Origin of the sequence: Shewanella corallii (assembly GCF_023349125.1) — a bacterium.
GTDB lineage: Bacteria > Pseudomonadota > Gammaproteobacteria > Enterobacterales > Shewanellaceae > Shewanella > Shewanella corallii.
The window spans coordinates 171,455-228,344 of the sequence record NZ_JAKIKT010000004.1 but is presented as its reverse complement, the minus strand read 5'-3'; the positions used below and the strand labels follow the sequence as shown (position 1 = coordinate 228,344).

General features: G+C 51.2%; 55 protein-coding genes (2 of these 55 cut by a window edge). 28 read left to right on the top strand and 27 right to left on the bottom strand.

Going from position 1 to position 56,890, the window contains the following annotated elements; all coding sequences use genetic code 11:
• Positions 1-35 carry the beginning of a GNAT family N-acetyltransferase gene (locus L2725_RS12560; protein ID WP_249249276.1) on the bottom strand. The gene continues 508 nt to the left of window position 1, outside the view, so only the first 35 of its 543 coding nucleotides appear in the window; its start codon is at positions 33-35; the stop codon falls past the left edge of the window.
• A gap of 192 nt (positions 36-227) precedes the next feature.
• On the opposite strand from L2725_RS12560, the gene L2725_RS12555 reads away from it, so the two are divergent.
• Positions 228-800: a lipid-binding SYLF domain-containing protein gene (locus L2725_RS12555; RefSeq protein WP_249249275.1), complete on the top strand. Its 573-nt coding sequence runs from the start codon at positions 228-230 to the stop codon at positions 798-800.
• Positions 801-809: 9 nt separating this feature from the next.
• Here the strand turns inward: L2725_RS12555 and L2725_RS12550 are convergent, their stop codons facing one another.
• Both L2725_RS12550 and L2725_RS12545 read right to left on the bottom strand, forming a co-directional pair.
• On the bottom strand, positions 810-1,502 hold the full coding sequence (locus L2725_RS12550) for a penicillin-insensitive murein endopeptidase (RefSeq protein ID WP_249249274.1): 693 nt from the start codon (positions 1,500-1,502) through the stop codon (positions 810-812).
• Positions 1,503-1,593: 91 nt separating this feature from the next.
• The gene (locus L2725_RS12545; RefSeq protein ID WP_249249273.1) at positions 1,594-2,697 is read right to left on the bottom strand and encodes a phosphoribosylaminoimidazolesuccinocarboxamide synthase; all 1,104 of its coding nucleotides are present in this window, start codon (positions 2,695-2,697) and stop codon (positions 1,594-1,596) included.
• 274 nt (positions 2,698-2,971) lie between these two features.
• On the opposite strand from L2725_RS12545, the gene L2725_RS12540 reads away from it, so the two are divergent.
• From L2725_RS12540 to arsJ, 4 genes are all read left to right on the top strand, one after another.
• Positions 2,972-3,319, top strand: coding sequence for a metalloregulator ArsR/SmtB family transcription factor (locus L2725_RS12540; protein ID WP_249249272.1), 348 nt, complete (start codon positions 2,972-2,974; stop codon positions 3,317-3,319).
• A 22-nt stretch (positions 3,320-3,341) separates the two neighbouring features.
• Positions 3,342-4,430, top strand: coding sequence for an ACR3 family arsenite efflux transporter (arsB, locus tag L2725_RS12535; protein ID WP_249249271.1), 1,089 nt, complete (start codon positions 3,342-3,344; stop codon positions 4,428-4,430).
• 12 nt (positions 4,431-4,442) lie between these two features.
• Positions 4,443-5,453, top strand: coding sequence for an ArsJ-associated glyceraldehyde-3-phosphate dehydrogenase (locus tag L2725_RS12530; RefSeq protein WP_249249270.1), 1,011 nt, complete (start codon positions 4,443-4,445; stop codon positions 5,451-5,453).
• Positions 5,454-5,536: 83 nt separating this feature from the next.
• Positions 5,537-6,790: an organoarsenical effux MFS transporter ArsJ gene (gene arsJ / locus L2725_RS12525; protein ID WP_249249269.1), complete on the top strand. Its 1,254-nt coding sequence runs from the start codon at positions 5,537-5,539 to the stop codon at positions 6,788-6,790.
• Between the two features lie 63 nt (positions 6,791-6,853).
• On the opposite strand, the gene L2725_RS12520 is transcribed toward arsJ, so the two are convergent.
• A complete protein-coding gene (locus L2725_RS12520; RefSeq protein ID WP_249249267.1) occupies positions 6,854-7,264 on the bottom strand; it encodes a nuclear transport factor 2 family protein in 411 nt (136 codons plus the stop codon).
• 103 nt (positions 7,265-7,367) lie between these two features.
• Between L2725_RS12520 and L2725_RS12515 the strand changes: the two genes are divergently transcribed.
• A complete protein-coding gene (locus L2725_RS12515; RefSeq protein WP_249249266.1) occupies positions 7,368-8,243 on the top strand; it encodes a LysR family transcriptional regulator in 876 nt (291 codons plus the stop codon).
• A 50-nt stretch (positions 8,244-8,293) separates the two neighbouring features.
• Here the strand turns inward: L2725_RS12515 and L2725_RS12510 are convergent, their stop codons facing one another.
• A complete protein-coding gene (locus L2725_RS12510; protein ID WP_249249265.1) occupies positions 8,294-10,018 on the bottom strand; it encodes a GSCFA domain-containing protein in 1,725 nt (574 codons plus the stop codon).
• A gap of 260 nt (positions 10,019-10,278) precedes the next feature.
• Between L2725_RS12510 and L2725_RS12505 the strand changes: the two genes are divergently transcribed.
• A complete protein-coding gene (locus L2725_RS12505) occupies positions 10,279-11,556 on the top strand; it encodes an MFS transporter (protein WP_249249264.1) in 1,278 nt (425 codons plus the stop codon).
• A gap of 147 nt (positions 11,557-11,703) precedes the next feature.
• Positions 11,704-12,936, top strand: a complete 1,233-nt coding sequence (locus L2725_RS12500; RefSeq protein WP_428985288.1) for a glycerophosphodiester phosphodiesterase family protein — start codon at positions 11,704-11,706, stop codon at positions 12,934-12,936.
• A 76-nt stretch (positions 12,937-13,012) separates the two neighbouring features.
• Here L2725_RS12500 and L2725_RS12495 read toward each other — a convergent pair whose 3' ends face one another.
• The 5 genes from L2725_RS12495 to L2725_RS12475 form a co-directional block, all read right to left on the bottom strand.
• Positions 13,013-13,255, bottom strand: a complete 243-nt coding sequence (locus L2725_RS12495) for a hypothetical protein (protein WP_115137535.1) — start codon at positions 13,253-13,255, stop codon at positions 13,013-13,015.
• Positions 13,256-13,454: 199 nt separating this feature from the next.
• Positions 13,455-15,359 (bottom strand): FUSC family protein, encoded by a 1,905-nt coding sequence (locus L2725_RS12490; protein WP_249249262.1) that lies wholly within the window; start codon positions 15,357-15,359, stop codon positions 13,455-13,457.
• Positions 15,360-15,515: 156 nt separating this feature from the next.
• Complete coding sequence (locus L2725_RS12485; RefSeq protein WP_249249261.1) at positions 15,516-17,420, bottom strand: right-handed parallel beta-helix repeat-containing protein; 1,905 nt, start codon at positions 17,418-17,420, stop codon at positions 15,516-15,518.
• Between the two features lie 311 nt (positions 17,421-17,731).
• A complete protein-coding gene (locus L2725_RS12480; RefSeq protein WP_240317092.1) occupies positions 17,732-18,070 on the bottom strand; it encodes a TM2 domain-containing protein in 339 nt (112 codons plus the stop codon).
• 214 nt (positions 18,071-18,284) lie between these two features.
• Complete coding sequence (locus L2725_RS12475; RefSeq protein ID WP_249249260.1) at positions 18,285-19,838, bottom strand: glutamate synthase-related protein; 1,554 nt, start codon at positions 19,836-19,838, stop codon at positions 18,285-18,287.
• Positions 19,839-20,073: 235 nt separating this feature from the next.
• On the opposite strand from L2725_RS12475, the gene L2725_RS12470 reads away from it, so the two are divergent.
• The gene (locus L2725_RS12470) at positions 20,074-21,444 is read left to right on the top strand and encodes an alanine/glycine:cation symporter family protein (protein WP_249249259.1); all 1,371 of its coding nucleotides are present in this window, start codon (positions 20,074-20,076) and stop codon (positions 21,442-21,444) included.
• A 22-nt stretch (positions 21,445-21,466) separates the two neighbouring features.
• Positions 21,467-21,853: a hypothetical protein gene (locus L2725_RS12465; RefSeq protein ID WP_249249257.1), complete on the top strand. Its 387-nt coding sequence runs from the start codon at positions 21,467-21,469 to the stop codon at positions 21,851-21,853.
• A 58-nt stretch (positions 21,854-21,911) separates the two neighbouring features.
• Here L2725_RS12465 and L2725_RS12460 read toward each other — a convergent pair whose 3' ends face one another.
• The 5 genes from L2725_RS12460 to L2725_RS12440 all read right to left on the bottom strand — a co-directional run bounded on the left by L2725_RS12460 (position 21,912) and on the right by L2725_RS12440 (position 26,710).
• A complete protein-coding gene (locus tag L2725_RS12460; protein ID WP_249249256.1) occupies positions 21,912-23,021 on the bottom strand; it encodes an ABC transporter permease in 1,110 nt (369 codons plus the stop codon).
• On the bottom strand, positions 23,018-23,974 hold the full coding sequence (locus tag L2725_RS12455; RefSeq protein WP_249249255.1) for an ABC transporter ATP-binding protein: 957 nt from the start codon (positions 23,972-23,974) through the stop codon (positions 23,018-23,020). The genes L2725_RS12460 and L2725_RS12455 overlap by 4 nt, the downstream gene beginning before the upstream one ends.
• Positions 23,974-24,927, bottom strand: coding sequence for an HlyD family secretion protein (locus L2725_RS12450; RefSeq protein ID WP_249249254.1), 954 nt, complete (start codon positions 24,925-24,927; stop codon positions 23,974-23,976). The genes L2725_RS12455 and L2725_RS12450 overlap by 1 nt, the downstream gene beginning before the upstream one ends.
• A 126-nt stretch (positions 24,928-25,053) precedes the next feature.
• A complete protein-coding gene (locus L2725_RS12445) occupies positions 25,054-26,406 on the bottom strand; it encodes a flavohemoglobin expression-modulating QEGLA motif protein (protein ID WP_249249253.1) in 1,353 nt (450 codons plus the stop codon).
• A 130-nt stretch (positions 26,407-26,536) separates the two neighbouring features.
• The gene (locus tag L2725_RS12440) at positions 26,537-26,710 is read right to left on the bottom strand and encodes a PA3496 family putative envelope integrity protein (RefSeq protein ID WP_249249252.1); all 174 of its coding nucleotides are present in this window, start codon (positions 26,708-26,710) and stop codon (positions 26,537-26,539) included.
• A 414-nt stretch (positions 26,711-27,124) separates the two neighbouring features.
• Between L2725_RS12440 and rimK the strand changes: the two genes are divergently transcribed.
• Both rimK and L2725_RS12430 read left to right on the top strand, forming a co-directional pair.
• The gene (gene rimK, locus L2725_RS12435; RefSeq protein WP_248936523.1) at positions 27,125-28,027 is read left to right on the top strand and encodes a 30S ribosomal protein S6--L-glutamate ligase; all 903 of its coding nucleotides are present in this window, start codon (positions 27,125-27,127) and stop codon (positions 28,025-28,027) included.
• Positions 28,028-28,477: 450 nt separating this feature from the next.
• Positions 28,478-28,744: a YihD family protein gene (locus L2725_RS12430; protein WP_115137545.1), complete on the top strand. Its 267-nt coding sequence runs from the start codon at positions 28,478-28,480 to the stop codon at positions 28,742-28,744.
• A 66-nt stretch (positions 28,745-28,810) separates the two neighbouring features.
• On the opposite strand, the gene L2725_RS12425 is transcribed toward L2725_RS12430, so the two are convergent.
• Both L2725_RS12425 and L2725_RS12420 read right to left on the bottom strand, forming a co-directional pair.
• Positions 28,811-30,523: a formate--tetrahydrofolate ligase gene (locus L2725_RS12425; protein ID WP_249249251.1), complete on the bottom strand. Its 1,713-nt coding sequence runs from the start codon at positions 30,521-30,523 to the stop codon at positions 28,811-28,813.
• 159 nt (positions 30,524-30,682) lie between these two features.
• The gene (locus L2725_RS12420; RefSeq protein ID WP_249249377.1) at positions 30,683-31,525 is read right to left on the bottom strand and encodes a MaoC family dehydratase; all 843 of its coding nucleotides are present in this window, start codon (positions 31,523-31,525) and stop codon (positions 30,683-30,685) included.
• A 323-nt stretch (positions 31,526-31,848) separates the two neighbouring features.
• Between L2725_RS12420 and L2725_RS12415 the strand changes: the two genes are divergently transcribed.
• A complete protein-coding gene (locus tag L2725_RS12415; RefSeq protein ID WP_249249250.1) occupies positions 31,849-32,622 on the top strand; it encodes a methyltransferase domain-containing protein in 774 nt (257 codons plus the stop codon).
• Between the two features lie 261 nt (positions 32,623-32,883).
• Here the strand turns inward: L2725_RS12415 and cheD are convergent, their stop codons facing one another.
• Together cheD and L2725_RS12405 are read right to left on the bottom strand one after the other, a co-directional pair.
• Positions 32,884-33,516, bottom strand: a complete 633-nt coding sequence (cheD, locus tag L2725_RS12410; protein ID WP_249249248.1) for a chemoreceptor glutamine deamidase CheD — start codon at positions 33,514-33,516, stop codon at positions 32,884-32,886.
• A gap of 65 nt (positions 33,517-33,581) precedes the next feature.
• Positions 33,582-34,445: a TraB/GumN family protein gene (locus L2725_RS12405; RefSeq protein WP_249249247.1), complete on the bottom strand. Its 864-nt coding sequence runs from the start codon at positions 34,443-34,445 to the stop codon at positions 33,582-33,584.
• A 76-nt stretch (positions 34,446-34,521) separates the two neighbouring features.
• On the opposite strand from L2725_RS12405, the gene L2725_RS12400 reads away from it, so the two are divergent.
• The gene (locus L2725_RS12400; RefSeq protein WP_115137550.1) at positions 34,522-34,830 is read left to right on the top strand and encodes a prephenate dehydrogenase; all 309 of its coding nucleotides are present in this window, start codon (positions 34,522-34,524) and stop codon (positions 34,828-34,830) included.
• 82 nt (positions 34,831-34,912) lie between these two features.
• Positions 34,913-36,643, top strand: a complete 1,731-nt coding sequence (locus tag L2725_RS12395; protein WP_249249246.1) for an EAL domain-containing protein — start codon at positions 34,913-34,915, stop codon at positions 36,641-36,643.
• A 42-nt stretch (positions 36,644-36,685) separates the two neighbouring features.
• Here the strand turns inward: L2725_RS12395 and L2725_RS12390 are convergent, their stop codons facing one another.
• Together L2725_RS12390 and L2725_RS12385 are read right to left on the bottom strand one after the other, a co-directional pair.
• The gene (locus L2725_RS12390) at positions 36,686-37,228 is read right to left on the bottom strand and encodes a DUF3016 domain-containing protein (RefSeq protein WP_249249245.1); all 543 of its coding nucleotides are present in this window, start codon (positions 37,226-37,228) and stop codon (positions 36,686-36,688) included.
• A gap of 159 nt (positions 37,229-37,387) precedes the next feature.
• Positions 37,388-37,897 carry a DUF4240 domain-containing protein gene (locus tag L2725_RS12385; protein WP_249249244.1) on the bottom strand — a complete coding sequence of 170 codons (510 nt, stop codon included), beginning with the start codon at positions 37,895-37,897 and terminating at the stop codon, positions 37,388-37,390.
• A gap of 181 nt (positions 37,898-38,078) precedes the next feature.
• Between L2725_RS12385 and L2725_RS12380 the strand changes: the two genes are divergently transcribed.
• The 3 genes from L2725_RS12380 to L2725_RS12370 all read left to right on the top strand — a co-directional run bounded on the left by L2725_RS12380 (position 38,079) and on the right by L2725_RS12370 (position 40,370).
• On the top strand, positions 38,079-38,876 hold the full coding sequence (locus L2725_RS12380; RefSeq protein ID WP_249249243.1) for a response regulator: 798 nt from the start codon (positions 38,079-38,081) through the stop codon (positions 38,874-38,876).
• Positions 38,877-39,005: 129 nt separating this feature from the next.
• The gene (locus L2725_RS12375; protein ID WP_115137555.1) at positions 39,006-39,278 is read left to right on the top strand and encodes an HU family DNA-binding protein; all 273 of its coding nucleotides are present in this window, start codon (positions 39,006-39,008) and stop codon (positions 39,276-39,278) included.
• A gap of 399 nt (positions 39,279-39,677) precedes the next feature.
• Complete coding sequence (locus L2725_RS12370; protein ID WP_248936532.1) at positions 39,678-40,370, top strand: TorF family putative porin; 693 nt, start codon at positions 39,678-39,680, stop codon at positions 40,368-40,370.
• A gap of 89 nt (positions 40,371-40,459) precedes the next feature.
• On the opposite strand, the gene L2725_RS12365 is transcribed toward L2725_RS12370, so the two are convergent.
• A complete protein-coding gene (locus tag L2725_RS12365) occupies positions 40,460-42,088 on the bottom strand; it encodes a mechanosensitive ion channel family protein (protein ID WP_249249242.1) in 1,629 nt (542 codons plus the stop codon).
• Between the two features lie 248 nt (positions 42,089-42,336).
• On the opposite strand from L2725_RS12365, the gene L2725_RS12360 reads away from it, so the two are divergent.
• Positions 42,337-42,648, top strand: coding sequence for a hypothetical protein (locus tag L2725_RS12360; protein ID WP_248936534.1), 312 nt, complete (start codon positions 42,337-42,339; stop codon positions 42,646-42,648).
• Here L2725_RS12360 and L2725_RS23240 read toward each other — a convergent pair.
• Positions 42,645-42,770 carry a hypothetical protein gene (locus L2725_RS23240; protein ID WP_283106475.1) on the bottom strand — a complete coding sequence of 42 codons (126 nt, stop codon included), beginning with the start codon at positions 42,768-42,770 and terminating at the stop codon, positions 42,645-42,647. The genes L2725_RS12360 and L2725_RS23240 overlap by 4 nt on opposite strands.
• 204 nt (positions 42,771-42,974) lie before the next feature.
• Here L2725_RS23240 and L2725_RS12355 point away from each other — a divergent pair, with 204 nt between their 5' ends.
• The 6 genes from L2725_RS12355 to rraB all read left to right on the top strand — a co-directional run bounded on the left by L2725_RS12355 (position 42,975) and on the right by rraB (position 47,548).
• Complete coding sequence (locus L2725_RS12355; protein ID WP_249249241.1) at positions 42,975-43,274, top strand: ABC-type zinc uptake system zinc chaperone; 300 nt, start codon at positions 42,975-42,977, stop codon at positions 43,272-43,274.
• A 103-nt stretch (positions 43,275-43,377) separates the two neighbouring features.
• Entirely contained in the window at positions 43,378-44,610 is a 1,233-nt protein-coding gene (locus L2725_RS12350; protein WP_249249239.1) for a hypothetical protein, read from the top strand.
• Complete coding sequence (locus L2725_RS12345; RefSeq protein WP_428985287.1) at positions 44,594-45,505, top strand: metal ABC transporter solute-binding protein, Zn/Mn family; 912 nt, start codon at positions 44,594-44,596, stop codon at positions 45,503-45,505. The genes L2725_RS12350 and L2725_RS12345 overlap by 17 nt, the downstream gene beginning before the upstream one ends.
• Before the next feature lie 8 nt (positions 45,506-45,513).
• Positions 45,514-46,272, top strand: a complete 759-nt coding sequence (locus L2725_RS12340; RefSeq protein WP_249249375.1) for a metal ABC transporter permease — start codon at positions 45,514-45,516, stop codon at positions 46,270-46,272.
• A 100-nt stretch (positions 46,273-46,372) separates the two neighbouring features.
• Positions 46,373-47,110 carry a 1-acylglycerol-3-phosphate O-acyltransferase gene (locus L2725_RS12335; RefSeq protein ID WP_115137561.1) on the top strand — a complete coding sequence of 246 codons (738 nt, stop codon included), beginning with the start codon at positions 46,373-46,375 and terminating at the stop codon, positions 47,108-47,110.
• A 42-nt stretch (positions 47,111-47,152) separates the two neighbouring features.
• Positions 47,153-47,548 (top strand): ribonuclease E inhibitor RraB, encoded by a 396-nt coding sequence (gene rraB / locus L2725_RS12330; RefSeq protein ID WP_115137562.1) that lies wholly within the window; start codon positions 47,153-47,155, stop codon positions 47,546-47,548.
• Between the two features lie 93 nt (positions 47,549-47,641).
• On the opposite strand, the gene L2725_RS12325 is transcribed toward rraB, so the two are convergent.
• Both L2725_RS12325 and L2725_RS12320 read right to left on the bottom strand, forming a co-directional pair.
• Positions 47,642-48,604 carry a GGDEF domain-containing protein gene (locus tag L2725_RS12325; RefSeq protein ID WP_249249238.1) on the bottom strand — a complete coding sequence of 321 codons (963 nt, stop codon included), beginning with the start codon at positions 48,602-48,604 and terminating at the stop codon, positions 47,642-47,644.
• Positions 48,605-48,621: 17 nt separating this feature from the next.
• Positions 48,622-49,647 carry a response regulator gene (locus L2725_RS12320; protein WP_249249237.1) on the bottom strand — a complete coding sequence of 342 codons (1,026 nt, stop codon included), beginning with the start codon at positions 49,645-49,647 and terminating at the stop codon, positions 48,622-48,624.
• A 226-nt stretch (positions 49,648-49,873) separates the two neighbouring features.
• Here L2725_RS12320 and L2725_RS12315 point away from each other — a divergent pair, with 226 nt between their 5' ends.
• On the top strand, positions 49,874-50,677 hold the full coding sequence (locus tag L2725_RS12315; protein ID WP_249249236.1) for a crotonase/enoyl-CoA hydratase family protein: 804 nt from the start codon (positions 49,874-49,876) through the stop codon (positions 50,675-50,677).
• On the opposite strand, the gene L2725_RS12310 is transcribed toward L2725_RS12315, so the two are convergent.
• A complete protein-coding gene (locus tag L2725_RS12310; protein WP_249249235.1) occupies positions 50,678-51,565 on the bottom strand; it encodes a DUF3530 family protein in 888 nt (295 codons plus the stop codon).
• A 120-nt stretch (positions 51,566-51,685) separates the two neighbouring features.
• On the bottom strand, positions 51,686-54,592 hold the full coding sequence (gene rapA, locus L2725_RS12305; RefSeq protein WP_249249234.1) for an RNA polymerase-associated protein RapA: 2,907 nt from the start codon (positions 54,590-54,592) through the stop codon (positions 51,686-51,688).
• A 647-nt stretch (positions 54,593-55,239) separates the two neighbouring features.
• On the opposite strand from rapA, the gene L2725_RS12300 reads away from it, so the two are divergent.
• Complete coding sequence (locus L2725_RS12300; RefSeq protein WP_115137568.1) at positions 55,240-56,634, top strand: PhoH family protein; 1,395 nt, start codon at positions 55,240-55,242, stop codon at positions 56,632-56,634.
• Between the two features lie 191 nt (positions 56,635-56,825).
• Positions 56,826-56,890, top strand: partial view of a BRCT domain-containing protein gene (locus tag L2725_RS12295; protein ID WP_249249233.1) — the start only. It continues 805 nt past the right edge of the window; only the first 65 of its 870 coding nucleotides appear in the window; it begins with the start codon at positions 56,826-56,828; the stop codon falls past the right edge of the window.

Here is a 56,890-nt window from a genome sequence, read left to right as displayed (position 1 = left end):
GGAATGTCGTTAAGCCTGGCATGTCTGAGTGTCATATGGGCCTCCCTGGTTCCTGAGTCTGATTACAGCCTACAGCTATCCTGTTGAACCTAAGCTGAATCAGAGGGATAGATATCATTTCTCAACCAATCCAATGATCAATATCAGATCTATCTTGTACGCAAAATAGACAAGTTTAGTTCCACGTTTTAGAGTCTGCTATTCCTCTTGGTTAAGTGGAGCATTTGATGAAACCTCTTCCTGTTATGCTGGTGGCAGCTTTGGTATTAACAGCCTGTGCTACCGGCTCTACCCCGCAAGCGAAAAAAGCCAATGCCCGTAAAGACTCGGCTGAAGCCCTGGCAGAGATATACAGTGATCACGCAAGCGCCAGATCTGCTGTTGCAAAAAGTAAGGGGTATCTGGTGTGTACCGGTAATGACAGTTATCTGTTTGCTGCTTCTACCGGCGGTGGTATCTGTACTTTCCACACAGGTGGCAAAGTGGACTACTATAGGTTTGCTTCATTGGGAGCTGGTGTCGGTATTGGTTTTAAGAAAGTCGCATTTCTCTACGTATTTCAAACCAATGCGGCGATGAAGCGGTTTGTGGAAGACGGCTGGGATGCAGGAGCCCGGGCTGAAGCCAGTGGCAAGTATGAAGATGAAGGCGGTCAGGCTGCGGCCAATACCTCCTACGATGTCGATGGCGTGCGTATCTATCAGTCAGCGATTTGGGGTGCTGCTGCTCAGGCTACAGTTCAGGGATATAAATTCTGGCGCACCGACTTTACTGACGATGTGATACAAAACCCGGACTAATTACAGCTGTTAGTGTTTAGCCACAGCGACAGGTTTACAGGGGATATCAAAATCTACATGGTAGTGCTCATCATGCCTGACCCAGGAAGGTTTGGTGGAGAATTGAATGTGGGCTTTCAGGTAGTCTCCATCGCTTGTGTTGAAAAGACCCGGCTGTAATTTGGGGTCGAAGATGACCCGCCAGATCTTCACCCCCTGAGCCCTGGCTTGTTTGTGCAGTGCCACGATATGGGCGGCCATAGCGTCATAGTCTATGTGTTGGTCGTCATACCTGCCTTTGGCGTCAAACTCAATGTCGTAACCAAAGCGGTTGAAGACATGGGTGAAGAGTAATTCCGACTCTCCTTCATCGTTGACCACGGGTGTCATAAAATCCACTGACAGCCCATTTTGATGGGTTTTGTGAGGGTTGAAGCGCCCGCCTCTGGCATAGCCTGTTTCACCATACATGTAGACCTTGCCCGGTTGGGTGGTTTCCAGCTCTTTGTAGGATGCCACCAAAATATCTCTGACCTTGGCATGCACATAGGTGCGACCTGCCGCCACTGCAACCAGGCTGTAGTTGTCGAAGTTATCTCCGGACATTGGCAGCATGACGCCACCCTCCAAACTGCCTTTGGCGGTAGTACCAAAGCACTGACTGGTGTCGGCGCAGACGTTTGCTGTAAGCAGCAATAGCGTAAGAGAAATTATTGTCTTCATTTCTCCTACTTTAGCGTAACCTTATAAAAAGAAAATCCCCACCAAAGTGGGGATTTTTGTTGGTCACACAGTCCGACCTGCTTTAGGCGGCTCAGTCGATTAGCTGATACTGCTGCTTCAGTACTGCGATAATCTCAGCTTTGGGATTGTCGCTCAGGGGCAGGGCAGTGCCGGTTATCTTCTCGGCTATGCCTGTGTAGGTGCGTGACGTTGCCATCATGGCGTCCAGTGGCAGTGCGTTGTCGCGGGCCAGGGCTTCACGCTCAGGCATTCTGTCTTTGTTCAGCAGAATATCCGGATCCGGGAAGTGATTAAGCAGGAACTGGCGGAAGCCCTCCTTGGAGTTTTCCAGAATCTTGCCGTTGAGATAGGCGGCGCCATCCCAAATGCGGGAAGAGTCAGGAGTACCCACTTCATCCATATAGATCAGCTTAGAGTTGCCGCTGCGGTCTGTGACGTAGCCAAATTCAAACTTGGTATCCACAAACAGCTGGTCCAGCTTGGCCAGCGCTTCGGAAATCACGCCAAAGCCCTCTTTTAAGAGTTTTTCATACAGGTCGATATCTTCAGGCTTCTCAAAACCAAAGGCCTGATAGTTGGCTTCGATATCACCGCGGCGAATATTGACATCATCCTGCTCAGGGACGCCGGGAATGCCGATCAGAATCCCCTTGGTAGATGGGGTGATCAGCAGCTCAGGCAACTTTTGATCTTTTTGCAGCCCCTCCGGCAGGGTAATACCACAAAACTCTCGCTCTCCCTTCTCATAGGCGCGCCACATGGAGCCGGTAATGTACTGGCGAATAATAGCTTCTACCTTGACCGGTCGGGCTTTTTGCACAATCCACACAAATGGGTGAGGGATATCCAGAATATGGCTGTCGGCCAGACCATTTTCTTTGAACAGCTGGAACCAGTGATTGGAGATGGCGTTGAGGGCGGCCCCTTTACCTGGGATACCTTGCAGCCCACCTTCACCGTGGAAGATGCAATCGAATGCTGAGATCCGATCTGAGATCACCATGATCGCCAGTGGCGTATCCAGGGGAACGTCATATCCCTTTTCTTCAATCAGTCGGCGGCTGTCGGCTTGGGTCAGCCAGTAGACGCTGCGAACTTTGCCGCTGTGCACAGGTTTATCAGTACGAATGGGAAGGTCGTTGTTCACGGCAAGAACGGAATCGGCAAGATTCATCTCTCTGTCCTCAGGGCTGCAGGGTACGGATTTTATTGATTTTGAGGCCGCATATTTTACAACCATTTGCCCAGGCTTTGGCGTTCGCGATTGAGGATACACAGTTCTTTTACTATCAACCCAAGCAGGAGCGGGCTAGGTGTTGAGGATAAAAATGTTTGAGGAATGGATTGTGCATATGGGAAAACATATATATCATTTTTCGCATATCTGATTTTTCGTATGTCTCTCGGTTGCCATCTTGTGGTTGGTAACCCTCATGTAGGTACAAATGATGGAACCTCTGAATTTCTTTAAAGCTCTGGCCGACGATACCCGTTTGAAGTCGCTGCTGCTGATCCAGCATGAAGGCGAGCTTTGTGTGTGTGAATTGATGGCGGCACTGGATGAAAGCCAGCCCAAAATCTCCCGTCACCTGGCGCTGCTGCGCAAAGAGAGGTTGTTGGAAGATACGCGTCAGGGCCAGTGGGTGTTTTATCGTCTTAACCCTGAGTTGCCACAATGGAGCAAGGGCGTGCTGGTTTCCACCCTGGCAGATAACCCAGAGCTGCTGACTCAGCCGCTGGCTTTGCTCAATGCCATGGGTAACCGCCCTGAGCGCCAACAAAGCTGTTGCGCTTAAGCACTCTACTGGGGAGTTAGTCATGGGACTGTTTGAACGTTATCTCTCTGTCTGGGTGGGTCTGGCTATTGTGCTGGGTGTGGCTCTGGGACAGTTTTTTCCGGCGTTGTTTGAAGCCGTTGCCTCATTGGAATATGCCAGCGTAAACCTGGCCATTGCGGTACTTATCTGGGTAATGATTTACCCCATGATGGTGCAGATTGACTTCACCGCGGTAAAGAATGTCGGTAAGAAACCCAAGGGGCTGCTGCTCACTCTGGTGGTGAACTGGTTGATTAAACCCTTCACCATGGCGCTGCTGGGTTGGTTGTTTTTCCGGGTGTTGTTTGCCGATTGGGTGGATCCACAAACCGCGACTGAATATATCGCCGGTATGATTCTGCTGGGTGTGGCGCCCTGTACTGCCATGGTGTTTGTCTGGAGTCAGCTGACCCGTGGCGACGCCAATTACACCCTGGTGCAGGTGTCGGTTAACGACCTGATTATGGTGTTTGCCTTTGCCCCTATCTGTGCCTTGCTGCTCGGTGTAAGCGATATTCAGGTCCCCTGGGACACCCTGCTGTTGTCTGTCGGTTTGTATGTGGTATTGCCGCTGATTGCCGGGGTATTAACTCGCCGCGCCTTTAACAAGTCTGCTGCCGGTAAGCAAAACCAGGATCAGGCATTGGCAGCCTTTGTGGGTAAGCTTAAGCCCTGGTCGATTGTGGGGTTGCTGGCCACCGTAGTGCTGCTGTTTGGTCTGCAGGCCAATACCATTGTCAGCCAGCCGGGAGATATCCTGCTGATTGCAATCCCGCTGCTTTTGCAAACTTACGGCATCTTCTTTATCGCTTACTACGCGGCCCGCAAGATGAAGTTAACCCATGGTGTGGCTGCTCCGGCCTGCATGATTGCCACATCCAACTTCTTTGAACTGGCTGTGGCAGTGGCAATCTCTCTGTTCGGTTTGCACTCAGGCGCTGCGCTCGCGACTGTCGTTGGCGTGCTGGTTGAGGTGCCTGTGATGCTGTCGCTGGTGGCCTTTGTTAACCGCCGTCGCCATCAATTTATGAAAGATACTGGAGAGTCTGACTCGCTGCAGACTCCCTGCTCTGAATACTCTACCCGCTAAGGAAGCTTCTTTATGACTATCAAGATAGGTATCAATGGTTTTGGCCGTATGGGGCGTCTGGCGCTGAGAGCTGCCTGGGCCTGGGATGATGTTGAATTTGTGCAGATTAATGACCCCGCAGGTGATGCGGCAACTCTGGCACATCTGCTGGAGTTTGACTCTGTACATGGTCGCTGGTCTGAGGCGGTCAGCCACGTCGGCGACGCCATTGTCATTGGTGATAAGCGCATTGTGTGCAGCCGCAATACGGCTATTGGTGACACTGACTGGTCCGGGTGCGATCTGGTCATTGAAGCCTCTGGCGTGATGAAAACCAAGGCCAAACTGCAGGCTTATCTGGAGCAGGGCGTTAAGCGTGTTGTAGTAACCGCGCCCGTGAAGGAAGAGGGCGTACTGAACGTGGTGATGGGGGTTAATCATCAGCTGTATGACCCGGCAGAGCACCCCATTGTGACGGCGGCATCCTGTACCACCAACTGTCTGGCGCCTGTGGTGAAAGTAGTGCACGAGAAAATCGGTATCAGGCATGGCTCAATGACCACGATCCATGACATTACCAACACCCAGACCATTCTGGATGCACCCCATAAAGATCTGCGCCGTGCCCGGGCCTGTGGCTTGAGCCTGATCCCGACAACCACGGGCAGCGCTACAGCGATTACCCATATCTTCCCCGAGCTTAAAGGAAAGTTGAACGGTCACGCGGTACGTGTGCCTTTGGCCAACGCCTCTATCACTGACTGTGTGTTTGAGCTTAATCGTGAAGTGACTGAAGCCGAAGTGAACGCCCTGTTGGAAGAGGCTGCCAATGGCGAGTTGAAGGGCATTATGGGTTATGAGACCCGTCCACTGGTGTCTGTTGACTATAAGACAGATCCCCGCAGTGCCATTGTGGATGCCATGTCAACCATGGTAGTGAATGGCACTCAGCTCAAACTTTACGTTTGGTACGACAATGAGTGGGGCTACGCCAACCGGACTGCTGAACTGGCCTGTATGGTCGGTCAGATGGACAAGGCATAAGCTGTTCTGGCGGTGATGACGGACGTTGATGTCTGTCATCCCGGCTTTGGCCTGTTTTCAAATAAGGATCAATGGGATCAATCATGTTGGCGCGTATTAAAGCTTTGCCTGAGCAGGTACGTCAGTATCTGTTGATTACCGGCAACTACTGGGCCTTTACCCTGACCGATGGCGCACTGCGCATGTTGGTGGTGCTGCATTTTCACGATCTTGGCTACAGCCCAATCCAGATTGCCATGCTGTTTCTCTTCTACGAGTTCTTTGGTGTGGTGACTAATCTTGTAGGCGGTTGGCTCGGCGCCCGTTTGGGGCTGAGCCGAACCATGAATCTGGGGTTGGGGTTGCAGATCCTGGCGCTGGGTATGCTGTTGGTGCCCGCAGGCTGGCTGACCGTACTCTGGGTGATGGCTGCCCAGGCCATGAGTGGTATTGCCAAAGACCTGAATAAGATGAGTGCCAAGAGCGCTATCAAGACTCTGGTGCCGAAAGATGATACCGGCGAAGGACGGCTGTACCACTGGGTAGCGGTGCTGACCGGCTCCAAGAACGCTCTTAAAGGTGTGGGTTTTTTCCTTGGCGCGGCTTTGCTGAGTCTGATGGGCTTCAAAGGCGCGGTGCTGGCGATGGCTGTGATGTTGTCGGCGGTTTGGTTACTCAGTGTTATCAAGCTCAAATCCGAGCTGGGCAAAGCAAAGAATAAGCCTAAATTCAGTGAGATATTTTCCAAGAGCCGCAGCGTCAATATCCTCTCTGCTGCCCGTTTGTTCCTGTTTGCCTCACGGGATATCTGGTTTGTGGTGGCTCTGCCTGTGTATCTGGCGGCGACTTTCGACTGGAATCACTGGCAGGTGGGGAGCTTTCTGGCCCTTTGGGTCATTGGTTATGGTGGCGTGCAGTCTATTGCTCCCCGTATTACCGGCGGTAACAACAAGGCGATTGCCAGTATGTCAGCTGACAAGAACCGTCATGCACCGGATGGTAAAACGGCCTTGTTGTGGGTGAGTTTACTGGCGGGGATCCCGGCACTGATCGCCATGGCATTGAATGCCGGTATCGCGCCCGAAGTATCGCTGGTGGGAGGCTTGTTGCTGTTTGGTGGCGTGTTTGCCGTGAACTCATCCCTGCACAGCTATTTGATTGTCAGCTATGCCGGGGAGGATGGTGTCTCTCTGGACGTAGGCTTCTACTACATGGCCAACGCCATGGGCAGATTGGCGGGGACCATACTCTCTGGTTGGGTATTCCAGCAGTGGGGGCTTAGCGCGTGTTTATGGATAAGTTCCATTATGCTGGCAATCACAGCAGTGATATCTATCTGGCTGCCGAGAAGTCACTGAATATAAGCGGCCCCAAAGGCAAGCAGCAATACCTTTGGGGTTAAACGGCTCGTCTTTGAGTCATCAGATTCCCCAAAACTGGTCTTCCGCCCGTTGGTCTTCTGAAAACAGCCAGACTTCAACAATTTTGCCATCATTCATTCTGAACAGATCTGTGCCTCTCATCTGCATGGTTTGTTGTGCCTTTTCGCCGCCGAAACTGACAGGAACCGCAACCAATTGGCCATTGGCACTGGGATCTCCCTGAGTTTTTAACGCAAAGCTGCCCTGAGTCTCCTGCATCATTGCTGCAACCATCTGACCTATCTCAGCCACACCTTGCTTGTCCCCTGAATACTTATTATTGCCGGGCTGGTGCCATACCACATTGTCGGCAAACATCGCGGCAAAGGTTTCCATATCTCCAGACTCTAATGCTTTGAAGTAATTGCGAATTGTATTGATGTTCTGTTCTGACATGACGCCGGCGCTCATCTCTTTCTCCCTTTGTGTTGGTGTATTTTTATCCTATTTCAGTTTTGAAATTCGTAACAAGGGGGTAATTTTAGACAATACTGGTATAAAAAACGGAATAATAATGGAACTGACTCGATTGAAATCCATGGCTGTATTTGCGGCGGTTGTGCAACAGGGCAGTTTTAATAAAGCGGCCAGGTTGCTGGGCATCAGTCGTCCAGCCGTCAGTGAACAGCTAAAGAAATTGGAGCAGCAGTTGTCTGTCAGGCTGCTGCATCGCAATACCCGCGGATTTTCTCTGACTCAGGAAGGGGAGAAAGTACTGCCCCTTGCAGCCTTGGTATTGGAGTCGATTGGTTCACTTGATCAGGTTTTGATTGAGAATGAGCCCAGAGGAACCATCAGGCTGACTGCGACCTTTGATTTCGCCAGGAACTGGTTACTTCCCAGGCTCAAAGCGTTCAATGAGCTCTACCCCATGGTGCAATTTGATCTGGTGATTTCTGATGAAAGGCTGGATCTGATTGGAGCTGGAATCGATATCGCACTGAGAGCCGCCAACATCCAGGAAGAGGGATTTGTCGCCAGGCCAATATTTGATGACGTTTTACAGCTATACGCAGCGCCTGCTTATCTCAATAGTCTCAAGCGCGAGATAGGCATGGGCAATTTGCATGAGCTAAGGTGGGTTCTGCTTGAGCAATTGATGCCCGGGAATGAAGTGACACTGAAGAGTGACCAGGGAAGAAGGCGCTTTGTCCCTGACTTTTTTCATCGGGTGAATTCGCCGGAAATTCTGTTCCAGTTGATTTTGAACGGTCATGGCATAGGCTGCCTGATTGAGCATATTGCCAGGGACCACCTGGAAAAAGGCGATTTGGTGAGGGTCCTGCCTGATTGGTATGGTCGCAATCTAAGTCTTTACCTGCTGTACCCCAGCAGATTGAATCTGCCTAAACGGGTGAGATTATTGATCGATTTTCTGATGGAAACATAAAAGGGAGCAGACTCAGGGGCTGCTCCCTTTTATTAATCTCTGTTCCGCCGCTATACTCCGGTCATTCCTCGCAGCCTGGTTGCCAGCCACTGGTAGTATTTGTCTCCTCCGTGAAACCAATCAGTGTGGCCGTCATCGTAAACAAAGTCGGATTTATAGCTTGCCGGATCGGCTATTTCAATGAGGAACTCTTTCGGAGCATTAAAGTACTCAACCCCCATCTGTTGCCAGACATACTCCATCGCATCCATGTAAGCTTCAATTAATCCGGCGTAGTCTTTTGATTCAGCGAAAAACCTGGCGAAAGGAGTGTCGGATACAACAATCACTCTGTGGCCCAGTTCCTTCAACCGGAATACGATAGTTAGTTGCTCCTGCATTTCGGCATCAAAGAATTCGACAAAGTCTTCCAGCTCAATATTAGTCAGTTTCTCTGGCCGGTTCTTTCTCATCCATGATACGAACTGATAGCTGGTTTTGTGAGTTTGCAGTCCTATATTGGTCCAAATACACGACTTAGGCTGCAGTCCCTGTGCGGCGATCATATCCAGGTTGGTTGATATCGGTTGCCACAACTTTCTGGCATCTGCACTTTCCATTGGAATCATAATATCTGTGTCAGAAGTAAGCACAAACTTACGTTCAGCAAAACCGGAACCATTCATCACCATACCGCCACAGAAGGAAACGGAATCTGCTGCCAGTACTTTTGCCACTTTGCCCAGATGACTGTCGCCAATTAAGGTCAACAATGCTGGTTGGTCTCCGGGACTTTTATCCGCTTTTATTGCGTCCAGCATCTCTTCATCACAGACAGACTCCAAATGGCCGGATTGAACTGGTTCCAGCTGGTCTGCTGAAAGCGCGCCCGACCAATGTTTCATGACATAGTCCACGCCTGTATTTGATACGGTGCGGCGATTGCCGCAAAACCGGAAGTCATTGGGAAGTGGCGTCGTAATCAACTCAAACGACGGGAAGTAAGTGACATCGCTTTGTGCTTCGCAGAAAGCGCCAACAACTGCTCTGAGGACAGATTTTGAATAGTTATTTGCCAGTAGGACATGCTTGTTTGTAGCAGTTGCTGTAAGTGGGACCGGCGAAACTGTCAGCAAAATCTGCAGGTCCGGGTTAATGGTTTTCAGTACATCATAGAGTTGCATCAGATCCTGATAGAGATCGTTGTAGTCGAAGACCTTTAACTGATATCTGCCTGAATCGAACTCTCCAACTGAGATACCTGGACATGAGGGGTAGCAGATACCCTCCTGATCGGTCCAGGCCTCTATCAGTCCCAGGGTGAAGATGAAGCAATCACTGTTTTTCAACTGCCGTTTGGCATCCGCTATAACTTCTGCCCGGTGCTCTGCCAGAGCCTCTTTACTGCCATAGCCATCCGGTTGGTTGTGAGGCAGTAAGAGATCAAAGTGCTTTTGCTGCCGGGCATCAAACCAGATGCTGTGGGACGAAAGTTGCTGCTCGCCGTTGGTAAACCACTGCAGCAGAGCTCGGGGGCTGTAAAGGTTCCCGAAAGCAAAACTGGATACCTGTCCATTGGCGATATCACTGTTCAGGTATTGATAGTTTTGTCCCAGTAACCAGTGGCCGATATGTTGAGCGAAGCAGGAACCTGCAGACGATATCTTGTGCGTCCGGTCAATAGGCAGTTTGGGGACAAGTTGTTTGAACTCCTGTGTGCCTGTATCAACATTGGCAACACCGGTTCGCCAAAAAATATCATCCCGCGCAGAGTCATAGGGCGTAGACTGTTTCACAGTACTGTCTCCTTACAGTCATTACGTAATCCGTTACGGTTTCAATCGCTTTCGTCAAATTGGTGACATAGATGCGAAGGTTATTTTTTAAGCAGGAATTGTGCCGTGCTGCTCGCTTTTCGAGCTAATTGTTGGATGTTTTGCCTTTGCCGGGTGTTGTGAAAATGTTGCGCTGGGGATAAGGTATGCCCTCGGTACTGATGCGAATCAGTCGGTTCCCCAGTCGAAATGGCGATTTCGGCACAGCAAAGAGATGGATTATGCAAAGCGATATCTCCCTTGCCAGAGTGAAACAGTTTCCGCGTCTGATGTGGATCTTGCTGTTTGGCTCCTTTATTACCCGCGGCAGTTTTTACATGGTATGGCCATTTCTGGCCGTGATCCTTTATGAACGTTTTGGGTTGTCTGCCACCGAAGTAGGGCTGATCCTGTCTTCAGCCGCTTTGGTGTCTGTGTTGCTCAGCTTTATTGGCAGTGCGTTGTCGGACAGAGTCGGGCGGCAAAAGATGATGTATGCCACAGGCCTGCTCTATATCGTCTCTTTCTCGCTGTTGGCAGAAGCAGACTCCGTGGCCAGTTTTGCCCTTGTTATCACTCTTTGTTCTATTGCTACCTCCCTGTGGCGGCCATTGGTATCCGCCCTGATCGGCGACATTATCCATGAGTCCGAGACCAGAGAGCTGGCGATGCAAAGTCTCTACTTTGTCGTTAACGTTGGCTGTGCTGTTGGTCCGATAGTTGGGGTGTGGCTGGGATTGACCGGAGAACAGTCCAGTTTTTATATCACCACGGTTGCCTTCGGGGTCCTGCTGCTGTTGCTGTGGTGGGGCTTTGCCAAACATGACTTCAAGCCGGGTGACGCCTCTTCTACTGAGGGAGCTGGGAGTGAGTCGGATAAAGAGGCTGCTCAAACCCCGGCATCAGGTATGCGTTACACCCTTAGAGTGATGGCCAGAGACAGATTGCTGCAATGCCTGATCCTCGCCAATGTCATCTGTATGTTTATCTTTGGTCAGATGGATGGCTCCCTGGTGCAGTATCTGAGTCGTGAACAGGTACCTGATCTGTTGGAGCTTATCTCGTCAATGATCTTTGCCAATGCCATGATCATTATCAGCTGCCAGTTCTTGCTGTTGAAACTGATGGCCCATTGGTCTTTGGTTAAGCGTATCCAGTTAGCCTTGATCCTGTTAATGCTGTCTCAGGTGTGGATGGGGCTGAATCCTGTTGCCTTGTTCTGGGGCTGGATTGGTGCCGTGATTGTGATGAGTCTGGCGGAAGCAGTGCTGTTCCCTACCATGAATGTCCATATCGACCGAATTGCACCGGATCATCTGAGAGGTGCTTATTTTGGTGCTTCCTCCTTCTACGAGTTTGGCTTTGCGCTGGCTCCCCTTGGTGGCGGTATTGTGCTGGATTTACTCAGTGGTGGCTGGTTATTCCTGGGATGCGCCTTGCTGACTCTGCTGGTGATGCTGCTCTATAGCCAGCTTGAGGGGATGTCCCGCCCGGATTTTGCTGCAACCAGAGGATCATAAAAGCGTCAACTTGCCCCTGCATGATAGCGCCTGATTGCTTATTCAACATATCCACTCGGGGAGAACAGGATGAACAAGGGGCTGGTGGGGCTGAAGCATAAGGTTGAGGAGATATACCTGCGGACGCGATTGGGTGTTACAGCCATAATGGTGGCAGGTACTCTGGCAGGTTGTGGCTCTGAAACCCAGGCTTTGGGCTCTACGGATGCAGATGCTCAGATCCAGGTGGGGCCGAGACCCTATTTTCTGGTGGCTGATATGGATGACGGTGATCTGAAATCTCAGCTCGAGCAGTGCAGTGAAGGGCCGTTTTACACTACGGATTTCTCCATCGGTCATCGCGGGGCTCCGCTGCAGTTTCCTGAGCACACCCGTGAGTCATATGTGGCTGCGGCTCGCATGGGGGCGGGTATTTTGGAATGTGATGTCACTTTTACCCAGGATAAAGAGCTGGTTTGTCGTCACTCCCAGTGCGATCTGCACACCACTACCAATATTCTTGCTGTGCCCGAGTTGGCGGCTAAATGCAGCGTGCCATTTACTCCTGCCGATCCCGCTTCCGGCGCTAAAGCGGAGGTAAAGTGCTGTACCAGTGACATCACTCTGGCGGAGTTTAAGACTCTTAAAGGGAAGATGGATGCTGGAAACCCGGAGGCCACAACGATTGAGGAGTATCTGGATGCCACTCCCAATTGGCGTACCGATCTCTATGCCAGTCGCGGCACCTTACTGAGCCATAAAGAGAGTATCGCTCTGTTCCAGTCTTTGGGGGCAAAAATGACCCCTGAGCTAAAGAGTCCAGCAGTGACTATGCCTTTCGATGGTTTCAGTCAGCAGGACTATGCCCGCAAGTTGATTCAGGAATATGAAGATGCAGGAGTGCCGGCCGATGACGTTTGGGCTCAGTCCTTTAATCTGGCTGATGTGAAATACTGGCTGGCCAATACCCCTGAATTTGGCAAGCAGGCAATCTATCTGGATGACAGATACTCAATCGACGGTTTCGACCCAAATAACCCTGTGACTTTTGAACCCAGTATGCAGCAGTTGGCTGCTGACGGCGTGAAGATAATTGCCCCGCCTTTGTGGATGCTGGTGACCCTGGACCCGGATAATCAGATTGTTCCCTCTGAGTATGCAAAGTCAGCCAAAGCTGCCGGGCTGGATATTATTACCTGGACACTGGAGCGCTCTGGGCCATTGGTAACCGGTGGTGGTTGGTACTATCAAAGCGTGACAGAGGTGACCAACAACGATGGTGATGCGTTGGCGTTGCTGGATGTATTGGTAAAAGAGGTGGGTGTGATTGGTGTGTTCAGTGACTGGCCCGGAACCGTCACTTATTACGCCAGCTGCATGGGGATGCCTGCCAGCCGGTAGTGGTTTTTGCTATATACAGCGCAAACAAAAACAGCGTCCTGTGGACGCTGTTTGGCATTGTTTATTACCGTGCAGTTTATTTCTGGCCGCGAACCTGGCCAGCAACAAATTCAGTGGTGAACCAGGCGGTGGCGACAAAGAAAGCCGGCACAATAAAACCACTCAAAATCTGGGACTCAATGCTGGTATCCAACCGGGCGTACTGGCTTACCAAAGTCTGAAAAAATCCGACGCCTGAGTCCGTTGGCAGGTAACCCCAAATAATAAAAAATGAGCAGAAAATAACGCATAACATGCGTAGAACGAGTTTGGTATCCATAGTGCTGTGCCCGGTTGCTGAATTCAGCGGCAATATATGCTCAAGCAAATTAAAAATGTTTGAACTTGATCAAAAAATCAATATCTGAGTTTTTGAAATTAAACGGCTTTTTCCGGTTTTTAAAACAACGGGGGCAATAGCACTGAAAAGCTGAACAATCGCGGCTTTTTTCCGCATTGTGCGGCAGTTTTATCCCGGATTAATGGTCGATAAGATCGAAAGGACGTTGACGATCTACCCACACAAAAAGCTGCTGCAGATCGCCCTCCAACCAACGCTGAATATCGCCGTTTGCTTGTCGATCAATTGTCAGTAAGCACCATTGGCGATTAAGCCTGTCGCTATATAGCTCTCGCCATTGGCTGAACTCATGTTTAAGCACTGGATGAGGGACCTTGTTGGAGCGGGCCTGCATACCAATACAGGCGTGCAATCTCAACCCTAACCAAAGCAGTGATTGCCAGTCACGCATATCTCTGGCGGTGGTATTGGGTTCAAGCTGCATATAGCCTATTTCCTGGCTGAGTTGCCGCAGTGCAGCGTGGGCCTGCCACTGCAGTGGACTATTGTGCTCGCCTCTTTCAATAGCCTCCAGCCACAGGGTCTCCAGCTCCCACCATTTGTCCACATAGCTGTCAAGCCAGCGGCGGGTCCAGCTGGGAATAAACAGATGCATAGCCAGAAATGCCAGCAGGGCGCCTGTCATGGTGTCCAGTGCCCGGTAAAATGCGATATAGGGGTCGCTGGGCAGCAGCAGAGTGATGGCAAACACCATCATCATGGTCAGCCAGAACACATGGATTTCGTATCTCGCCTTGTAGAAGGTGGCAAATGCCAGAAACACGGTAATGCAGGTGGCATAGTAGAGCCACTGCCCCTGTCCCAGATACCAGATAAGCGACAACGCCAGTATGCTGCCCAGCACAGTGCCGTAAAATCGACTCCAGATACGGGCCTGCAGCTGTCCCAGTGGGGCCACCATGAGCACGATAAATGCGGTCAGCGTAACCCAGTACCCCTGTGGCAAATCCAGCAGTATGACTATGGCTTCGCAGCACATGAGTGTGAACAGGATGCGCAATCCGTGGTGCCATTCTCTGGAGTGGCGACGTATGGCTTTATGCCATTGGGTACGAATACTGTCGGCATCTGACGGCCAAACCTGACTGATGCGATAGCGCCAGCCCGGAGCCGGTGTCAGGCATAGTTGTGCCTGCCTGAGTCTGTCCTGAGCCTGCTGCAATATAGGGTGGTCAATATCTGTGGGCAGGCCGGGTACGGGTTTATTGGCAGCCAGCGCCTCGGCTGCTGAGTGCAGATAATCCGCCAGGGATGCCTGATTGCTGATCTGTAAGCGAATACGGCTGATGACTTCCAGGGTTTCAATCATGGTTAACAGGGTGAAGAGCCTGGCAGCCAGTCGGGTAACCTGAGGTTTATCCGGCATCTCCAGCAGCCAGTGAGACAATACTGCAATGGCTTCATCCAATTGTTCACGCAGGGCCAGTCGTTGGTTGACCTGATCCTGTCCTGCCTGAGCCAGAATTGCACACCAGTCTGCCAGCTTCTGATGGCAGCGACTCAATAACTGCTCCCCTTGATGCTGACTGCGCCAGGGACCAGCTATCACGGCACTGAATACAGCGGTAACGGCACCGAACAGGGAGGAGGCAAAAATAAGTTCAGGTTTTACTCCTGAGTCCAGCAGGTGCAGGGCGCAGATAAAACTGAAACCGGCGTTATAGGCGATGAGCTGAATATATTTGCGTTGGTTCGACGTCAGCCCATACAGCAAGCCGATAACCGCCAGGATGCCACTGCCGAGCAGAGGGTGCCAAAGGCTCAGCAGCGCAAGGGCGCTGGAAAGGCAGCAAATCGCAGCTGAACGACTGAGCAGACTGGCACGTTTCGGGTAGGCCAGGTTTCGCCCCTGAACTCCCACAAGCCAGGCCACAATCAGGGCGTTAACCCCGGCGGCCTGTTGACCCAGCAGGGTAAATAAAAGCAGGCCAGTGACCATGGGCAGGCCAATACGCAGTCCATCTGGCAGATCGGCGCGATCAGGCAGCCAGCCACGAAGGTGCTTCAGAGTAGGGGAGTTCATTGATAAGTCGGGGGGCTGAAAAATCGGGGGGACATTTTACAGAGGTGAGCACAGTGAATTAGTGATCTGCCCTGCGAAATTTGTTCATGATGTGAGGTCGGCAATAAAGCAAAAAAGGGCTGCAGTGCAGCCCTTTTAAGATAAGAGAACTCTCTTTTAACGGGTATTGCTGGTTTTAGAGTAGGAGGTACCTTTGCCGCTTGCCGTGCTGTTTCCACTGACGGTCAGTTTTTTAGCATAGTTGGACAGCACCACAGTGTTGTTGCGCTGACTGGCAGAGATTCCCGATGTACGCAATCTCTCGTACAACACTTTCTTTACGGCACTGGCTGAGCCAAATTCCGACTGGAAGTTGTTGTTTGAGATAGTGGCGTTATTGGTATTGTCGATGAAGATCGCTGGGGTTGAGTTGGCCTGCTGACTGATGGTATTGCCGGTAATAGTCAGGTTTTTGTTGCACTTCATGGTGCTTGGATCATGTTTGATCGCGTTGTAAACCAGAATGGCAGGGCCGTGAAGTTGCTGCACCGCATTGTTTCCCGTGATGGTGACATTCAGGCTGCACTGGGAGTTATGCTCAGCATCTCCACCCATCCAGATACCACCGTTACCGTTGCGACGGATAGTGTTATTGCGGATATCGCCATAAGACGCATTACTGCGGATCCCACGGCCTTTGTTGTGTTGCAGGGTATTGTTTTCAATAAGGAAGCGATTGCCAGAGGTGCCTATGGTAGCGTTACGACTACCAATATAGTCACCGACAACTGAGTTATTCACATTCTTGTTGAATGTCAGACGAATATTGCCATTCCCCAGGCTCTGAATCGCATTGACTGTCAGCGACTTATCATTCTTTTTGGAGTTTGCAGCGTCGTACAGGTCAACCACATCGCCTGTGCTGATGAATTGTGCCTTCTTCTCATTTACATCGACTGTGTTGCCGGATACTCGCAGCAGATCTGTACCACGGGCGAACAGTCCCAGGGAGTCATCAGCATTATGGTCAATAGTGGAGTTTCTGATCTTCAGACCGCCTCGAATCGACTGGAAAATATAACCGCCCGCCGTGCCTGCCATGAGTGGCGCCACTGAGCTGCCAATGCGCTTGCGCTTATAATTCACGTTATTCAGCGAGATATTGCTGCCACCATTCTGCCCCCTTACCGCAACAGCTGGTGCATTGGAGATTTCAATGTTCTGGGCACTGACGTTGGAGCTATTGAAGAAATAGAGCGACTCGCCACCGACTTTAGGTGAAAGGGCGACTTTCAGACTGGAATCGACTCTGTGGTAGTCATACAGATAGCTGCGGGTTGTTTTATCAAGGCCGGACAATTCGTAGCGATTGCCACCAAGGTGTCTGGAGGCGGTGAACTTGAGATCAGACGGCACCTTCTCGTAGGTGACATCTCCCTTGAAGGTCACAATATAGCTTTTATCTGTATTGTCGCGAATGAACTGCTGTGGGGCATCATATCCGGAGTCGAGTGCGATAATAACCGTGTCATCAGACTTGGAGCTGATTGAGTTGCGCTCGAACTTACCCTGGGTAAATGGATATTTATCGTAGGTCAGCGACATATTGTTAATGGCGACTTTGTTACTGCTGTAAAGACTCAATCCATTCAGACCTGACGACGTACCATCATTGAAGCCCACGAACTGCAGCGTGGTTGAACCTATGCCCTGTCCACGAATGGTCATCTGTTTATTCGAGGTCTTACCGGCAACGGCGATTCTTGAGTTGGTAAAGGTAAAGTTAGTGTTGGAGTGTTTACTCTTTACGCTGACAGAGACAGGGTCTTTGAACTTATAGGTACCACTGCCAAACACCAGATCGACATTCTTACTGCCTGACTGGTTAATGGCAAAATTAACAGCGTTTTTCATACAGGCGCTGTTATCAGTATTACCTGTTGTAACTCCCCAGTTAGCCAGAGTGATTTTACAGTAGCTCGACGAGCTGCCTGCACTGCAGGCATTGGGCTGAGAGCATGCCATGGCGGTGTTGGCTAGGGGCAAGCTGAGCAGGGCCAGTATTACTGTGGTCTTCTTCATACCATCTTCCTTTGTAGTTAGTGGCTTGTAATTTATTTTTCACATTTATACTACAAATTAACTGTAACATGACTCTGGCATAATTAAATACTAAAAGGGTTTTTTGTTGGTTTTTGCCTCTAACCAAATAATTAATATGGAGTTAAATGCTTTTTGGTGAGGTTTGCGTGGTTATTTGAGCTTCATTTTGTATGATTTATTTATAACGATTTGTTATATATTTGACCCTATTATAAATAAGAGTATGGGTGGCGGGAGGATTTCGGGGGTTAACGGGGGCAGGCCCCGGACTAATCCGGAGCTCACTGGTGTTATGCGGTCAGGGGGCGTTGGGCGTACTTGGATTGGAAAGTAAAAGGACTCATACGGAAGGTTTTAAAAGCGTCGAACCAACCCAGTGCTACCGGCACCAGTGTCCAGCTGAATGCCAGATATAAAGATCCCTTCAAATGTTGACCCAGATAGAATCTATGAACTCCCAAACCACCTAATAGCAGACCGTACCAGGCGGCCAGTTTTTGGTTTTTGATGCGGATGTTGGGATCCACGCCAGCCAGGGCGTCAAGCCCCATAGCGCAGTGACAGTTACTGCAGGTCAGACAGTTTTCAGCTAAAGCTTGACCACATTGAGGGCACGGATTGGCTTTCACAGTGTTACTCCAGAGTCATGCCAATGATATGTGTCATTGGTCGTGTGGTAGGGTTGGAGAAATTATGCGTACAAGTGTTCGCTGAGATCCAGCTTCGCAGATCACACTATGAAAAAATATTGAACGATTTTGGCCTGATGCTTGTGAATCAATGGATGGAGATTAGAAATGTTTTATAAAGAACGGAGGAACACCTGTTCCTCCGTTTTTTTCCTTAGTCCAGCGTCACTCCCGAGTAGCGGACACCACTCAGGCGCGCCATATCATGGTTCCAGGTCGCCAAATCGTTACGATTAAACTGATTGAGATGATCATGACCACAGGCCCGGGCCATTACCTGCATCAACTCCACCGAGGCGGCAAAGAAGTTGGACAGGCGTTCGGCAGAAGCATCCACATTCAGTCTGGCCCTGAGCTCAGGTTTTTGAGTGGCTATCCCGGCCGGACAGTTGTTTGAGTTACAGATACGTGCGCCCACACAACCTATGGCTTGCATAGCGGAATTGGATACTGCTACCCCATCGGCCCCCAAGGCCATGGCTTTGACAAAGTCCATTGGCAATCGCATGCCGCCTGTGGCAATTAAGGTTACTCTGCCGCTGGCACCGACGCTGTCCAGATACCGTCTGGCTCGGGCCAAAGCGGGAATGGTGGGGACACTGATATGATCCCGGAAGATTTCAGGCGCAGCGCCTGTGCCGCCACCTCTGCCATCCAGAATGATGTAATCTGCGCTGGCGTCCAGAGCAAACTGGATATCCCGCTCAATATGGTTGGCACTGAGCTTAAAGCCCACCGGGATACCGCCAGTAACAGCTCTGACTCTGTCGGCAAAGCGGCGGAAGTCAGCCACAGAGTGAAGGTCTTTGAAGGTTGGCGGGGACACCGCATCATGACCCGCATCTATACCCCGAACTTCGGCTATCTTGCCGATATTTTTGGCGCCGGGAAGGTGTCCACCTGTTCCAGTTTTGGCACCCTGACCACCTTTAAAGTGGAACGCCTGTACCCGGGTCAGCAACTCCTCTTTATAACCAAACATGGCACTGGCCAGTTCGTAGAAATAACGGGAGTTGGCGGCTTGCTCCTCGGGTAACATGCCCCCTTCGCCGGAGCAGATGCCGGTACCGGCCAACTCTGCCCCTTTGGACAGTGCGGTTTTGGCTTCCTCTGACAGGGCACCAAAGCTCATATCCGAGACAAACAGTGGGATTTTCAGCACCAGGGGTTTTTTGGCCTCCGGACCTATCACAAGTTCGGTACTGACCGGGATATCTTCCAGCAGAGGTTTGGTGGCCATTTGTGCCACCATAATCTGAATATCATCCCAGCTGGGCAGTTGAGTGCGGGGCACCCCCATGGCTGTCATACGACCATGGTGTCCCAGCTTGCTCAGTCCCTCTTTGGCCAGTTGATGGATATATTCAACAAAAGGCTCTTCGGCTGTGGCAACCGGCGCAGGAGCCGCATTTTCATCTGAGTGTATTGCCTCTGGTCCCGGGCCTGCCTTTCCTACATCATCGGCTTTGAATCGGGTATGGGTGCCATCGCAAAAAGGGGCATTGCCCGTGTGCTTGCAGGCGCAGAGAAAGGCGTCACCTTCCTGTTCAGCGGTAAAGGCTTTGGGGGTAAATTCGGTACCGGCATGACTGCCATCGCAGTATGGCTGGGATTTGGATTTACCACAGCGACAGAAATAATACTCCTTACCTGCTTCCAAACTGACTTTAATGGGCTTGTTATCTGAGACTATGGGTTTGTCTTTCATGGGCGCTCCGGGAATAACTTTTATTTTGTTGTTTTATTGTTATAGCCCGCTTTTGTGAAAAAGGAATATCCATCTAAAGAGGTACCTCTTTAAAGCTTGATGCAAGTGGGAATAGAGTGTGCCACCGGTATATCAGCGAACTCTTGATTGGTGCGCAGGGCTTTTCAAATGTTAACTGTTCGTTGTAGTCTGTTCGCCACAGCTGACAATAACAAGAATAGCCGGGGAGAAAGCAATGGAAGCGATTACTCAGTTTGTGTCTACGATAAATGGCATAGTGTGGGGCACTCCCATGCTGGTGCTGATCCTTGGTGTGGGTCTGTTTCTCTCCATTGGCCTGAAGTTGATGCCTATTCTCAAGCTGGGTAAAGGTTTCAAGTTGCTGTGGACTGGTCGTATTCCCGATAAAGATAAAAATATGAAAGGGGAGATCAGCCCCTTTAATGCCTTGATGACCTCCCTCTCCGCCACCATAGGTACAGGTAATATTGCCGGTGTGGCGACCGCCATTTTTATGGGGGGCCCCGGAGCCTTGTTTTGGATGTGGTGTACCGCACTGGTGGGGATGGCCACCAAGTTTGCCGAGGCGGTACTGGCAGTAAAATATCGTGAAGTGGACGACCATGGGAACCATGTCGGTGGCCCCATGTATTACATTAAGAATGGTCTCTCCTCCAAGTGGGCATGGCTGGGTACCGCCTTTGCACTGTTTGGCTCCTTTGCCGGTTTTGGTATCGGTAATACAGTGCAGTCCAATTCAGTGGCAGACGCATTGAACTCCAACTTTGGTGTGCCCGGTTGGGTGACCGGCCTGGTGCTGATGGTGTTGGTGGGCATGGTATTGATGGGAGGGATCAAGCGTATTGCCGATGTAGCCGGTAAGCTGGTTCCTCTGATGACAGTTTTTTATATCACAGCCGGTTTGGCTGTGTTGGTGGTCTACGCTGCCGAAGTGCCTGCGGCGTTCGCCCTGGTGATTGAAAGTGCCTTCAACCCGGTTGCGGCACAGGGTGGTTTTGCCGGTGCAGCTGTGTGGGCGGCGATTCGTTTCGGTGTGGCCCGTGGCGTGTTTTCCAATGAGGCGGGTCTGGGCAGTGCGCCCATTGCTCATGCTGCTGCTCAAACCAACAACCCGGTTGCTCAGGGATTGGTGGCTATGCTGGGTACCTTTATCGACACCATTATTGTGTGTTCCATTACCGGCCTGGCGATTGTTGTCTCCGGCGCCTGGACCTCAGGTGAGAATGGTGCAGCGCTGACCTCCTACGCCTTCTCCCACGCTCTGCCTATGGGTAATTACATCGTTGCCATTGCGCTGGCTATCTTTGCCTTTACCACCATTCTGGGCTGGAGTTTCTACAGCGAGAAATGTGTGCAGTACCTGTTTGGTGTTAAGGCGATTAAGCCATTCCGTCTGATCTGGACTCTGGTGGTGCCTCTTGGCGCTGTTGCTTCGCTGGACTTTATCTGGCTATTGGCAGATACCTTGAACGCCATGATGGCTATCCCCAACCTGATCGCACTGGCGCTGCTTAGCCCTGTGGTATTTGAGCTGACCCGCAAGTACTTTAAGAAGCAGAAAGAGGCTGAGGCGACGACAGAATAATCATTTACTAAAAGGAGTGGTCATGGACAGACCCAGGATTTTAATACTGATAACTGCTGGACTGATATTAAGCGGATGTGGTGGAGTGCGCTTCTCGTCCAATTTGGGGGAGTATGGTCAGGCCAGAATTCAATCATCTGTGGTTGATATCTATCAGCAGTCAGAAGTGTTCGAACACAATTATGTTGCGCTGGGTATGGTGGATACGGCCTATTGCGGAGATGAGCGGGATATTCATGAAGGACGGCCAGCCCCTACAGTATCGGCAATGAAGGATACGCTGAGGTTGCAAACCCGTAAGTTAGGCGGCAATGCATTGGTGATAAAAGAGTGCGGTAGTAAAACCTATGCCGGGTGCACTGTTTACAGGGAGTGTGTGGGCCTGGCTTATGAGATTAAAGAGTCTTGAGCTTCCCCAGATGTCGAGAAACAAAAACGGCGCCACAGGCGCCGTTTTTGTATCTGCATTAATCCAGCCGTTTGCTGAATCGCATAGAGGCCAGCACTATACCCAATGCGGTAAAGCCCAGCAGCCAGAGAGCATCTGGCGCCATATCAGCCATATCCCCGCCTCGCAGTACAATGCCGCGGATAATGCGCATAAAGTGGGTGCCAGGTAGCAGCTCGGCGATCCATTGGGCGGGTTTGGGCATGGCTTCGAAGGGGAACATAAAGCCGGATAAGAGGATGGTTGGCAGCAGTACAAATATGGTCATCTGCATTGCCTGCAACTGGGTCCTGGCCAGCGTCGATATCAGGAGCCCCAGGCTCAGACTGGCTGCGATAAACAGCAGGGTACCCATCAGCAGCTGGCCAATATCGCCGTTTACCGGCACATCGAAGATCAGGTAGCCCAACCCCAGAATTATTGCCATTTGCACCAGTCCCACCAGAATATAGGGCAGTATCTTGCCCAACATCAGTTCAAGTGGCTTGATGGGGGTTGTGATCAGCAGTTCCAGATTGCCCTTCTCCCGCTCCCGCACTATGGCTGCTGAGGTGAACAGAATCATGGTCATGGTCAGGATCACCGCAATCAGGCCGGGTACAATATTGACCGCAGATCTCTGCTCAGGGTTATAAAACAGGGCGACTTCAAAAGTAGGGGGCTGGTTACTGCTTTGGCCTGTAATCTGATCCAGCGGCATGCTGCGCAGCTGACGTATGGCACCAGCCACCATGGTATCTGAGCCATCAACCAGCCATTGGCCTATGGTTTGATTGTTGGCCAGACGGCTGGTGAGATCCGGCGGCAGTACCAAAGCGGCGCGTATCTCACCCCGGGTAATCGCGTCTTGCGCCTGTTCGACCAGTGCGTAGTGAGTTTTGACCTCTACCACCTGAGTGACCTTAATCGCTTCCACTATCCAGCGTCCGGCTGCACTGCCGCTTTGATCCACCACCGCCACGGGAACGTTGCGCACATCGGTGTTAATGGCATAGCCAAACAATAGAAGCTGAATCAGAGGGATCATGACCACCATGCCGAAGGTGAGGCGATCCCGTTTCAGTTGGCGGATCTCCTTGGTGACTATCGCCCAGATACGGCTCAGGCTTTCCATGGGGTTGATGTTCATTTGCCAGCCTCCTGAACCGGGGAAGAGGGCAGAGGCTTGCCTGTGCAGTCGACAAAGACATCCTCAAGGTTGGGCCGGACCTGCTCCATCTGTAATGGCTCATTTGCTCCCAGAGTGGCTTGCAGAAACCCTATGGGATCCGCCTGAGCCTTGTCGATTAAAACCCGCAGGCGGTTACCCAACTGGGCAGCACTGCTGACCTCATCAAATGCGGTCAGTCTATCCTTCAGGGCCCTGAGATCATTACCGGCAATCTCAATCACATTGGCCTGCATCTTATCCATCAATCCGAGAGGGCTGCCATCGGCGCAGATCCAACCTTTGTTCATAATCGCCAGCCCATGGCAACGTTCGGCCTCGTCCATATAGTGGGTGGTGACCAGTATGCTGGTGCCCTGTTCAGACAGATCAAACAGCTGCTCCCAAAAGTCCCTGCGGCTCTGGGGATCCACGGCAGAGGTGGGTTCATCCAGAAACAGAACTTTGGGCTTGTTGATACAGGCACAGGCCAGTGCCAGCCGCTGCTTCTGGCCACCACTCATGGTGCCGGCCAACTGATTAGCCAGTTCATTCAGGCGGTAGGTGTCCATCAGCTCTGTAATACGGGAACGAGCCAGATCCCGTGGCAGATTGAAGATCTGTGCCATAAATGACAGGTTTTCACTGACACTCAGGTCTTCATAAAGGGAGAACTTCTGGGTCATATAGCCAATCTGGCGTCGCAGTAATTCCGCCTGTTTGGGGACTTCGATCCCAAGTACCTTAGCTGAGCCTTTGGTGGGGGTAAGCAAACCGGTCAGTATACGAATAGCAGTGGATTTACCACAGCCATTGGGGCCGAGGAAACCGTAAATCTGTCCTTCAGGGACTTTAAGGCTGAGCTCACTGACCGCGGCGAAATCACCGAACTTCTTGGTTAGCCCTGTGGCGTCAATAGCCAATTCCCTGTTCATTATTGTACTCCGGCGGGCAGGCTCACCTGAGCCGGAATGCCTGTAGGCAAGTTGTTGGCGCTGTCATCCAGATCCAGTTCTGCCAGATACACGAGCCTGGCTCTGTCCTGTTCGTTGAGGGCGTAGTAAGGGGTGAATGCCGGCTCTGTGCTTATCCAGCGAATAGTGCCGGAAAAGTCTGTATCCACGCCGTCTACATGGACCGGCAGGCGTTGACCTATCTGCAGGCGGGCAACAAAGGGCTCAGGCACATAAACCCTTGCATAGGGGGCGTTATCGGCCTGAATGGCAACGATGACCGAGCCCAGTGGCACCCGTTCGCCAACGTTGAATGGCAGGCTGTCGAGACGACCGTTACGGGTAGCCTGTACGCTGAGGTCCCCAAGGACCTTCTCCTCCAGCGCCAGTTTGGCTATGGCGGCATCCAGTGCGGCTCTGGCCTGATTGATATCCTCTTCCCGCACGCCGGAAATCAGTTTGCTCAACTGCTCTGAGGCGGACTCCAGCTCAGCTGCGGCCTGATCTCTGACTGCACGGGCTTTATCATTTTCTGCCGGGCTGGCGAGGTTTTCTTTACGTAGCTGGCTGATACGTTTAAAGCTGAGTTCCGCCTCTGTGAGCGCAGCTTTGGCCCGGGCAACATTAGCCTGGGCGGCGGCAATATCCTCCGGGCGCTCACCATTGGTCATTTTGAGCAGGTAAGCTTCAGCTTTAGCGACCTCAGCCCTGGCCATGGCAACCACCGCAGTTTGTTTGCGACTGTCGAACCTGAGCAGCAGCTCTCCTTGTTTAACCATGCTGCCTTCCCGTACCGGCAATTCAGTGACAATCTCGTCCGAGGTGGCCCGCAGCAGCACTCTGTCACGTTCCAGGGTACCCAGTGCCTGAGGTGCTTGCTGCTGGCTACAGGCACTCAGCAGGCAGAGTGGCAATATCATCCAGATTGATTTCATTCTTGATCCCTCGAGAATTGTCCTGAGCTTTACTAGACCAAATTAAATCAGTCGCTTCTGTGAGGCCAGTATGAATTTTGTGCGAAAACGGCCGCAACAGCGGCCGTTCTTATCCTGAGGATGGGATCATTCCCAGTCGTCGAATTCTGTGTCTTCAACAAACTCAGCAATGGGGTCCACAGTGGGCAGGTCTCTGAACAGACGCTGGAAGTGACGTTGAACACCCTTAAGATCGATACCGGCAAGGCCAGTGGCAAAGCCAAACCAGGCATAGAGTCCTGAGTAGTCTTCAAACATATAGGGCAGATACTCAGGCGCTTCGACTATGCCCTGTTTGTGGGCCTGATACAGCACGGGAATATCTTCAATGGCCAGCTTGCCCACAAACAACATGGGGAGCAGCTCAGGCATGCCAGCGGTAATCGCTGCCCGGATAAAGTTGATGTTTTCCACATAGCCACGCACATAGGAGATATCTTTGGTAAAACAAGAACCGCCGGTCACCATACCGCCACGGAACACCCTCTGGGTGACGCGGTAGCTGTCTCTTTCGCTGAGGTTCTGTTCGCGGAAGTGACGGTAAACTTCAATAAAATCAGCTCCGCTTTCCGCCATATCCACGGCTGCAACCCTGTCGCTGATACGACGGGCCCGCCCCGGAGTGGAACTCAGGGTCAGCATTTCCAGCAGTACTGCCAGACCTTCCTGGGTCGCGGCAACTCTGGGGGAGCCAGAGCCCAGCCAGGTAGCCCAGGGTTGGGCACGACCATTGAGCGTGGTACCCAGATGGACCCAGCCTTCGTGTACTTCGTACACGTTCAGGTCGGCTTCACTGAACATGGCCTGGCTGTTGAGTTTAATGGTATCGCCACCGACGGCGGCGTCAGACACGATACCATCGCTCAGACGTACCAGAATATCGTCATTATGAAAGTACTTACTGAGGCGGCGGCTGAGCTCATCTACGGCTTCCGGCGCGCTAATAACTTTTGGGTGTTGCTTATTGATGCGACGGGCTGCGGGCAGGGAAAACAGGTAGCTCAGGCGGTCGCCCAATTGCCTCAGGGTATGACGGTCACCATGCAGTTTGTGTCTGGCTGAACCGTACAGCTGCTGACTGATACAGCCGAACTCTTGCGTGCCCCGTGACAGCAGCAGGTCGACGACAAGCTGGGACTGCTCCAGGTTCTTCACCAGAATGCGCCCCAAAGGATCTTTGGCACCCAGCTGTTTACGTATTGCTTTCTTCAGGGCTTTCAGATCTTCGCGGGTGGTGTCGGGATTAAAGTTCAGCGCCTGGCTTTGATAGAAGTCGGCGTTGATATCCGGCATGCGAGTGCCACCACTGGCGAGAAATTTGGTTTCCTGCTCTCTGGGCCATTTGATGGCATCCAGGATCTGCAATGGTGATTGCAGACGAATAAGTTCGTCGGAGAATGCTTTGAGTTTTTCTTTGTATGCCTGTTCAACCTGTGACATGTAAGCGATTCCATTGCTGATTAACTGTGAGGTTTATATCACAGCTTTCAGGCTTTGGAATACAGGTTTTAAACGGCAGATCTGAGAAGGTGTTTGGGCCGGATTTTCCGGCCCCGGGGGAGCAGCTTGATCAGTCGTCCAGACCCAGCGCTTTGCGCAGTTCACGCTGTTCAAAGTAGTCATCCAGACGGCGCTTTAACTTGCGCTTTTGTTCCATGGATTTTGCAGCCTGAGGGTTAGTCGGCTGGGACATGTCGTCCATTTCGAGATCGTCACCAGCAAGGGAATTAACAATCTGAGGCATGGTAGTTGGCTCCTGAAAACCAAGTAAATAATCTCTTTGCCAAGTCGCAAAAGAGTGGGTGAAGTTTCGGGGCAATTTCTAACGAAAAAGTTTTTTGGAGAAAAGCAAAAAATGACAAAGGTATGAGACTTGATGTTGATTCTTTGAATTCGTTCACAATAGTTTCATTGAGGATTTCACACTCAGGCCAAGAGGTGAAAGAGTAGAAAATCACCCTGAGGTCAGTAGCTGTGCTGCTCACTGCAAAAGCTTGCTGGATTCGGTGAGATTCTGCTTGCCAAATATGGCACGATAGACAAAGATTCGCCCTTTGGCGTACGACACCATTCAAGGCGTCAAAGTGACCCGCTCAGGGTCAATGACAAGCGCTCCTTCGAGCGCTACGGTTTGATAATTCTTATTGAGCTATATTTCATGAAAATTGGCATTTTGTCGCAGCATCCGGAACTTTACTCTACCCGTCGACTGGTGGAGGCTTGTGAATCACGTGGCCATGAGGCCGTGGTGATCAATCCATTGAATTGCTATATGAACATCAATTCGGTGCAGCCGACAATTCACCTTGAAGGGGAAGATATCGGCCATTTTGACGCCATCATTCCCCGCATTCACGCCAACATCACCTTCTACGGCTGCGCACTGGTGCGTCAGTTTGAGATGATGGGGGTGTATGCCATCAATGATTCTATTTCCATCTCCCGCTCTCGTGACAAACTGCGCGCGCTGCAGCTTTTGTCCCGCCAGAACGTGGGCATGCCTATTACTGGTTTCGCCAGCAAGCCGGATGATATTCCGGATCTTATCAGCATGGTGGGCGGCGCTCCTTTGGTGATTAAGTTGCTGGAGGGTACTCAGGGTATTGGCGTGGTGCTGGCAGAAACCAAGAAGGCGGCGGAAAGCGTTATTGAAGCCTTCCTGGGACTGAAGGCCAACATCATGGTGCAGGAGTACATCAAGGAGTCCAACGGCAGCGATATTCGCTGTTTTGTCGTGGGCGACAAGGTGGTTGCTGCCATGAAGCGACAGGGCCCGGAGGGGGATTTCCGCTCTAACCTGCATCTTGGCGGTACAGCTGAAAAGATCAAGATCACCCCGGAAGAGCGTAAAACTGCTGTTGCGGCGGTGAAGGCTATGGGCCTGGGCGTTGCCGGTGTGGATATTCTTCGCTCAGCGCGTGGTCCTCTGGTATTGGAAGTTAACTCTGCACCGGGTATTGAAGGTATCGAGAACGCGACTGGCTTGCCGGTTGCCGAGAAGATTATCGAGCACATTGAGAAATCTGTAGCGGCCCGCAAGAGCAAAAAAACAGTGGCCTGATCGCCCTGATACTCAATATGAAAACGCCCGGCCTGTCCGGGCGTTTTACTTTGGCGAAACTAACATCAATCAGGGCTCTGCAAGGCACTAACACTGCATTGTGTGCTTGGTGTCATATTTCAGAATTTGGTAATCTAATACCAATCCGCATAGGAGTTTAGTCACTCAGCGAGAATTTAAAGGCGTGGAGACAATCGGAGCGAGCGAAGATCTATCGGGATAAATCAAGAGAGCTCTGGGCGGTATGCGCGCCTTTAAAACTCGCCCTTCGGGAGCCTGTCAGCCACACGATTACCGCCCCAAATTGTCTAGTCATAGAACCACTATGTCGTCACCAATTTGGATTGTACTCGAATGGCTGACATGGCTCTGATGAGATCAATCTTCTATGCGGATTGGTATAACGTCAGTCAAAGAGTTGATGGCCAATGGCCAAAGTTGGAGTCTTAAATGAAGTGTCATCGTCTGAATGAATTGATTGAACTGTTGCAACCTGAGTGGCAGAAAGAGCCTGAACTTAACCTGATGCAGATGATAGGCAAATTGGCTGCAGAGGCGGGTTATCAGGGGAAACTGGAAGAGCTGAGTGATGATGTACTTATCTATCACCTGAAGATGCGCAACATGGGTGACGATGAGATGATCCCGGGTCTGGCCAAGGATTATGAGCCAGATTTCAAAACTGCGATTCTGCGTGCGCGCGGGATTATTGATTAATCGCCGCATATACAAAAAAGCGAAGCCATTTGGCTTCGCTTTTTTGTTGGCGATTTGATATCCGGTTCAGAACAGACCTGTGATATTGCCGTCGGCATCCACATCGATATTCAAATAGGCTGGCTTGAGTCCCAATCCCGGCATTGTCATAACTGCACCCATCAGCACGGTAATAAATCCCGCGCCGGCGTTCAGCTTTAGCTCTGTCACCGGAATAGTGAAACCACCTGGCACACCCTTGAGCTTGGGGTCATGACTGATAGACATAGGGGTTTTGGCCATACACAAAGGCAGTTTATCCAGATTCAGGGCTTGCAGACTGGCCAATTGCGCTCTGGCTTTGTCTGACAGCTCGACACCGGCAGCGCCATATCCTGCCTGAGCCAGTTGATTCAATTTATCTTCAAGTGGCAGCTCAGTATCGTACAGAAACTTAAACGCCGACTCAGTCTCTGCTGCTGCCACTACGGTCTGTGCCAGAGCTTTGCCACCGTCAGCGCCCTTTGCAAAGGCTTCACTGATTTCACAGCCAAAGGCCTTGCTTTGCTTCACTTTGTCTTTCAGCCATTGCAACTCTTCATCTGTGTCTGTGGGGAAGCGGTTGATGGCGACGACCACAGGTACTCCATACTGACTGACATTATTGATATGCCACTCCAGATTGGCGTAGCCGGTATGAAGTCTGGCGGTGTCCGGTGCGCTGATATCCAGTTCTGACTCAAGACCAGAGTTGGCTTTCAAGGCTTTAAGCGTGGTCACCAATACGGCAGCCGCGGGGGCGTCACCGGACTCGCGAACCTTTATATTACAGAACTTCTCAAACCCCATATCTGAACCAAAACCGGCCTCAGTAACCACATAGTCAGCACAACGCAGTGCGATTTCATCCGCCAGAATAGAGGAGTTGCCATGGGCGATATTGGCGAAAGGCCCGGCATGAACCAAAGCCGGTGCGCCGGACAGGGTTTGCATCAGAGTCGGCTGTACTGCCTCAGCCATCACGGCGGTCATGGCACCGGCTACTCCCAGCATTTCTGTGGTGACAGGTTGGCCCGAGGTATCCAGTGCCAGCACGATTCTGCCCATACGCTGGCGCAGATCTGCCAGGGAACGGCTGAGCGCCAGAATCGCCATCAACTCTGATGCCGCAGTAATATCAAAGCTGGATTCATGGGCATGCCCATTGTTATTACCCAGGCCTACAGTGACCTGTCTCAGGGCACGATCGTTATGGTCCATCACCCGATTCCAGAGAATCTGCTGCGGATCGATATTCAATGCCTGCAAGCCGGTTTTATCAAAGAAGGTTTTGGCACCCAGGCGGGTTTCATGGTGCAGACGGGAGTCCAGTGCGGCGGCTGCCAAATTGTGGGCTGCAGTGACTGCATGAATATCACCGGTAAGATGCAGGTTCAGCTCCTCCATGGGCACCACCTGAGCATAACCACCCCCTGCAGCACCGCCTTTAACCCCAAATACGGGGCCCATACTGGGCTGGCGTATACAGGCAGCAACCCGTTTACCTATGGCCTGCAGAGATTGAGTCAGGCCAATGGTGGTGACCGTTTTACCTTCACCAAAAGGGGTGGGTGTGACGGCGGTGACAATAATGAGTTTGCCCTTCGGGGAGTCGGCCAGTCGATTCAGCGCTGATAATTTGATTTTTGCTTTGGCTGGGCCAAATGCGACCAGTTCGTCTTCCTTTAACCTGAGTTTTTGGCCAATGGCCGTGATAGGTTCCAGTGTGGCTTGCTTTGAAATCTCAATATCGGTCAGCATTCTGTCGTGCTCTCTTGGATGGGCGCTCAAAGGTGGCGTAATCTTAGATTAACTCAAGGTTTCTCACCCTGCCTAAAATGCAAAGTGTGATTAAACACTGTGTTTCGGTGGGACATAAAAACAGAGGGTCGGCAATGCCGACCCTGATTATCTGAAGTATCAGTTTAGATACCTTACCGAGCCCGTCAGATGAGGACGGCGGCCGCGGCCATCCCTGAGTTCAAATCGCTTACCAGCTGATTCTGGCTGGTCAATGGCGCAGAAGGTGACATCTGCCGGCATAAACAGAGGCAATTTGAAGGTCACATCCACCTCAACCGGGCGGTCTCCAATCTCCTCGTTCATGGCGGCAATACAGCGAGCTTTAGACCACATGCCATGCACCAGTACACGATCAAAACCAAAGCGTTTGGACAATACCGGGTGAAGATGGATCAGGTTGTAGTCACCGGACGCTTTGGCATAACGGCGGCCGAGATCTTCACTTAGTTGCCACTGCTGTGGGTTGTCCCAGGCCATATTGTCCCCCTTGGGCGGACGGCTGCGCTTTCCTGGCTTCTCGATACGATAGAGGTAAGTGGAGACTGACTCCCATACCAGTTCTTCACCAACCCAGACCTTGGAGAAAAGGTCGAATGTCAGTCCGGTTTCGGTCTCTTCACTCCCAGCCAGAGCACATTCGATACGAAAAGTCTCATCGATCTTCAGTTGGCGATAACTGGTAATGCGGTTACGCAGGTGGATCATTCCCAGCAATGGGAAGGTGATAGCCGGGTGGGTAAAAATCAGAGCCTGCAGGCGGAACACCAGTACATGCATATAGGTCATTGGCAGTTGTTCGCCATCAAAGCTATATCCACATACATTGGCATACTGGCTGACACTGGCAGCTGAAATCGCCACTTTATCGCAACTGACCTGGATGCCGGGCAGAGGTTGCCCATCCCAACCGGGTTTGCGTCCAAAGAAAATTTTGCGATAAAGAGAAAACAGCGATGGCATCGCCTTAAGTTCAACCTGATATTGCATGGTACTGCCAGATGTCGGTTCCGAAACAGGGGCGGGATTATAACCCACTTTTTAGCCAGTAGGGTATCCCTCTGATGGGGAAGGAATAATTGGTATAAACAGGGGGCAAAACCCTCTAAATCACCGTGGTTTAGCGTTAAATTGATAAGCTGGCAGTAAATCCGGGATGGAAAATTCACACCAAGGTATTAGATGCTAAAGCATCCGCAAAGACTCTCCACGGAGAAGGAAATCACTAATACCTGAGCTTTGAAGTGTGACAAACTACTGCCCCTGTAAGAGTGAGAGTTCAATTCGTGCAAGACAAAAATTTCGACAGCCTGGCAGGGAAGTTTGCCAGAAACATCTATGGAACCCGTAAAGGGGAGATCCGCGCAGCGGTTTTGTGGCGGGATTTGACCGAAACCATGCCAGCTATTCACTCGTCCAGGTTACGTGTACTGGATGCAGGTGGCGGTTTTGGACACCTGAGCCAAAAGCTGGCTGCACTGGGTCATGAGGTGGTTCTGTGTGATATCTCGGCTGAGATGTTGGCGCTGGCAAAACAGCAGATAGATGCCTGTGATACCGAGTTGAATATCAAGCTGGTGCACAGTGCCATTCAGGATCTTAACCCGGCTGAACTTGGCCAGTTCGATCTGATTCTGTGCCACGCTGTCGTCGAGTGGTTGGTGGATGCCAAATCCACCATGGCGGGGCTGCTTAAGATGCTCAAGCCCGGTGGTTCTTTCTCTTTGATGTTTTTCAATCTTGAAGCCATGCGCTTCCATGCGCTGATTTCCGGCAATTTCGATTATGTAAAAGCAGACTTCAAGATTAAGAAGAAGGTGAGGCTAACGCCGACCCATCCGTTGACGCCTGATACAGTACTGGATTGGTTTGCTGATTGGCAGCTGTCGCTTGATTGTCGTTCAGGGGTCAGGGTAATTCATGACTATTTGAAAAAGCATTTGCCGCCTGATTTTGATAACACCCAACTACTGGAGATGGAGCTGATCTATTCCCGTTACCCTGCATACCGGGATCTGGGACGTTACGTTCATTTCATGGGGCACTCTAGGGTCTGTTGACCTTTGAAGATGGTTTTTGCAGCTCTTTGTCGTTGTTTTATACAAAGCAACGCGATTGCGGTGTAGTTGTTCTACATAAATGAGCGTTAATACAGTAGAAAGCGACGACAAACGCTGCCCGAAGGGCTCGGCTATACGCGCTTTACTCTTTGTTGCAAGGTATTTGCTTAGGCCCACTAGGCGGCACACCTTGCGTCGCGATTAAAGCGCGTCTATCTCGAGCAAAATTCAACCATGAAAGGTCAACAGACCCTAGTTAATCTAGTCGCCGAAGAGTTCAATGTCGTTGTCGCCTCCGGTAACTTTAACGCCATCCAGATACTCTTTTTCTTCGAGTATGGTCAGTTCCACTGGCTCGGAAGATAGACGCTTAACTTTGGCTTTTCCGGTCATGGGGTGGAACATAACTTTTCTGGGCCAGATTCCACCCACATCTTCAGCAATGATCTCTATACCTTCGGTGGCAAGATACTGACGGACAAACTCAATGTTGGACTCTCCCACATTGATGATGGACATGCCGCCCAGTTTAGCGCCGCCAAAAACCTTGGCCTGCAGGTTACGACGCTGGCCACCGGCAGACAGAATAGAGTTAATCAACTGCTCCATTGCCCAGTTGCCATAGCGGCAGGAGTAGCTGGTCAGCTGATGCCAGTCGTCGTGAGCTTTACGTTCAGGAAGCAGAAAGTGGTTGAGGCCGCCAACGCGCATGACAGGATCCCAAATGCATGCTGTGATACAGGAGCCAAGACGGGTGAAGATATATTCGTCCTGGCAGCTGATATAGTATTCCCCGGGATCGACCCGTGCAGTCATACACTCATGTTCCCGGTTCCAATACCTTGGTATGGTCTCAAAGCCTGGGTACACCATGTTGGTGAGGTTCGCCGTCATCAAGCCTCCATGCTTGCGTTATCAATCAAGTATAGACAGGGATAGCGAACCTGCGCCGATTACGGCTAAAGTAATTTGGTCACTTTGACGCCTTTTTCCGCCAGCAGCTCGGGGATTGTGTGCTGCCCCACCAGGTGACCGGCTCCTATGATAATAAAGAGGGGACCTTTAATCTCTTTGTCCGCCAGCATGGTGACTGTGGTATCAGCCATGGTTCGGTTACGTTCCCACAGCAGTATTTCCACAAAGGCTTTTTGTTCTGGCTGGCTCAAATCGCCTTCCATGATAGTCGCAAGCGTCTGGTTATCGCCATCTCGCCAGGCTTGGATAAGTTCAACAATATCATCTGGTTGCTGCTTAATTGCCTCTTCCAGCATCAACCACTGAACATCGTCACTGAATGACGACAGCATGGCGAACTGCTGCTCAACGCTCTCCAACTCCAGTATCGACTTATCCCCCCGTCTTGCAAGAAAGTGGCTGTCAACGCCATGCTCAGGTTGCAGACCGAGCTCCATAAACTGGGCCAGGGTGAGTTGCATCGCCTGTACCCAGGGCGCCAATCCTGCGATTGACTGGCATACCGCTTGCCGGGGTTGGCAGTAATCTGCCATTAGCGCCTTTTGTTCGTCATTGAACTCATTGCGCTTGAGTCCATATTTTCGAATAAGCGGCATCATATCGGCCTTGGTAACGTCTGCCTCAACGACTAACGCTCTGGAGTTATCGAATGCCTGCTCCACCTGTTTGGGCATAGGAAAAAAGTCAGCCTTGCCGATATGGATTGAACCCAGTAGCCAGGCGGTTTGGCCCTGATACTCAAGCTTAAAGAAGGGAGGTTTATCTGTGTCTGCGGCAACGGAGGAGGCAGCATAAAACAGCAGTAGAGCTGAAGTGAGCAGGTGTTTGAGCCGGAAACCTGTGATCATATGTTCCTTCCTATGGTGAAATGATCTGAGCAACTTGGGTATACTGCCGCCCAATATCTAAGTGAATGGAGTTGTTATGCCACACATCAAGGTGCTGGAGCAATTGCAGGAGAACCTGCAGCTGGTATACCGGCAGGCAATCGACGCAGACAATAAACTCAATGCGCTGCAACAGGCAGGTCACGGCAAGTTCCAGGCTGTGTTCAGTAAAGAGCAGGGGTTTAACACCAGCAGTAACCGTTTTCTGCCCTATGTAAAAGAGCTGGCGGAAGAGCTGGAAGAGATGAAGCTGGATACCGAACTGGATCAGCAAGGTCTGCAGTTGATGGTTAAGCGTCTGGCACTGCTGCTGCAAACCCTGCAGGCATTTAAGCGCAAAGCCTGAACGTCTGTCTCGCGGCTGTAATGTGAACGTCATACAGGCGCAATAAACTCGACGGTAAATTCTTATAACCCGTTGAATAATTGTGGCAAAGGATGCGTTAACCCGAGAGTTGGAACAGCTGATTGCTGACGAGTCAGTGGATATAGTGTTCCAACCCATTTTCAATATTAACAGCCAGGAACTCCTGGGGCTGGAAGCATTGAGCCGGGGTCCTGTGCACAGCCCGCTTTATTCTCCTGTGTCCCTGTTTCGGGCCGCTGAGACCAACGGCAGGCTCAGTGAGCTGGAGACCTTGTGTCGCAGACGCGCCCTGTCAGCTTTTTGCCGGGATTCCTTGCCCGGCAAGCTTTTCATTAATATCTCCCCTAAAGCCTTGCTCGACCCCAATCATCCAAGGGGTAAAACTCTGCAATTGCTCAGCTTGCTTGGGATCCCGCCCTCTAAAGTGGTTATTGAGCTGTCAGAGCAGTATCCCGCTGATGATATCGATCTGCTTAAAGAGTGCCTGCAGCACTATCGCAATCAGGGTTTTCTCACCGCCATCGATGATTTGGGAGCGGGCTATTCCGGGTTGAGGTTATGGTCTGAACTGGCACCTGACTTTGTCAAAATTGACCGTCATTTCAGTCACGGCATAGATACCAACTCCGTCAAGCAGGAGTTTGTGCGCTCTATTGTGGAACTCTGCCAGAGCCTGACCTGCAAAGTGATAGCCGAGGGCATAGAGAGCCATGATGAACTGGCTACTCTGAAGCGTCTTGGGGTGCAGTATTGCCAGGGGTATCTGCTTGGTAAGCCCGCAGCCGAGCCAGTACTGACAATGCATGAGAGTTTACCGGTTGGCTTGCCCATCGCCATGCCCAGATATGGGGAGACGGCGCAAAGCCTGTGTGCTCCTGCGGTTGCCCTGTCCGCAAACTGTAAGCTCAAAGAGGCGGGACAGATGTTTAGCCGACAGCCTGGTCTGCAGGCGTTGGTGGTGATGCAACAAAGTCGGGCTGTGGGCCTTTTGTATCGTAATCATCTGCTGGAGTTGTTCAGTACTCCCTACGGACGAGCTCTGCATGAGAGCCGACCTCTGCATGAGGCGATGGATGGGGATGCATTGCAGTTTCAGGCTGGCACACCTTTGTCGTCAGTCAGCCAGTTACTTACGGCAGACAGTGAAACCGTCATTGCTCAACAGTTTATTATCCTCCGGGGAGAGGAGTTGCTGGGCGTCGGGCATACCCGGGATCTGCTGCAACGCATTACCGATCAAAGAATAAAGCATGCCCGTCACGCCAACCCTTTGACCGGCTTGCCGGGCAATGTGCCGATTCAGGAGGAGCTGCAGCGGTTGCGTCAGATGGAGCTGGATTTTGAGCTGGCTTATTTCGACCTGAATCAGTTCAAACCCTATAACGATGTGTATGGTTTCAGTCGCGGTGACGAAATGATTATTGCGCTGTCAGAACTGCTGCGTAGCCATCAATCTCCCGAGTGCTTTATCGGTCATATCGGCGGCGATGATTTTGTGATGATCTCCACTTCGGCCTGTTGCATACACATATGTCGCGAGGTATTACAGGAGTTTGAGCGAGTCAAAAGTCGTTTCTTCAGGGAGGCAGACTGGCGGGCTGGCTTTATTGAGTCCGAAGACAGGCTGGGCAAACCCTGCAAATATACACTGACCGGGCTGTCAGTGGGTATTCTCACGGCGGAGACTACCCGGGCATGCAGTGATGAAAGCTTGTCGGAATTGGCTGCTGCGGCAAAGAAGCAGGCCAAGCAATCTGAGGATGGTGTGGCGCTTTGGCCAATCGCGGTTTAATACAAAAACGGCAGAGCTCAGGCTCTGCCGTTAGATTGGTGGTCACTTGGGAGGAGTGCCTTCCATACGCGGGGTGATGGTTTTGTTAAACCAGTGCTTCAGCATCTGGTTTTCATACATAAAGGACTCCTGACGTCTGGGTTGGATCCCGCCCAGATAGTTAAGATCCCTGAGTTCCTCTTGACCTGACATAATCACCTGCTGGCCTTTGGTGATCTGGTAACTGAAGGTGATTTTGGGTGGGTAGATATCTTTTAACACCCGAATATCACTGGCACTGGCACCAAAGGTTGGGCGAACATCTCCAGCCAAATCAACATTGGTGACAGTCATCTGCATCTGTTCACCATGAGTCAGTACCTTTCCCGCCAACTTGGCCAGATTCTCTGTCATGGAGTCAAAAGCCCGCTGCTCAAACCTGGACTGTCTCTCTGCGGTGGACTCAATATCTGAGTACTTGTCCGGGTTTTGCCAGGTAATTTTGACAACACCATCCTGGGTGACAGGATTCTCCACTTTTTCATCCGCTGCCATCACACTACCGGTAGCCAGTATGCCTGCGAGGATCAATGCTCTTGTTGCCATATAACAATCTCCTGATTGCGAGTCGTTAGCCTAATAAAAGTTACTGAACTAACGGCATTTTTACTGTAATTCGTTGGGTTGAATTCAATGTACAAAAAGTAACCTGAATCACGGCTTAATACAATCGATATTGCTTATATGGCACAGAGCGAAAAAGGATCAAAACGGGAAGCGATGAGCCAGTTCCGGGTAGGCTTTTTTCAGCATCTTGGGCCGATTATCAAACTTCTTACCCGCAGGTGTCGCCTGCCCTGAGGGAACGAATGGAAGCTCCTTGCCTGTGCGCTCTTCATAGAGCTGACCGGCAATCAGGTCATACTCCTCGAGGAATGGATAGGCATAGTCATCTACAAGCGGAAATTCAGGCAGCTGTGCCAGTGAATCCGGATTGGCAATTATCTTCTCGAACCACTCTTTACCCAGCGAAATAAGGTAACTGCGGAACTCCGCAAACTCATACTCGCTGTCGATCCCTGTCAATACATAAGCGGCTCCCCAAACGCTCCACAAATAGCTGCGACGCATCTGCTGGGAAAAATGTTTGTCAAAGGCGGCCAGTTGCTCATCACTTAACGCGGACAATCTTTGCTTGAGTTGCTCACTGAGCGCGCTGTTTGATTGGGTTAACACGTCACGGCTGACCAGCTGCCAGAATTCGGATTCAGTCATTGCAGAAATACCGGTAAATCGGGAAAACGACATTTTAGCTCGGCAGGGGATGTCGGCCATAGAAAATTTCAGAGAACCACCTGCTGATACCGGGTCCAACTGCTATCTTTATGGCGTAAGCTGCCGTTTAACAGACACACATCTGTCGGCTCACAAGGGCAATGATGCTGAGGATTGATTTATGGAACACGTCTCGATTGATCAGTTATCGATACTCCTCATAGAACCTTCAAATGCACAGCGAAAAATCATCATGAACCAACTGCAGGAAGAGGGGGTTCATGAAATAAAGACGGCTGACGGTCTGGAGTCCGGCAAAGAGTTGGCTCAGGAGTGGCGGCCGGATCTTGTGGTCAGTGCCATGCATTTTGCAGATGGCACCGCTTTGGATCTGGTTGCCCATGTCAAAAGCAGCGAGGCCTGTGAAGACACCCAGTTTATGTTGATCTCCAGTGAGTATCGCAAAGAGCAGCTGGAGGCTTACCGTCAATCTGGCGTGGTGGCGATTTTGCCCAAACCCTTTGAACTTTCTCATCTGCATTCGGCGCTTATCTCTACTGCTGAACTGCTGGGTCATGATGATCTGGATCTGGAGTATCTGGAACCTCAGGACTTGCGCGTGCTGCTGGTGGATGACAGTGCGCTGTCGCGTAAGATTATTCGCCGAACCCTGAATACACTGGGAATGGAGGAGATCACTGAGGCTGCAGACGGTAAAGAGGCCATTCAATTGCTGCAGGACAACAACTTTGATTTGGTGATCACTGATTACAACATGCCCCAAGTGGATGGTCTGATGCTGGCCAAGTACATACGTCAGTACAGTGCTCAACCTATGGTCCCTATTCTGATGGTGTCATCCGACGCCAATGAGTCGCATCTTTCCAATGTCGCCAAGCACGGGGTTAATGCTTTATGTGATAAACCCTTTGAACCTCAGTTGGTTCGCAGGTTATTGAAACAATTGTTGGAAGAATAGTAATTTTTTGCTGTTAACTTCGCATTAACATCTTCACGAACAGTTTACCTTGTGGCATGGTAACACTGACCCAGCAGCATCATGGGTCCTGTTACTTATCCATAACTGTGATGATGTGAGAAAATAACAATGAACAAGACGGAACTAATCGCCAAAATGGCGGAGAATGCTGAGCTGTCAAAAGCTGAAGCAACCCGCGCACTCAAGTCTTTCGAACAGGCTATCACTGAGGCCATGCAGGCTGGTGACAAGATCTCTATTCTGGGCTTTGGGTCATTTGAAGTTGGCAAACGGGCAGCACGTACTGGTCGCAATCCTCAAACTGGTAAAGATATTCAGATCCCTGAGGCAAACGTACCTAAGTTCAAAGCTGGTAAAGCTCTGCGTGACAGCGTGAACTGATATTCCTTTCCCATGTCGCAAAAAAGCCCTCTAACTATGAGGGCTTTTTTATTGCATCAAGTTTTATGCTGCCAACCATGATTGCACCATGTGAGTGCCTATGCCCCAATAAAAGGCAGTCACTCTGGCTGTATCTTGTCTGTCGCTTGCATCATCTCTGCAGGTCACTGGATTGCAATCAATAACTTCTTACCCTGATTGCTGCAAATTTAACCAATGTATAACAGTGGCTTGAGCAATTTTGTTTGTTCAATTCCAGGATGAGTCTTGTGGTTCTTCGTTCAGATAACTTCCCAATTGGCACATGAATGGCAACTCAATGTGTGACCTGTGGCTGACTGCACTGTAATGGTTCATCAGTACAAACAGGATGGGGATTGACTAAACGAGGGGATAAGAATGAAGAACATAAGCGTTGGATTGGCCGCAGCCCTGGCTGGAGTATTGATGTCACAACCGGTTGCTGCAGAGGTGTCGGGTAATATAGGTTTTACTTCCAACTATTTGTGGCGTGGAGTCAGTCAAACCGCAGATGATGCTGCCATTCAGGGTGGTGTCGATTATGGACATGAGAGTGGATTCTATGCAGGTACCTGGGTGTCCAATGTAGATTTTGGCGATGGCACCAGCTATGAAATGGACTTGTATGCGGGCTTTGAAGGTGAGTTTGGTGACGGTTTCGGTTATGACGTTGGCTATCTCTACTATGGTTATCCGGATTCTCCCGGCAGCATCAGCTTTGGTGAGCTGTATGGCTCGCTCTCATGGAAATGGATCACTTTAGGCTATGCCAAATTCATTCACGCCGGCAGTGATGTTGCCGCCGATGGACTGGATGATGAAGACTACAGCTACCTGACTGCAGATGTCAGTGTTCCTGTCACTGAGATGCTAACGCTGGATTTTCACTATGGCTATAACGATGGGGATGTTATCAGCTCCTGGTTCGGCACCGACAGCTACTCCGACTACCACGTAGCTCTGAGCGCAGCGACCAAAATGGGGGATGTCAGCTTCGCCGTGGCAGACACGGATCTGGATGATGACGATGTTAAAGTGGTGCTGGGCTACACCTATAATTTCGATTTTTAGCTGATGGCGGGCATCCCGAATCCGCCCGCTCAATCACAAGAGTTAATAAAAAAGCGCCCAGCGGCGCTTTTTTACTTTGCGGCAGAAAATTACTTCTCTGCCGTCTGATAGATATGTACATCTCTTTGTGGGAAGGGAATGCTGATACCTTCGGCGTCGAAGCGCATCTTAACTTCCCGGGTAATATCCCAGTATACATCCCAGTAATCTTCAGGTTGACACCATGGACGAACCACAAAGTCTACGGAAGACTCACCCAGAGTGTGCAGCTTAACCACAGGCTCAGGATCTTTAAGGACTTTAGGGTGCTTGGTCACGACATCCATCAGTACTTTCTCTGCATGCTCAATATCATCTGAGTAGCCGATACCGAAGACCAGATCCACCCGACGGTTACGCTCAACAGTGATGTTGTTGATAGTGTCACCCCAGATCTTATTGTTTGGGACAATCAGACGCTGGTTATCGAAGGTCATAATGGTGGTGGATACCAGACTCATATGGCTGACTTTACCTGTTACACCACCGGCATTGATCAGGTCACCCACGTCGAATGGACGATAGATGAGGATCATCATGCCTGAAGCGAAGTTGGACAGGGTGTCCTGCAGAGCAAAACCTATGACCACACCGGCGATACCGAAACCGGCCAACAGAGGGCCAAGCTCAAAGCCAAGTTGCGACAGGGCAACCAGCAGGCCGATAGAGTAAACCACCTTGCTGGACAGCTTGGTGAAGAAATCCTGCAGCAGCTTGCTGAACTTAAGTTTGGAGGTGCTCACTGCACGGCGAACAATGCTTTCCACGATACGGGCCAGTAGACTGGCTGCAAACAGGATCAGCAGGAAAATAAAGACCTTGAAGGTCAGTGATGGACCATGCTCAATCAGTTGAGCCTTGGCGCTGTCCAGCCACTGCTGGAACAGACCTGAGGCTACGTCGATGTTCAGTACGTCCTGGGTGATATCCCCACTGACAGACAGCAGTGTCTTTTTCATGCTGTCGGTGTCCTGGCCGAGTTTGTCCAGCAGGGTGATCACTGATTCCAGGCTGGCATTGCTGTTGTCCAGCCAGTCGCGGTACATGGCGACCTTGGCAGTCTGCTCTTGAGAAACATCTTTACCGGCCGCATCGGCTTCAGCCACAGACGACTTCAGCTGTTGTTGCAGGAAGGTCACAAGGCTTTCCAAACGCTCACCACGACGGATCAGGGTTTTAATCAGTGCCGCTTTATTGGCAGACACATCCATGCCGACTTTTTCAGCCCAATGAATAGTTTCCAGTTGAGCTTCATAGAACTGATCACGCTCAGTCTCACGCTTGGCGATCAGGGCAATGGTCGCGCCGTCGTCTGATGTACCCAGTTGCTGCTTGAGTTTATCAACACTGTTGGCCAGATAGGTTTCGACCTGAGCAATAAACTGCAGTTGTTCGGTGATCAGTGGCTTAAGGGATGCACTGTCCGGGCTGGACTTGGCAACCTGAGAGCCGATCAAGCTGCGCAACTCACCAATTTTCTTGATGATGCGGTATTCGGTCAGGGCGCGAATTTCGCCTTTGGCGGTTTTCAGCTGGGCAATATCGTGGTCAATATCACCTTGCAGCAGCATAATTTGTTGGTTGACCTGTTGTGGTGTCAGGGTCGACTCATCGGCCCAAACGCCTGTGCTCAGCACAGATAACAGCATGGCCAGCAGCAGAGTGGAAACTTTTGACATGGGAATAAAAATATCCTTGATGACGTTAAGGCCGTAATGATATTCCGCAGCAAGAGTTGCGGCAACAGAGAAAAATCCTGTCTGGGAAAGATTCAATAACTTAAGTTGAGAATGCCGAAAAGTTTGAATAAGGTCGTGGGAAATATCACTTTGCAGCCACATTTTGCTGACGTTCTGGTATAGACTCTCACCCCCTGAGTACCGGCAGTGATTTGCCTGGTAACCCTTCTCTTTAATGGAGCATCATCATGATCTGCCCACATTGCAGCAAAGGTTTCAGCATTGCGCGAATAGAAAACCAAAGGGGAAAAGGCCTGAAAGCTGAGTTTCAGTGCCCGCACTGTCACGCCTGGTTGGGGAAAAACGTGACGTTGCAGCGACTCAAGATTACTGGCTTCTATGTCGCTGCAGGTATGGCTGCCTGTTATTGGTGGTTACCTCAGTACAAGGCTATTGCTGCCCCGGTAGGCATAGTCGCTCTTATACTGCTGTTGGCGTCCCATATTATGGACCACATTAAAGTCCGGGAACTGCCACCAGAGGAGCAGGATAAGGCTTAATCTATGACCACTTCCTGGCCGGCGAGTGAGGCTTCTACCCACCAAATGCCGCCCAATACCGCTGCCAGGAACAGCAGAATAAATACGATCAGTCCCAGATTCGCACGCAAAAAGGCCAGCATTTTTACCTCCCGGTTTTCCCCATTGCAGATCAGCCGCAATTTTCTGCTTCCAACCTTAGTTTTTACAGCTTAACTCAGGCTTAATTTACACTTAAGCTAAAAATTTGCACTGTCTGCGGTGCTGACTTGTAATTAATTTGTGGTAAAGTTCGGCGAAAGTAAATTTGGAATTTTACTTAACACAATTAGCAGGAGCAGACTTTTTTGAGACCCGTTGGCAAGTTTTCCAAGCAGATAACTATCTGGCTGTTGTTCAGCTGGATAAGTCTGGTTGTGCTTGCTCCGGCCCACAGTTTGACCCACATCAAGGATGGTGAGCAGTCACAACTGGCTCACTGCAGCCTGTGTTTTCATCAGCATCATCAAAATACATGTCTGCCCTCAACTGAGCTTAGCTTGCCTCAGGTTGAGTACAAATCCATTCCCTATTTCGAGGTTAGCTTCCACTCCTGGCAGGCTCCCTCATTCCATTATTTCACCCGCGGTCCTCCCCTATTTCTCTGATTTACCTAAATTAAAATCAATTACTTAGTCTGCTTGTCTATGTGCTTGCGGGCGTGTGCCAATTCATCTGAAGAATTGGTCTCAGGATTATTTTGGAGAAAAAATGAAAACCACATCTCTGTTTGGCCAGGCTGGCCGTATTTCCGCTGTTGCTGCAGCTCTGACCGCGACTTTTGCTGCTGCTGAGACTCCAACATTGAGCAACCCGCTTATTAGTGCGGTACTGGATGGTCACTATCAATCAGAAGACCGAATTCTGGGACGGGAAAAAGGTTTTGGCCTGGGTGAGACCGAGTTGGCAATCAGTGCCAACATCGATGACATGTTTTACGGCAAGATCACCACTGTTTTGGAAGTGCATGGCAGCGAAACAGAAGTTGAGCTGGAAGAGGCATTTATTCAAACCCTGAACCTGCCGGCGGGTATGGGTATTCGTGGCGGTCGTTTCCTGTCTGATATCGGTTATTTGAATAATCAGCACCCACACACAGATTCCTTCGTCGAGCGTCCCGGTGTGTACCGCGCCTTCCTGGGTAGTCACTACTTTGACGATGGCTTGCGTTTTAACTATCTGGCCCCAACCGATACCTATTGGTTGCTGGGGGTAGAAGGATTTAGCGGTGACTCTCTGCGTGCAGCAGATGAGTCCGGTGAGCGTGAATATGAAACAGTTGGGGTGTATACCGCTTACACCAAAATTGGTGGCGACATTGGTGACTCCAGCTCCTGGCAGTTGGGTCTGAGCTATCTGCGCAATGAAAATGGTCGCATGAGTGCTCATGAGGAGCATGGGCACGAAGAGGGAGGACATGCTGAAGAGGAGCATGGACACGAAGAGCACGGCCATAGTCACAGTGCAGCCTATACAGGTGAAAACATGTATGGTGCCGACTTCGTCTTCAAGTGGGCTCCTGATGGCAACTACAAGTACCAGCACCTGACTGTGAGTGGTGAGTTCTTCCGTATCGAAGACTTTATGCCGCTGGAAGAACACCATGAAGAAGAGGGGCACGAAGAAGAACATGGACACGAGGGCCATGGTAAAGACTATATGCAGGGCTGGTACCTGAGCAGTGTTTACCAGTTCTCTCCACACTGGTCTGCCGGTATTCGTTATGGTCAGGTTGACACTCAGCTGATGCACGAAGATCACTTCGATGCGCAGAAGCTGAAGGAAACTGATGTGATGCTGGCGTGGCATAACAGCCACTTCTCTACCGTTCGTCTGCAGTATACCCGCCAGGATGGCACCAACTTTGACGGTTTCACCGATGACAACATCATCACTCTGCAATATGTGATGACTCTGGGGGCCCATGGTGCGCATCAGTTCTAATTGGCTTAACGCCTCTTTGTTGACGCTGGGTCTGGGCATAGTGCCCATGGCCTCGGCTGAATTGAATATCTTTGCCTGTGAACCTGAATATGGCGCTATTGCCAGCGAGTTGGCGCCGAATGCCAGTGTTTACTCGGCGACAACGGCATTTCAGGATCCGCATCTGGTTCAGGCAAGACCCAGCCTGATTGCCAAGATGCGTCGTGCAGATTTGGCTGTGTGCGCTGGCGCTCAACTGGAGGTGGGCTGGTTGCCCATGCTACAGATGAAAGCTGCTAATCCAGCCATGAACTCTACCGATAGAGGATTGTTCTTTGCCACAGACCATGTGGAGACACTGGATAAGTTGGACAAGGTCGATCGCTCAATGGGGGATGTGCATGCAGAGGGGAATCCCCATGTGCATTTTTCACCTGAGCGATTGCTGCAGGTTGCCAGGGCCATGGCCAGTAAGATGGAGCAACTGGATCCAGACAATGCAGCGGCTTACCAGGCCAATCTGAAGCAGTTTGAGCAGCGCTGGCAAGCAGCGGTTCCGCAATGGGAGGCTGATGCACAGGAGTTGAAAGGTAAGAAGGTGATTGGTTATCACTCCAACTACCGCTACCTGTACGATTGGCTCGGGGTTGAGCAGACCGCAGATCTGGAGCCAAAGCCTGGCATTCCGCCTTCCAGTAGCCATCTTGCCTCATTGTTGTCCCGCGCCAAGCAGGGAGATATCTCTGCGATTGTAGTCGCGAGCTATCAGGACCGACGCGGTGCTGATTGGCTGGCGGAGCGAACCGGGTTGCCGGTGGTGGTTCTGCCTATGACTGTGGGTGGCGATGATCAAAGCACTGACATGTTTGGTCTGTACTCCAGTGTTATCGGCAAGCTGAAAGGGACTGTGCAGTGAGTGCAGAAATGCTTCAGGTACTGATGCCGGCCTTTGTGGCCGGCATCTTGGTCCTTTCAACCCATGTGATTCTGGGGCGCCAGGTGCTCAAGCGCGGCATTATCTTTATCGACCTGGCGATTGCTCAGGTTGCTGCCTTGGGTACAGTACTGGTGCATATGAGCCACGAGATGGAACATATGCCACTGGCAAATCTGTGGATGCCCTTGTGCTTTGCACTGGCGGCCGCAGGTTTGATCGCCTGGCTGGAAAAGCATATGGCCCAGGAGCTGGAAGCGATGATCGGTTGCTTCTACGTGCTGGCCGCAGTGTCTGCCATGTTGATTCTGTCCCACGATCCCCACGGTGGTGAACTGCTGAAGCAGGTATTGTCAGGACAGATCCTCTGGGTCGATTGGTCGACACTGATACTGCCTGCCGTAGCTTCAATACTGGTGTTGGCATTAGTGCTTTGGCGTCCACAGTTATTGTTGGGCCGGGGCTTCTATCTGCTGTTTGCGCTGATGATTACGCTGTCGGTTGAGTTGGTTGGTGTGTATCTGGTGTTCAGTTCTCTGATATTACCAGCACTTGCCATCAACAGGTGTGAATCGAAATGGGCATTGGCATGGGCTTATCTGGTCGGGGCAGTGGGTTATTTACTGGGACTTTGGCTGTCTGCCAGCTATGATCTGCCAGCCGGAGCTGCCATTGTGGTTACTCTGGCGCTGTCAGCTTTGGCGTTCAGACTGACCTATTCCAAGTTAATCAATGGCTTGAAACCCTGATTTGAAGTGAACGTTATTTAAGCGTACAGCTGTTATCAAAAGATTGAGCGACAGTGAGTTGCTGGCTATACTGTCGCCAATTTTTCTGCAGGAGACTGTCGTGCTGTTAATCGTCAGATGTCTGTTGTTGGCTGTTATGCTGGTATTCGCTTTCCTTTTCGGTGGCCTGTACTGCTTGCTACGACCGCTTCACAGAGACAATGTACATATGTTCGCCAAGCTGTTTTCAGCTGTGGCGCCTGTTTTGGGTATTAAGGTTATTGTTCGCAGACCAGCCGGGGAATCCAAGGGGCCTTGCGTCTATCTGGCCAATCACCAGAACAACTATGACATGTTCACCCACACCGCCGCAGTGCCAAAAGGAACTGTGAGTCTGGGGAAGAAGAGCATTCTGTGGATGCCGCTGTTCGGCCAGATTTACTGGCTGTCAGGTAATATCCTTATCGACCGCAAAAACCGCAGCAAAGCCTTCGATACCATGGCCAAGACGGCTCAGAAGATCAAAGAAAAGTGCCTGTCTGTGTGGATTTTCCCTGAGGGGACCCGCAGCCGTGGCCGTGGTCTGTTGCCTTTCAAGGCAGGTGCTTTCCACACAGCTATTGCTGCCGGTGTGCCCATGGTACCTGTACTGGCTTCCAACCAAAGTGATATCCGCCTCAACCGCTGGAACAATGGTGTAGTGATTATTGAGGTGATGGACCCGGTAGAGACCAAAGGTCTGGGCAAAGACTCAGTTAAAGAGCTTGCCGGTCGTGTCCACAAAATCATGGAAGAGAAGTTGGCGCAGCTGAATGCGGAAGCTTCTGCCATGATGAGTAAAACTGCTGCCCAAGGGTAGAAGTTTGTTATACTCCGGCCGTTGATTTAGATGGAGACGAGCATGTCTATTGAACGTATGCTGCAAGAGCAGTTGGAAGAGAACCGCGAAATCGTGCAGGCACTGATGGATGATGGTTCAGATCCTGATGCCGAATATGTGATTGAGCATCACTTTTCCAGTACCAACTTTGACCGTTTGGAAAAAGCTGCGGTAGATGCCTTCAAGCTGGGTTTTGAGGTGAATGACGCCGAAGAGATTGAGCTGGAAGATGGCAGCACACTGTACTGCTTTGACGCCATTGCCAACCATCGTCTGGAAGTGGAACTGCTGGATCAGGCCTGTGAGCAACTGATGAACCTGGCAGTCAAACAGAAGGTTGATTATGACGGTTGGGGCACCTACTTTGTGGGTGACGAAATGCCGGAAGATGACGAAGACGAAGAGACTCTGCACTAATCCTGCGCTTCGGTACGAATATTAAAAACCCGCCAACTGGCGGGTTTTTTACTAGGGTCTTTCATGGTTGAATTCTTCAAAGGTCAACAGATCCTAACTATCCTCATCTTTTGAATACACCTGCACATTGTTACGGCCTGTTTCTTTAGCCCGATACAGGGCAGCATCGGCCCGGCGGATCCAGTCAGAGTTCTGTGCTATCTCATTATCCAGCATGCAAATGCCAGCACTGATAGTGAACTTAATATTCTGTCCTTCCGCTTTCAGTGGGGAACGCTCCACTTTCTGCCTCAGTCTTTCCGCAAACTGGCTGGCGCTGGCAGCATCTGTATTGGGCAGGACTATGCCAAACTCCTCACCGCCATATCTACCTGCGACATCGGTTTCACGCAGAGAGTCTTGGATCAACCTGGCCAGATGCTGAATCGCCCGGTCGCCGACCACATGACCATAGTTGTCATTGATCGACTTAAAGAAGTCGATATCCAGCATCACCAGACTGGCATGCTCGTGATAGCGTTGGTAGCGCTCAAACTCCCGATTCAGCAAATCCTGCCAATGTCTGCGGTTATAGAGTTTAGTCAGGCCATCTATCTGGCTCAGTTCAGCCAGCTCAGCATTGGCTTCTTTAAGTTGTAATTTGTTCACTGCAACGTCTGTGACATCGTAGATGATCATACAGATATGGGTAACTTCTCCAGTCAGTGATGACAGGGAAAACAGGGTAACATTCTGGTACATAAACTCCGCCTGGCCGGTAATGGGGCGGAAGTTTTTAAAGCGGAAGATATAGGGTCTCTGCTCCCAGCTGATAAAGGCTCTGTTTTGCAGGGTTAACACCACCTCCATTTTCTTCGTCAACCACTCTTCATGCAGCTCAGGAAAGCATTCAAACAGGTTTCGGTCACGCAGGGTATTGGGGGAGATGCCACTGTGGTTCTCCATAAAGCCGTTCCACAGCTGCACCCGATAATCTTTGTCCAGCATCACCAGACCCACTTCAATGGTTTGGACCATTTCGATCAGCCGGTGCAGTTCATTCATTTGATTAGGCATAGGGCTTCCTGACGTCTTTAATCCAGCAGATAACTGAGCTTGGTATTCAAGGTGGGAATGGAGTCTTCGGTGAACAACAACAGCAGATCACAGCGAATATTGTAGCTCTCTATCTGATAATTGATTTCCATCGCCAGGGTGCGTTGCCATTTGTTGATTCTGGCATTGATAAGCTCTGACACATTGCAGTGTCGCCCCAACACAACGGGGTGAGACTGGCTATAGCTCATATGCAGTTGTTCAAACACACCGCGCAAAAATGCGCCTACAAGTACATTGCCTGTGTCCATCAGCACTTCAATTTCTGTGTCGGGGTCCTGGGGGTTATCCAGTCCCATTAACTTGGCCATCTCCTCAAAGCTACCGTCGTAAAACATCAGCAGGGCTTCTCCTGCGACGCCCGCAGCGATAAAGCCCTGACATAAAGCGGAGGCTTTATTTTCATGCTCAACAGATTTGAGGGCCATTGTCAGTTCGCTGGTTTCCAGCACATTGACGTTGGGGATGGGGAGTTTGACGAATACATCCAGCAATTTGGCGAGTAAGTCTGCAGCCTGGCCCATAGCGACATTGGCCACCTCCTGGCAGGCGTCGCGCAGGTCAACTTTTACAAAAGGGGAGTCATCGTCGGCCTTGGTCAGTTGTTCAGTCTGTTCAACAACCGGGGTCTCTTCGGGCACCAGAATGCCGTAGTTGATCAGCAGGGTACGTATCGCATCGAGGTTAACTGGCTTCTGGATAAAATCTATGGCGCCGAGGGCTTTAACTCTTTCGTGGGCTTTGGCTTGAATATCACCTGAGACGACGATAATCATGGCGGGCAGGTCCTGCTGCTGCACCTGGGTCAGCACCTGGTAGCCGTCCATGACTGGCATATTCAGATCGAGAAATACAATCTCGCCTTTGCCTTCACGGATGGCAGTAATGCCCTCCTGGCCATTGGCGGCATAGTTTACCTCGACCTCCCATTCTGGCGGCAGACTGCGGGCCATCTGCTTTCTCGCCATCGCTGAGTCGTCGCATATCAATATCTGAGTCGCCATAGCTCCCTTATCCCTGCTTTGCCCGTTATAACAAGCCTAACACCGATTTCGAGACTTGACGGACTTTCGACTATTTTCCGGGCCGGACTCAGTGCAAACGGCGGTAAATTAAGGCCCCTCTAATTTACCCTTGTGGTGCTGCTGAAGCGCGGCAGTTTAACAAAGTCTTTGCATTTTGTATTCAAATCGTTCTACTGTGGCCAATCCAGCCCGGTAGGAGAACCCTATGTCATTGAAGTACGTGGCTTTTGAAGTCAAAGACCAGATCGCCTTCGTTACCCTTAACAGGCCTGAGAAATTCAATGCTCTTAACTTTCAGATGTTCCTCGATATCTGTGAGGCGCAGCGACAGATCCGCCGGGACTCCAGTATTCGAGCCGTTATTCTGACCGGGGCAGGAGGTAACTTCAGTTCCGGGTTGGATGTAAAAAGCGTGATGAAACAACCTATGCAGGCGGTTAGGCTACTGTTTAAGTGGTTGCCGGGTAATGCCAATCTGGCTCAGCGAGTCTCCATTGGCTGGCAGCGCTTGCCGGTTCCTGTCATTGCCGTGCTTGAAGGTCACTGTTATGGCGGAGGTATGCAGATCGCCCTTGGCGCTGATATGCGTTACGCCTCGCCGGGCAGTGACTTCTCCATTATGGAGGCCAAATGGGGGCTGGTGCCGGATATGGCCGGACTGGCAATGTTGCGCAGCATACTTCCAAGAGACAAGGCACTGGAGCTGACGCTGACGGCAGAGATATTGTCGGCGCAGCAGGCTGCAGAGTATGGGCTTATCACCCGGGTTTATGAGCAGCCCGGCGCAGAGGCCCTGGCCATGGCAGACAGAATCAGGCAAACCTCACCCGATGCGGCCGCGGCAATTAAACACAGTACCCACAGGAGTTGGCTGGCCGGCGTCAGGAGTCTGCTGGCGAGAGAGTCCTGGTATCAAATCCGTTTGCTTGCAGGGCGTAACAGTAAGATAGCGGCCAGGCGTCAAACCAAAGACCCGGATAAGGCCTGGTCTCAACGTCAGAGCTGGTAATCAGCGGATCAGGCTGGTGTAGGCAAACCCTTTAATCGCTTTGGAGGCATGCTGCCAACTGCTGGGCAGATCCAGGTTGAGAGACAGCTTGAGCTGGCGATATTTGGCTGGTCCCTTGGTGCGGGTAAGATTGCTTCTTTGGGCCAGGGTTTCCCGGGAGGCGGGGTGGCCATCAGGAGACTGAATATCCAGCACAGGTATCTCCAGTTCCGCCAGCGCTTTAACCAGTGCCGAATTGGATTTTTTCTCCGGCAAAAAGGGATTGAATACGACCAGCAGATCCGGCGTATTCATCTGCTTGGAATGCAGCAGCTCTATCACCATAGCTGCCGTCTGGTTGCTGACCACCAACACACGCTTTCCGGGATACTCACTGCCTATGGTGTCCAGTTGTGCCAGCGAGGCGGTGACACTCTTTTGCCTGTCTTCAATAAACTCCCTCATTTGCTGCTGGGTGAAACCTGGTGTGGCGCTGACCGAAGCCAACTCAAGCTGGCCTTCTCCGGCTTTGGCAATGGATTCCGCTGTGGTGGAGAAACTGGCTCTGGGCAGCGGAGTCGGGGAGGTGAGGTTAAGGCTGGCCCAGCCATCAGGGTTGAGTGAACGTCGCAGGTGGGCGATCAGACCCGGCGTGTCAGGCACCTGACCTGGGTTGGCCAGCAGTATGACTGCGCCATATTGATGTTTGCCTTCCCATGCCCTGACCAGCACCTGTTGTGCCTGTCCATCCACATCGATGGCGTGCAGTTCATCATCGGGCAGATAGCCATAGCCCGGCTGCGCTGTGGCGGGCTGATAGCTGAGGGTCTCGGCGTGGCCACTCGATAACAACAGAGTCGACAACACAAAGGCAAAGGTGGATCTGAGCACGTAAAAATCCTTGTACATGATTTCCAGAAAAGCCCAACAGGCGTTGGCGGGAGTCATTCCCTTCGATTGAGTATATCAAGAATAGCGGCACAAATAGGAAAAAGCCCTGCGCAGGGCAGGGCTCTTTTAATGCGAAGATCAGGCGTGGCTGACCAGTACCAGACGAATAGCGTCCAGCTGCAGGGCACAATCATCCAGATAGCGTTTCAGCTCAACCATCTGATCACGCAGATAGTCCAGCTCTTCTTCACGGATGTTCGGGTTAACGGCTTTCAGCGCTTCCAGACGTTCCAGCTCAGCGGTCAGCTGAGTAGTCATGGTGTCACGGGCACCGTCCAGCAGGGTGTCCAGCTCAACCTTGGCCACTTCATCAGCTTTGGCCAGCAGTGGGTGCATCAGAGTCTGAGAAGCGTTGACCAGCTTACTGCCGATATGACGGTTAACCGCACTCAGCTGACGGTCAAAGTTGTCATAGTTAACGTTGGCAGACAGGTTGTTACCTGTCTTATCCAGCAGCACCCGGATAGGTGTCGGTGGCAAGTATCTGTGTACCTGACTGGCTTTCGGCGCAGAGGCTTCAGCCAGATAGACCAGTTCAAGGAACAGGGTACCGGCTGGCAGCGCCTTGTTCTTCAGCACAGCCACACTGGTGCTGCCGGTTTCTGAACCTGTGATCAGATCCAGTGCCGTCTGTACCAGAGGGTGCTCCTGGGTGATCAGCGCAATATCGTCACGAGACAGAGCCGTATCACGGTCGAAGGTCACTGTGATGCCATCCTCCGGCAGACCCGGATAGGTTGGGAACATCATATGCTCACTTGGACGCAGGATAATGGTGTTCTCGCCACTGTCTTCCTGATCGACACCGATAATGTCCCACAGGCGGATAACCGCGCCAATCAGGCCTGTATCATTGTCACGACTGGACAGACGCTCAACCAGCTCCTGTGCACGGTGACCACCGTGAGAGTTGATCTCCAGCAGCTTGTCGCGGCCCTGCTCCATTGCCTGCTTCAGCTCTTTGTAGCGGCTCTGGGTGTGGTTCAGCAGATTGGTCATGGCATCTGCATCATCTTCAATCAGAACCTTAACCAGCTCCTCTTCGAATTCGCTGAAGAGCACATGGCCACTTGGACAGGTCAGTTCAAAGGCATTCAACCCCTGGTGATACCAGGTCAGCAGACGCTCCTGAGCCGTGCCTGTCAGGTATGGCAGGTGGATCTGCACATCGTTCTTCTGACCGATACGGTCCAGACGACCGATACGCTGCTCCAGCAGGTCCGGGTTGAGTGGCAGGTCAAACAGCACCAGATGGCTGGCAAACTGGAAGTTACGACCCTCAGAGCCAATTTCAGAACAGATCAGTGCCTGGGCGCCACCCTCCTCCTGAGCGAAGTAGGCACCGGCCTTGTCGCGCTCAATAATGGACATGCCTTCGTGGAATACTGTGGCCTGAATACCTTCACGGGTACGCAGGGCCTCTTCCAGCGCCAGAGCGGTCTCTGCCTGGCTGGCGATAATCAGCACCTTCTTGGAACGATTGTTCTTGAGGAAATCGATCAGCCAATCCACACGTGGATCGAACTTCCACCATCCGGCATTGTTCTCATCGAACTCCTGGTACATCTTTTCAGGTGCCAGTGCCATAGAGATCTTTTGCTGCAGGCTACGATAGCCGCCCATCATGGAGTTAACCCGGGCTGCAGTGACATACTCCTGTGGCATGGCGTGCGGATGAGGGTGGAAAATACGTTGTGGGAAGCCTTTTACCGAAGCGCGGCTGTTACGGTATAGCACGCGGCCAGTACCGTGACGGTCCAGCAGCTCCTGCAGCAGTTCGCGGCGGGCAGCCTCTTTCATCTCCACGTCCACTTCATCTGCCTGGATCATACGGATTGCCGGGGCGATATCTTTCTCTCCCAGCAGCTCAGTCAGGCTGTTAATGGCGGTGTCAGACAGCCTCTCATCACCAGCCAGCGCTTCTGCGGCTTCGGCAACTTCTTTGTAGCTGTCTTCCTCTTTGATAAAGGCTTCGTAATCGTAGAAACGATCCGGGTCCAGCAGGCGCAAGCGAGCAAAGTGACTTTGATGACCCAGCTGATCTGGGGTCGCTGTCAGCAGCAGTACGCCCGGAACCACTTCTGCCAGTGATTCGACAGTTTGGTAGGCGCGGCTTGGTTCATCTTCAGACCATTCCAGGTGGTGGGCTTCATCCACAACCATCAGATCCCAGTCAGCGTCCAATGCCTGCTCAAGGCGGCGTTTCTTGCGCAGCAGTTCCAGTGAACAGATCACCAGCTGCTCAGTGTAGAAAGGATTGTCATGCTCGGCGAAAGCCTCAACACAGCGATCTTCGTCGAACACGGCGAAGCGCAGGTTAAAGCGGCGCAGCATCTCAACCAGCCACTGATGACGCAGGGTATCTGGTACGATAATCAGCACGCGCTCGGCGCGACCTGTCATCAATTGCTGGTGGATAATCAAACCGGCTTCAATGGTCTTACCCAGGCCGACTTCATCAGCCAGCAAAACCCGCGGAGCGAAGCGGCGACCCACTTCATGGGCAATCCACAGCTGGTGAGGAATAAGGCCGACACGCGGGCCCTGCAGTCCCAGTACGTCTGAGCTGGCCAATTGGTGACGCAGCAGCTGGCTCTTGTAACGCATGGTAAAGCGGTCCAGACGATCAATCTGGCCGGCAAACAGGCGGTCCTGAGGCTTATTAAAGCGAATATTGTGATTCAGCAGAGTTTCACGCAGCTCGATGGTTTCACCGTTGTCACTGCGGGTGCCGAAGTAGAAAACAAGGCCGTCCTTTTCCTCAACGGAGTCGATCTTCAGTGTCCAGCCTTCATGACTTTCCACGTCGTCACCCGGGTTGTAAATCACACGGGTAAGGGGGGCATCGGTGCGGGCGAACATGCGGTTCTCACCCGTGGCCGGAAACAGGACTGTGACCATGCGGCCTTCAACCTGTACCACGGTCCCCAATCCCAGTTCTGATTCTGTATCGCTGATCCAGCGTTGACCTAAGGCGAACGGCATAACTAACTCTTTTCTCCGGCACATTTCACAAAGGGCGCGTATGGTATACCCAAGCCACTTGGGGATACAAGTCGGCGACCACGGCTAAATCCACTCCAAAACCGGGCTGACAGCAAAGAACTGCGGTCAAATCGGGCTTTGAGGAATTTGTAGGCTTCATAAAAAAGATGCACTGGCCATGCATTCGACTGATTTTGTCTTGGTCGGGTCAGGGAAACTGAGTTGTCTGCAGGAGGACATTGCCGACAGGTCACTGCAGATTGCTGACAGATCAACGACATGGAAATTGGCGGTTGAAACCGCAAAGTGCTGACTGGGAAACACATACCAGATAGCCTCCGCTGGGGAGATATTACGGGCGGAGATCCAGACTAAATCCCATTGGCAGAGATTACAAATGAAGCTTTGCAAATTACAGCTGAAAGGAGTTTTGTCTGCCTCAGTCTGGCAGTCATCTTGTTGTCATATAGGTGACACTAAACTGAGATGTACCGAGTGAAAAGTCAGTTGAGCTTTGGCCGTATTGATGCCACTATTAACATAAAGTAAACATTTGTCCCGACGACAAAAATGTGGAAAAGGAGGCACAGCAGCTGCGGTAAGAACTCGGTTAATCAACACTGGCAACATGCTGGAATGGAGGCGCCATGGAGCAAGACGGCAGAAAGTTGTTTGTACTGGATACCAACGTACTTTTACATGAACCTTTAGCCATTTACTCTTTTGAAGAACATGATGTCGTCGTACCGATGACAGTTCTGGAGGAACTCGACCAGATAAAAGACAGAAAGCGCGATGTCAGCCGCGACGCCAGAGTCGCCATTCGTGCACTTGAAGACGCCATAGGCGGACTGACCACACCTGAACAAATCGTCAACGGCGTCCCCCTGCCAAGCCGTGAAGGACAAACTGCGGCATCCGGCAAATTAGCTATTTTCCCCGACCACCAAATCGATTTCACCATAGGCACTCTGCCAGGTGACAATAACGACAACCGTATTATCAACACTGCACTCCACCTGCAAAAGCAGTACAGCCCACGTTCCGTGGTACTGGTCACCAAAGATATCAATATGCGCCTCAAGGCCAAAGGTGCCGGTATGGAACGGGTCGAGGACTATCGTACCGATCAGCTGATCGACGATATTCGCTTCCTCACCACGGGCTTCTATCAATATAAGGGCAACTTCTGGGAACACCTGAATCGCGTATCTACAGCGCGTCAGGGTCGCAATACAGTGCATGAGGTACCGTTGAAGGAGATGGATGAAACGCCACTCTATGTCAACCAGTACCTGATAGACGATGAGTCTGATTTCTGTGGTCGTGTGGTCGACCGGGATGATGAACAGGTACATATTCTGGATCTGGGCCGCAACCGGCTGTTGAATCAGGAGGCCTGGGGCGTTAAGCCCAAAAACATCTATCAGGGTATGGCGATGCAAGCGTTACTGGATCCAGATATCGATCTGGTGGTGCTCACCGGTCCCGCCGGGTGTGGTAAAACCCTGCTGACACTGGCTGCGGCATTGGAGATGGTGGTGGAGCGTAACCAGTACGAAAAGGTCATTGTGACCCGCAGTACCCCGGAGATTGCCGAGTCCATCGGCTTCCTGCCCGGTACTGAAGAGGAGAAGATGATGCCCTGGCTGGCCGCTGTGACAGATACCCTTGAGGTATTGCACAAACATGATGTGAATCCGTCCGGCAGCATGAATTACATCATGGAAAAGGCCAATATCCAGTTCAAGTCCATCAACTTTATGCGCGGACGTTCCATCCAGAATTCCATTGTACTGCTGGATGAATGTCAGAACCTCACCGCCTCGCAAATCAAGACCATGATTACCCGCATGGGCGAAGGCACCAAACTGATCTGCTGCGGTAACCTGTCGCAGATTGACTCCAACTATCTGACTGCCGTGACATCGGGGTTGACCTACATAGTTGAAAGGTTCAAAAACTTCGAAGGCAGTGCCAACATCTACCTCAACGGCGTCGTACGTTCACGCCTGGCAGAATACGCCGAAGAACATCTGTGATATTCAGGTAGCCTTGACGGTAAAAACCGGACTTTCTTAAGTCCGGTTTTTTGTTTTTGGTACTTAGAGATTGTTGAGCGAGTTAAGTATCAAATGTTCATATGAATCTGTGTGATTGATGTAACTCACTGTAACTTATTGTATTAGATGTAAGGATAAGGAGGTTTTTATCTAAACAAGGGATTGAGTTAATGGATGTCAGTAAAGCGATAAATTACAAGGCTAACAAATGTAAGGCGTTTACTACGTTGTATGG

What these genes read in the sequence shown, in the direction of transcription:
- L2725_RS12555 (WP_249249275.1), top strand. Translation starts at nt 228, where the DNA reads ATGAAACCTCTTCCTGTTATGCTGGTGGCAGCTTTGGTATTAACAGCC.
- L2725_RS12550 (WP_249249274.1), bottom strand. Translation starts at nt 1,502, where the DNA reads ATGAAGACAATAATTTCTCTTACGCTATTGCTGCTTACAGCAAACGTC.
- L2725_RS12545 (WP_249249273.1), bottom strand. Translation starts at nt 2,697, where the DNA reads ATGAATCTTGCCGATTCCGTTCTTGCCGTGAACAACGACCTTCCCATT.
- L2725_RS12540 (WP_249249272.1), top strand. Translation starts at nt 2,972, where the DNA reads ATGGAACCTCTGAATTTCTTTAAAGCTCTGGCCGACGATACCCGTTTG.
- arsB (WP_249249271.1), top strand. Translation starts at nt 3,342, where the DNA reads ATGGGACTGTTTGAACGTTATCTCTCTGTCTGGGTGGGTCTGGCTATT.
- L2725_RS12530 (WP_249249270.1), top strand. Translation starts at nt 4,443, where the DNA reads ATGACTATCAAGATAGGTATCAATGGTTTTGGCCGTATGGGGCGTCTG.
- arsJ (WP_249249269.1), top strand. Translation starts at nt 5,537, where the DNA reads ATGTTGGCGCGTATTAAAGCTTTGCCTGAGCAGGTACGTCAGTATCTG.
- L2725_RS12520 (WP_249249267.1), bottom strand. Translation starts at nt 7,264, where the DNA reads ATGAGCGCCGGCGTCATGTCAGAACAGAACATCAATACAATTCGCAAT.
- L2725_RS12515 (WP_249249266.1), top strand. Translation starts at nt 7,368, where the DNA reads ATGGAACTGACTCGATTGAAATCCATGGCTGTATTTGCGGCGGTTGTG.
- L2725_RS12505 (WP_249249264.1), top strand. Translation starts at nt 10,279, where the DNA reads ATGCAAAGCGATATCTCCCTTGCCAGAGTGAAACAGTTTCCGCGTCTG.
- L2725_RS12500 (WP_428985288.1), top strand. Translation starts at nt 11,704, where the DNA reads ATGGTGGCAGGTACTCTGGCAGGTTGTGGCTCTGAAACCCAGGCTTTG.
- L2725_RS12495 (WP_115137535.1), bottom strand. Translation starts at nt 13,255, where the DNA reads ATGGATACCAAACTCGTTCTACGCATGTTATGCGTTATTTTCTGCTCA.
- L2725_RS12490 (WP_249249262.1), bottom strand. Translation starts at nt 15,359, where the DNA reads ATGAACTCCCCTACTCTGAAGCACCTTCGTGGCTGGCTGCCTGATCGC.
- L2725_RS12485 (WP_249249261.1), bottom strand. Translation starts at nt 17,420, where the DNA reads ATGAAGAAGACCACAGTAATACTGGCCCTGCTCAGCTTGCCCCTAGCC.
- L2725_RS12475 (WP_249249260.1), bottom strand. Translation starts at nt 19,838, where the DNA reads ATGAAAGACAAACCCATAGTCTCAGATAACAAGCCCATTAAAGTCAGT.
- L2725_RS12470 (WP_249249259.1), top strand. Translation starts at nt 20,074, where the DNA reads ATGGAAGCGATTACTCAGTTTGTGTCTACGATAAATGGCATAGTGTGG.
- L2725_RS12465 (WP_249249257.1), top strand. Translation starts at nt 21,467, where the DNA reads ATGGACAGACCCAGGATTTTAATACTGATAACTGCTGGACTGATATTA.
- L2725_RS12460 (WP_249249256.1), bottom strand. Translation starts at nt 23,021, where the DNA reads ATGAACATCAACCCCATGGAAAGCCTGAGCCGTATCTGGGCGATAGTC.
- L2725_RS12455 (WP_249249255.1), bottom strand. Translation starts at nt 23,974, where the DNA reads ATGAACAGGGAATTGGCTATTGACGCCACAGGGCTAACCAAGAAGTTC.
- L2725_RS12450 (WP_249249254.1), bottom strand. Translation starts at nt 24,927, where the DNA reads ATGAAATCAATCTGGATGATATTGCCACTCTGCCTGCTGAGTGCCTGT.
- L2725_RS12445 (WP_249249253.1), bottom strand. Translation starts at nt 26,406, where the DNA reads ATGTCACAGGTTGAACAGGCATACAAAGAAAAACTCAAAGCATTCTCC.
- L2725_RS12440 (WP_249249252.1), bottom strand. Translation starts at nt 26,710, where the DNA reads ATGCCTCAGATTGTTAATTCCCTTGCTGGTGACGATCTCGAAATGGAC.
- rimK (WP_248936523.1), top strand. Translation starts at nt 27,125, where the DNA reads ATGAAAATTGGCATTTTGTCGCAGCATCCGGAACTTTACTCTACCCGT.
- L2725_RS12430 (WP_115137545.1), top strand. Translation starts at nt 28,478, where the DNA reads ATGAAGTGTCATCGTCTGAATGAATTGATTGAACTGTTGCAACCTGAG.
- L2725_RS12425 (WP_249249251.1), bottom strand. Translation starts at nt 30,523, where the DNA reads ATGCTGACCGATATTGAGATTTCAAAGCAAGCCACACTGGAACCTATC.
- L2725_RS12420 (WP_249249377.1), bottom strand. Translation starts at nt 31,525, where the DNA reads ATGCCATCGCTGTTTTCTCTTTATCGCAAAATTTTCTTTGGACGCAAA.
- cheD (WP_249249248.1), bottom strand. Translation starts at nt 33,516, where the DNA reads ATGACGGCGAACCTCACCAACATGGTGTACCCAGGCTTTGAGACCATA.
- L2725_RS12405 (WP_249249247.1), bottom strand. Translation starts at nt 34,445, where the DNA reads ATGATCACAGGTTTCCGGCTCAAACACCTGCTCACTTCAGCTCTACTG.
- L2725_RS12400 (WP_115137550.1), top strand. Translation starts at nt 34,522, where the DNA reads ATGCCACACATCAAGGTGCTGGAGCAATTGCAGGAGAACCTGCAGCTG.
- L2725_RS12390 (WP_249249245.1), bottom strand. Translation starts at nt 37,228, where the DNA reads ATGGCAACAAGAGCATTGATCCTCGCAGGCATACTGGCTACCGGTAGT.
- L2725_RS12385 (WP_249249244.1), bottom strand. Translation starts at nt 37,897, where the DNA reads ATGACTGAATCCGAATTCTGGCAGCTGGTCAGCCGTGACGTGTTAACC.
- L2725_RS12380 (WP_249249243.1), top strand. Translation starts at nt 38,079, where the DNA reads ATGGAACACGTCTCGATTGATCAGTTATCGATACTCCTCATAGAACCT.
- L2725_RS12375 (WP_115137555.1), top strand. Translation starts at nt 39,006, where the DNA reads ATGAACAAGACGGAACTAATCGCCAAAATGGCGGAGAATGCTGAGCTG.
- L2725_RS12370 (WP_248936532.1), top strand. Translation starts at nt 39,678, where the DNA reads ATGAAGAACATAAGCGTTGGATTGGCCGCAGCCCTGGCTGGAGTATTG.
- L2725_RS12365 (WP_249249242.1), bottom strand. Translation starts at nt 42,088, where the DNA reads ATGTCAAAAGTTTCCACTCTGCTGCTGGCCATGCTGTTATCTGTGCTG.
- L2725_RS12360 (WP_248936534.1), top strand. Translation starts at nt 42,337, where the DNA reads ATGATCTGCCCACATTGCAGCAAAGGTTTCAGCATTGCGCGAATAGAA.
- L2725_RS23240 (WP_283106475.1), bottom strand. Translation starts at nt 42,770, where the DNA reads ATGCTGGCCTTTTTGCGTGCGAATCTGGGACTGATCGTATTTATTCTG.
- L2725_RS12350 (WP_249249239.1), top strand. Translation starts at nt 43,378, where the DNA reads ATGAAAACCACATCTCTGTTTGGCCAGGCTGGCCGTATTTCCGCTGTT.
- L2725_RS12340 (WP_249249375.1), top strand. Translation starts at nt 45,514, where the DNA reads ATGCTTCAGGTACTGATGCCGGCCTTTGTGGCCGGCATCTTGGTCCTT.
- rraB (WP_115137562.1), top strand. Translation starts at nt 47,153, where the DNA reads ATGTCTATTGAACGTATGCTGCAAGAGCAGTTGGAAGAGAACCGCGAA.
- L2725_RS12325 (WP_249249238.1), bottom strand. Translation starts at nt 48,604, where the DNA reads ATGCCTAATCAAATGAATGAACTGCACCGGCTGATCGAAATGGTCCAA.
- L2725_RS12320 (WP_249249237.1), bottom strand. Translation starts at nt 49,647, where the DNA reads ATGGCGACTCAGATATTGATATGCGACGACTCAGCGATGGCGAGAAAG.
- L2725_RS12315 (WP_249249236.1), top strand. Translation starts at nt 49,874, where the DNA reads ATGTCATTGAAGTACGTGGCTTTTGAAGTCAAAGACCAGATCGCCTTC.
- L2725_RS12310 (WP_249249235.1), bottom strand. Translation starts at nt 51,565, where the DNA reads ATGTACAAGGATTTTTACGTGCTCAGATCCACCTTTGCCTTTGTGTTG.
- rapA (WP_249249234.1), bottom strand. Translation starts at nt 54,592, where the DNA reads ATGCCGTTCGCCTTAGGTCAACGCTGGATCAGCGATACAGAATCAGAA.
- L2725_RS12300 (WP_115137568.1), top strand. Translation starts at nt 55,240, where the DNA reads ATGGAGCAAGACGGCAGAAAGTTGTTTGTACTGGATACCAACGTACTT.